Source organism: Micromonospora sp. BL4 (assembly GCF_003667505.1).
Lineage (GTDB): Bacteria > Actinomycetota > Actinomycetes > Mycobacteriales > Micromonosporaceae > Micromonospora.
In genome coordinates, this window is sequence record NZ_RCVJ01000209.1 from 1 (window position 1) to 49,178 (window position 49,178).

The 49,178-nt window shown below is 70.9% G+C and carries 55 protein-coding genes, 1 pseudogene and 1 riboswitch; of the genes and pseudogenes, 7 read left to right on the top strand and 49 right to left on the bottom strand.

All coding sequences use genetic code 11. The annotated features are described in order from the left end of the window. Positions 1–187: 187 nt before the first annotated feature. On the bottom strand, positions 188–1,219 hold the full coding sequence (locus tag EAD89_RS27250) for an ABC transporter substrate-binding protein (protein WP_121677715.1): 1,032 nt from the start codon (positions 1,217–1,219) through the stop codon (positions 188–190). Positions 1,220–1,489: 270 nt separating this feature from the next. On the opposite strand from EAD89_RS27250, the gene EAD89_RS27255 reads away from it, so the two are divergent. The 4 genes from EAD89_RS27255 to EAD89_RS27270 all read left to right on the top strand — a co-directional run bounded on the left by EAD89_RS27255 (position 1,490) and on the right by EAD89_RS27270 (position 6,867). Beyond that, positions 1,490–2,275: an ABC transporter ATP-binding protein gene (locus EAD89_RS27255; RefSeq protein ID WP_121652503.1), complete on the top strand. Its 786-nt coding sequence runs from the start codon at positions 1,490–1,492 to the stop codon at positions 2,273–2,275. 2 nt (positions 2,276–2,277) lie between these two features. Beyond that, entirely contained in the window at positions 2,278–3,228 is a 951-nt protein-coding gene (locus tag EAD89_RS27260; protein ID WP_121677716.1) for an LLM class F420-dependent oxidoreductase, read from the top strand. After that, positions 3,225–3,533, top strand: a complete 309-nt coding sequence (locus tag EAD89_RS27265) for a cupin (protein WP_121677717.1) — start codon at positions 3,225–3,227, stop codon at positions 3,531–3,533. Before EAD89_RS27260 ends, EAD89_RS27265 begins: the two co-directional genes overlap by 4 nt. Before the next feature lie 76 nt (positions 3,534–3,609). Further along, entirely contained in the window at positions 3,610–6,867 is a 3,258-nt protein-coding gene (locus EAD89_RS27270) for a hypothetical protein (RefSeq protein ID WP_147458883.1), read from the top strand. A 60-nt stretch (positions 6,868–6,927) separates the two neighbouring features. Here EAD89_RS27270 and thiC read toward each other — a convergent pair whose 3' ends face one another. From thiC to thiE, 7 genes are all read right to left on the bottom strand, one after another. Continuing rightward, positions 6,928–8,520: a phosphomethylpyrimidine synthase ThiC gene (thiC, locus tag EAD89_RS27275; protein WP_121677719.1), complete on the bottom strand. Its 1,593-nt coding sequence runs from the start codon at positions 8,518–8,520 to the stop codon at positions 6,928–6,930. Between the two features lie 17 nt (positions 8,521–8,537). Then, positions 8,538–9,323 (bottom strand): bifunctional hydroxymethylpyrimidine kinase/phosphomethylpyrimidine kinase, encoded by a 786-nt coding sequence (gene thiD / locus EAD89_RS27280; protein ID WP_121677720.1) that lies wholly within the window; start codon positions 9,321–9,323, stop codon positions 8,538–8,540. Further along, positions 9,320–10,060 carry a thiamine phosphate synthase gene (locus tag EAD89_RS27285; RefSeq protein WP_121677721.1) on the bottom strand — a complete coding sequence of 247 codons (741 nt, stop codon included), beginning with the start codon at positions 10,058–10,060 and terminating at the stop codon, positions 9,320–9,322. The genes thiD and EAD89_RS27285 overlap by 4 nt, the downstream gene beginning before the upstream one ends. Continuing rightward, positions 10,057–10,836 (bottom strand): thiazole synthase, encoded by a 780-nt coding sequence (locus tag EAD89_RS27290; RefSeq protein WP_121653111.1) that lies wholly within the window; start codon positions 10,834–10,836, stop codon positions 10,057–10,059. Before EAD89_RS27290 ends, EAD89_RS27285 begins: the two co-directional genes overlap by 4 nt. Continuing rightward, the gene (gene thiS / locus EAD89_RS27295; RefSeq protein WP_121677722.1) at positions 10,833–11,033 is read right to left on the bottom strand and encodes a sulfur carrier protein ThiS; all 201 of its coding nucleotides are present in this window, start codon (positions 11,031–11,033) and stop codon (positions 10,833–10,835) included. The genes EAD89_RS27290 and thiS overlap by 4 nt, the downstream gene beginning before the upstream one ends. Next, entirely contained in the window at positions 11,024–12,253 is a 1,230-nt protein-coding gene (thiO, locus tag EAD89_RS27300; protein WP_233579206.1) for a glycine oxidase ThiO, read from the bottom strand. The genes thiS and thiO overlap by 10 nt, the downstream gene beginning before the upstream one ends. After that, positions 12,250–12,876, bottom strand: a complete 627-nt coding sequence (gene thiE / locus EAD89_RS27305; protein ID WP_121677724.1) for a thiamine phosphate synthase — start codon at positions 12,874–12,876, stop codon at positions 12,250–12,252. The genes thiO and thiE overlap by 4 nt, the downstream gene beginning before the upstream one ends. Further along, positions 12,871–12,980, bottom strand: a riboswitch (TPP riboswitch). (Overlaps the previous gene by 6 nt.) Before the next feature lie 291 nt (positions 12,981–13,271). Here thiE and EAD89_RS27310 point away from each other — a divergent pair. Then, entirely contained in the window at positions 13,272–19,112 is a 5,841-nt protein-coding gene (locus EAD89_RS27310) for a ThuA domain-containing protein (protein WP_121677725.1), read from the top strand. Positions 19,113–19,183: 71 nt separating this feature from the next. Beyond that, positions 19,184–19,720: a hypothetical protein gene (locus EAD89_RS27315; RefSeq protein ID WP_121677731.1), complete on the top strand. Its 537-nt coding sequence runs from the start codon at positions 19,184–19,186 to the stop codon at positions 19,718–19,720. Positions 19,721–20,245: 525 nt separating this feature from the next. Here EAD89_RS27315 and EAD89_RS27320 read toward each other — a convergent pair. Genes EAD89_RS27320 through EAD89_RS27330 form a run of 3 tightly spaced genes read right to left on the bottom strand, consistent with a single transcriptional unit; the run spans position 20,246 to position 23,573 of the window. After that, a complete protein-coding gene (locus EAD89_RS27320; protein ID WP_199733655.1) occupies positions 20,246–21,208 on the bottom strand; it encodes an aldo/keto reductase in 963 nt (320 codons plus the stop codon). Positions 21,209–21,246: 38 nt separating this feature from the next. Then, positions 21,247–22,926: an ABC-F family ATP-binding cassette domain-containing protein gene (locus EAD89_RS27325; protein WP_121653117.1), complete on the bottom strand. Its 1,680-nt coding sequence runs from the start codon at positions 22,924–22,926 to the stop codon at positions 21,247–21,249. A 41-nt stretch (positions 22,927–22,967) separates the two neighbouring features. After that, positions 22,968–23,573 (bottom strand): class I SAM-dependent methyltransferase, encoded by a 606-nt coding sequence (locus EAD89_RS27330; protein WP_121653118.1) that lies wholly within the window; start codon positions 23,571–23,573, stop codon positions 22,968–22,970. A gap of 102 nt (positions 23,574–23,675) precedes the next feature. On the opposite strand from EAD89_RS27330, the gene EAD89_RS27335 reads away from it, so the two are divergent. Continuing rightward, positions 23,676–24,749 (top strand): hypothetical protein, encoded by a 1,074-nt coding sequence (locus EAD89_RS27335; RefSeq protein ID WP_233579205.1) that lies wholly within the window; start codon positions 23,676–23,678, stop codon positions 24,747–24,749. Positions 24,750–24,802: 53 nt separating this feature from the next. Here EAD89_RS27335 and truA read toward each other — a convergent pair whose 3' ends face one another. From truA to EAD89_RS27525, 38 genes and pseudogenes are all read right to left on the bottom strand, one after another. Next, positions 24,803–25,633 (bottom strand): tRNA pseudouridine(38-40) synthase TruA, encoded by an 831-nt coding sequence (gene truA, locus EAD89_RS27340; RefSeq protein WP_121677728.1) that lies wholly within the window; start codon positions 25,631–25,633, stop codon positions 24,803–24,805. 68 nt (positions 25,634–25,701) lie between these two features. Then, positions 25,702–26,262 (bottom strand): 50S ribosomal protein L17, encoded by a 561-nt coding sequence (gene rplQ, locus EAD89_RS27345; RefSeq protein ID WP_121677729.1) that lies wholly within the window; start codon positions 26,260–26,262, stop codon positions 25,702–25,704. A gap of 34 nt (positions 26,263–26,296) precedes the next feature. Beyond that, positions 26,297–27,319 carry a DNA-directed RNA polymerase subunit alpha gene (locus EAD89_RS27350; RefSeq protein ID WP_074314574.1) on the bottom strand — a complete coding sequence of 341 codons (1,023 nt, stop codon included), beginning with the start codon at positions 27,317–27,319 and terminating at the stop codon, positions 26,297–26,299. A 99-nt stretch (positions 27,320–27,418) separates the two neighbouring features. Then, entirely contained in the window at positions 27,419–28,045 is a 627-nt protein-coding gene (gene rpsD / locus EAD89_RS27355; RefSeq protein WP_121653122.1) for a 30S ribosomal protein S4, read from the bottom strand. A 13-nt stretch (positions 28,046–28,058) separates the two neighbouring features. After that, positions 28,059–28,466, bottom strand: a complete 408-nt coding sequence (rpsK, locus tag EAD89_RS27360; protein WP_007073011.1) for a 30S ribosomal protein S11 — start codon at positions 28,464–28,466, stop codon at positions 28,059–28,061. A 117-nt stretch (positions 28,467–28,583) separates the two neighbouring features. Then, on the bottom strand, positions 28,584–28,964 hold the full coding sequence (rpsM, locus tag EAD89_RS27365; protein ID WP_007465236.1) for a 30S ribosomal protein S13: 381 nt from the start codon (positions 28,962–28,964) through the stop codon (positions 28,584–28,586). 263 nt (positions 28,965–29,227) lie between these two features. Further along, on the bottom strand, positions 29,228–29,341 hold the full coding sequence (gene rpmJ / locus EAD89_RS27370) for a 50S ribosomal protein L36 (protein ID WP_012184307.1): 114 nt from the start codon (positions 29,339–29,341) through the stop codon (positions 29,228–29,230). A 91-nt stretch (positions 29,342–29,432) separates the two neighbouring features. Continuing rightward, positions 29,433–29,654: a translation initiation factor IF-1 gene (infA, locus tag EAD89_RS27375; RefSeq protein WP_007073013.1), complete on the bottom strand. Its 222-nt coding sequence runs from the start codon at positions 29,652–29,654 to the stop codon at positions 29,433–29,435. Positions 29,655–29,929: 275 nt separating this feature from the next. After that, complete coding sequence (locus EAD89_RS27380; RefSeq protein WP_121677730.1) at positions 29,930–30,520, bottom strand: DUF1707 domain-containing protein; 591 nt, start codon at positions 30,518–30,520, stop codon at positions 29,930–29,932. 343 nt (positions 30,521–30,863) lie between these two features. Next, a complete protein-coding gene (map, locus tag EAD89_RS27385; RefSeq protein WP_121653124.1) occupies positions 30,864–31,715 on the bottom strand; it encodes a type I methionyl aminopeptidase in 852 nt (283 codons plus the stop codon). Positions 31,716–31,802: 87 nt separating this feature from the next. Then, positions 31,803–32,456, bottom strand: a complete 654-nt coding sequence (locus EAD89_RS27390) for an adenylate kinase (RefSeq protein WP_007465256.1) — start codon at positions 32,454–32,456, stop codon at positions 31,803–31,805. Then, positions 32,457–33,785 carry a preprotein translocase subunit SecY gene (gene secY / locus EAD89_RS27395; RefSeq protein WP_121653125.1) on the bottom strand — a complete coding sequence of 443 codons (1,329 nt, stop codon included), beginning with the start codon at positions 33,783–33,785 and terminating at the stop codon, positions 32,457–32,459. A gap of 233 nt (positions 33,786–34,018) precedes the next feature. Continuing rightward, positions 34,019–34,462 carry a 50S ribosomal protein L15 gene (gene rplO / locus EAD89_RS27400; protein WP_030329906.1) on the bottom strand — a complete coding sequence of 148 codons (444 nt, stop codon included), beginning with the start codon at positions 34,460–34,462 and terminating at the stop codon, positions 34,019–34,021. Further along, positions 34,462–34,644, bottom strand: coding sequence for a 50S ribosomal protein L30 (rpmD, locus tag EAD89_RS27405; RefSeq protein WP_074314584.1), 183 nt, complete (start codon positions 34,642–34,644; stop codon positions 34,462–34,464). Before rpmD ends, rplO begins: the two co-directional genes overlap by 1 nt. Then, the gene (gene rpsE / locus EAD89_RS27410; protein WP_074314587.1) at positions 34,644–35,258 is read right to left on the bottom strand and encodes a 30S ribosomal protein S5; all 615 of its coding nucleotides are present in this window, start codon (positions 35,256–35,258) and stop codon (positions 34,644–34,646) included. The genes rpmD and rpsE overlap by 1 nt, the downstream gene beginning before the upstream one ends. A gap of 33 nt (positions 35,259–35,291) precedes the next feature. Then, the gene (rplR, locus tag EAD89_RS27415; protein ID WP_030329901.1) at positions 35,292–35,681 is read right to left on the bottom strand and encodes a 50S ribosomal protein L18; all 390 of its coding nucleotides are present in this window, start codon (positions 35,679–35,681) and stop codon (positions 35,292–35,294) included. Continuing rightward, a complete protein-coding gene (gene rplF, locus EAD89_RS27420) occupies positions 35,678–36,220 on the bottom strand; it encodes a 50S ribosomal protein L6 (protein ID WP_074314591.1) in 543 nt (180 codons plus the stop codon). The genes rplR and rplF overlap by 4 nt, the downstream gene beginning before the upstream one ends. A 16-nt stretch (positions 36,221–36,236) precedes the next feature. Then, a complete protein-coding gene (gene rpsH / locus EAD89_RS27425) occupies positions 36,237–36,644 on the bottom strand; it encodes a 30S ribosomal protein S8 (RefSeq protein WP_007465270.1) in 408 nt (135 codons plus the stop codon). A gap of 116 nt (positions 36,645–36,760) precedes the next feature. Then, positions 36,761–36,946, bottom strand: coding sequence for a type Z 30S ribosomal protein S14 (locus tag EAD89_RS27430; protein ID WP_007465272.1), 186 nt, complete (start codon positions 36,944–36,946; stop codon positions 36,761–36,763). Position 36,947: 1 nt separating this feature from the next. Beyond that, positions 36,948–37,514, bottom strand: coding sequence for a 50S ribosomal protein L5 (gene rplE, locus EAD89_RS27435; RefSeq protein WP_074314595.1), 567 nt, complete (start codon positions 37,512–37,514; stop codon positions 36,948–36,950). Then, positions 37,514–37,834: a 50S ribosomal protein L24 gene (gene rplX, locus EAD89_RS27440; protein ID WP_007465276.1), complete on the bottom strand. Its 321-nt coding sequence runs from the start codon at positions 37,832–37,834 to the stop codon at positions 37,514–37,516. The genes rplE and rplX overlap by 1 nt, the downstream gene beginning before the upstream one ends. Continuing rightward, entirely contained in the window at positions 37,831–38,199 is a 369-nt protein-coding gene (rplN, locus tag EAD89_RS27445; RefSeq protein ID WP_015619002.1) for a 50S ribosomal protein L14, read from the bottom strand. The genes rplX and rplN overlap by 4 nt, the downstream gene beginning before the upstream one ends. A 98-nt stretch (positions 38,200–38,297) precedes the next feature. Then, positions 38,298–38,576: a 30S ribosomal protein S17 gene (gene rpsQ / locus EAD89_RS27450; RefSeq protein WP_089018945.1), complete on the bottom strand. Its 279-nt coding sequence runs from the start codon at positions 38,574–38,576 to the stop codon at positions 38,298–38,300. Next, entirely contained in the window at positions 38,573–38,809 is a 237-nt protein-coding gene (rpmC, locus tag EAD89_RS27455) for a 50S ribosomal protein L29 (RefSeq protein WP_007465283.1), read from the bottom strand. The genes rpsQ and rpmC overlap by 4 nt, the downstream gene beginning before the upstream one ends. After that, on the bottom strand, positions 38,809–39,234 hold the full coding sequence (gene rplP / locus EAD89_RS27460; protein WP_121653126.1) for a 50S ribosomal protein L16: 426 nt from the start codon (positions 39,232–39,234) through the stop codon (positions 38,809–38,811). The genes rpmC and rplP overlap by 1 nt, the downstream gene beginning before the upstream one ends. Positions 39,235–39,237: 3 nt before the next feature. Beyond that, positions 39,238–40,107, bottom strand: a complete 870-nt coding sequence (rpsC, locus tag EAD89_RS27465) for a 30S ribosomal protein S3 (RefSeq protein WP_007465294.1) — start codon at positions 40,105–40,107, stop codon at positions 39,238–39,240. Then, positions 40,107–40,565: a 50S ribosomal protein L22 gene (rplV, locus tag EAD89_RS27470; RefSeq protein ID WP_089018943.1), complete on the bottom strand. Its 459-nt coding sequence runs from the start codon at positions 40,563–40,565 to the stop codon at positions 40,107–40,109. The genes rpsC and rplV overlap by 1 nt, the downstream gene beginning before the upstream one ends. A 41-nt stretch (positions 40,566–40,606) precedes the next feature. Next, positions 40,607–40,888, bottom strand: coding sequence for a 30S ribosomal protein S19 (rpsS, locus tag EAD89_RS27475; protein WP_007465299.1), 282 nt, complete (start codon positions 40,886–40,888; stop codon positions 40,607–40,609). Between the two features lie 12 nt (positions 40,889–40,900). Beyond that, positions 40,901–41,740, bottom strand: coding sequence for a 50S ribosomal protein L2 (gene rplB, locus EAD89_RS27480; protein WP_053653944.1), 840 nt, complete (start codon positions 41,738–41,740; stop codon positions 40,901–40,903). Positions 41,741–41,752: 12 nt separating this feature from the next. Next, entirely contained in the window at positions 41,753–42,055 is a 303-nt protein-coding gene (gene rplW / locus EAD89_RS27485) for a 50S ribosomal protein L23 (protein WP_007465304.1), read from the bottom strand. Further along, positions 42,052–42,702 (bottom strand): 50S ribosomal protein L4, encoded by a 651-nt coding sequence (gene rplD / locus EAD89_RS27490; RefSeq protein WP_053653946.1) that lies wholly within the window; start codon positions 42,700–42,702, stop codon positions 42,052–42,054. The genes rplW and rplD overlap by 4 nt, the downstream gene beginning before the upstream one ends. After that, complete coding sequence (gene rplC, locus EAD89_RS27495) at positions 42,699–43,364, bottom strand: 50S ribosomal protein L3 (protein ID WP_121653127.1); 666 nt, start codon at positions 43,362–43,364, stop codon at positions 42,699–42,701. Before rplC ends, rplD begins: the two co-directional genes overlap by 4 nt. 11 nt (positions 43,365–43,375) lie before the next feature. After that, the gene (gene rpsJ / locus EAD89_RS27500) at positions 43,376–43,684 is read right to left on the bottom strand and encodes a 30S ribosomal protein S10 (protein ID WP_007073037.1); all 309 of its coding nucleotides are present in this window, start codon (positions 43,682–43,684) and stop codon (positions 43,376–43,378) included. Between the two features lie 351 nt (positions 43,685–44,035). Then, positions 44,036–45,229 (bottom strand): elongation factor Tu, encoded by a 1,194-nt coding sequence (gene tuf / locus EAD89_RS27505; RefSeq protein ID WP_121653128.1) that lies wholly within the window; start codon positions 45,227–45,229, stop codon positions 44,036–44,038. Positions 45,230–45,441: 212 nt separating this feature from the next. Next, the gene (gene fusA, locus EAD89_RS27510; RefSeq protein ID WP_121653129.1) at positions 45,442–47,538 is read right to left on the bottom strand and encodes an elongation factor G; all 2,097 of its coding nucleotides are present in this window, start codon (positions 47,536–47,538) and stop codon (positions 45,442–45,444) included. A gap of 74 nt (positions 47,539–47,612) precedes the next feature. Further along, complete coding sequence (gene rpsG / locus EAD89_RS27515) at positions 47,613–48,083, bottom strand: 30S ribosomal protein S7 (RefSeq protein WP_007465317.1); 471 nt, start codon at positions 48,081–48,083, stop codon at positions 47,613–47,615. 1 nt (position 48,084) lies between these two features. Beyond that, entirely contained in the window at positions 48,085–48,459 is a 375-nt protein-coding gene (gene rpsL / locus EAD89_RS27520) for a 30S ribosomal protein S12 (protein WP_014440718.1), read from the bottom strand. A 521-nt stretch (positions 48,460–48,980) separates the two neighbouring features. Then, positions 48,981–49,178 (bottom strand): annotated as a pseudogene (locus EAD89_RS27525) (hypothetical protein); the annotation flags it as partial.

Genomic DNA, 49,178 nt, shown 5'->3' on the forward strand with positions numbered 1-49,178 from the left:
GCGCCAGAGATGACCGACGTCCGGGCAGCGGAGCCGGTGGCGCGGGCACCTCCGCCACCGGCTCCGCTGCCCGGACGTCGGTCATCTTGTCCTCCTCGATATGCCACGGCCCCACCTGGGCCGACGAGCGACGGGGGTACGCCCCACCGGAGCCGGCGGGACGTACCCCCAGGTGACGACCGGACGATCAGGCCTTCGGCGCGAGGCTGAAGTCGATGATCTGCTCGGGGGTGATGTTCTGCTTCAGCGCGCCCGCGCCCTGCAGGATCGCGATGCTCTTGGCGACCCGGCCGCTGTCCAGCGTGCCGATGGCGGTGCCGGAGTTGCCGGAACGCACGTACGCGGCCATCAGTTCCAGCTCGGCGGCGGCGGACGCCGTGTTGGTGGCGTCCACGTTCTTCTTCAGGATCTCGGCGGCCTCCTTGGAGTTCGCCAGGCTGTACTCCAGGCCCTTGAGCAGCGCCGCGGTGAACCGCTTCACCATCTCGGGCTTCTCCTTGGCGATCTTCGAGGAGGTGATCAGCACGTTGCCGTAGAGGTCCTGCATCACGTTGCTGTACGGCAGCATGACGGCCTTCTTCTTGGCCACACCCTCGATGGTCGGCTGGCCGACGACGAACTGGCCGATGCCGTCCACCTGGCCGGTGGCCAGCGTGCCGATCAGCGCCTGCGCATCACCGTTGACCCAGGTCACCTTGCTGGCGTCCACGCCGGCGAGCCGGGCGTACGTCGGGAAGAGGTTGCGGACCACGGACCCGGGGGTGTCGGCGAGCTTCTTGCCCTCCAGGTCCTTCGGGGAGGCGATGTTCTTGCCCTCGACGGTGGCGATGGCGGCCATCGTGCGCTGCTGGATCGCGGCCACCGCGACGAAGTCCCTCGCCTGGCCGTTGCCGAGCTGGAGCAGCCCGCCGGTGAGGTCGATCGGCCCGAAGTCGGCCTGGCCGCCGATCACGGTCTGGATCACACCGCCGGTGCCCTGCCCGGCCTTGATCTCGACGTCGAAGCCAGCTTCCTTGAAGAAGCCCTTCTCCTTCGCCACCCAGGCGTAGGAGTCACGGCCGAAGTTGCCGAAGGAGGTGAGGTAGGTCACCTTCTCCAGCGCCGCGCCGTTGCCACCCTTGGCGTCGTCGGACGAGTCCGACCCGCTGCTGCAGGCGGAAACAAGGGCGAGGGCAGTGGCCAGCGCGGCCGTAGCGACCGTACGGGTCAGCCTTCTCATCAGTGCACCATGTCCTTTCCGACCGGGGCCGGCAGGCACCGGAGGGGGTTGTCGCGGCGGAACCGGCGGGAGGGGTGGAAGCCGGGCACCGCCATCGTGAGGGGACTCTTCGCGGGCACAGCGTACGAGAAACCCACCTTTGCGACGCCAGGCGTATCGGGTTGCGGAACGGAAACAACCTGACGACCACCCCGGACGGTGCGATAGGGAGAGAAGCCGGATAGCCTTTGCCGGATTCCTGACCGTCCACTCAGCGGAGGTCCGCCGGAGATGATCCGACTGTCCGGGGTGTCCCGTACCTTCGAAGGCCGGTCCGGCCGGGTGGAAGCGCTGCGGGGCATCGACCTCGACGTCGCCGAGGGCGAGTTCGTCGCCGTGCTCGGCCGCTCCGGCTGCGGCAAGTCCACCCTGCTGCGGCTGGTGGCCGGGCTGCTCCCGCTGACCGCCGGCGAGATCACCGTGGACGGTACGCCGATCACCCGGCCCCGCCGGGACATCGCCATGCTGTTCCAGAAGCCGGCGCTGCTGCCCTGGCGCACCGTCCTGGACAACGTTCTCCTGCCCGCGGAGATCTTCGGCTGGAGCCGCGCGAAGCACCGCGAACGGGCCCGGCAACTGCTCGACGTGGCCGGGCTGGCCGGCTTCGAGAAGCGCCTGCCGCACGAGCTCTCCGGCGGCATGCAGCAGCGCGTGTCGCTGTGCCGATCGCTGATCGGCGACCCCCGGGTGATGCTGATGGACGAGCCGTTCTCCGCGCTCGATGCGCTCACCCGCGAGGAACTCTCCGGCGAACTCCAGCGGGTGCACATGGAGAACAAGCCCACCATCGTCTTCGTCACCCACTCGATCGACGAGGCCGTGCTGCTCGCCGACCGGGTGGTCGTGCTGAGCCCCCGCCCCGGCCGGATCCGCAAGATCGTCGACGTGACCATCCCCCGACCCCGCACCCTGGGCCGCAACGCCCACCTCGCCGACGTCGCACGCGTCAGCGCCGACCTGCACGAGCTGTTGATGGAACGCGACCAGCCGGCCGCGGCCGGCGCGGAAGGACGATGAGCATGCGGGTGTCGGTCTTCACCGAGCCGCACCGGGGCGCCAGCTACGACGATCAGCTCCGGTTCGCCCGGCTGGTCGAGGCCTGCGGCTACGAGGGCTTCCTCCGCGCCGACCACTACCGGTCGATGGGCGACGACCCCGGCCTGCCCGGCCCGACGGACGCCTGGCTGACCCTCGCCGCGCTGGCCCGGGAGACCGAGCGGATCCGACTCGGCACCCTCGTGACGTCGGCCACCTTCCGCCTGCCCGGCCCCCTCGCGGTGCAGGTCGCGCAGGTCGACCAGATGAGCGGCGGCCGGGTCGAGCTGGGCATCGGCGCCGGCTGGTACGAGCGCGAGCACATCGCGTACGGCATTCCGTTCCCCGCCGTCGGAGAACGCTTCGACCGGCTCGCCGAGCAGCTTGAGGTGATCACCGGGCTGTGGCGGACGCCGCCGGGCGAGACGTACAGCTACGCCGGCGACCACTACCGGCTGGTGGACGCGCCGGCCCTGCCCAAGCCGGTGCAGGTGCCCGGCCCGCCGATCATCGTGGGCGGGCGCGGTCCCAAGCGCACCCCCGAACTGGCCGCCCGGTACGCCGACGAGTTCAACATGCCGTTCAAGTCCGTGGCGGAGACCGCCAAGGCGTACGACCGGGTACGCGAGGCGTGCGACCGCAGCGGCCGGACGGAGTCCGGGCGGGCGCCGCTGGTGCTCTCCGCCGGGATCGTGGTGGCCATCGGGCGGACCGACGCCGAGGCGCAGCGACGGGCCGCGCCACTGCACGAGAAGAGCGCGCTGCCTCCGGAGGACCCGGTGGTCGGCTCACCCGCGCAACTCGTGCAGCGGATCGGCGAGTTCGCCGCGGTCGGCGCCACCCGGGTGCACCTGCGCCTGATCGACTTCGCTGATCTGGACCACCTCGAACTGATCGCCGCCGAGGTACTTCCGCAACTGGACGGAGAACGATGACCGACGTGTTCGACGGGACCGAACTCGGGCCGGTGGGCCAGGAGATCGTGTACGAGAACGACCGGGTGCGGGTCTGGCACATCCGACTCGAACCGGGCGAGCGTCAGCCGCTGCACCGGCACGACCACCCCTACCTGGTGGTGGCGGTCGAGGGCGCGAAGAACGTCGTGCAGACGGTCGACGGCACCCTGATCGACGCCGACGAACCCACCGGCGGCGTCGTCTACCGGGACCCGGGAGCGGTGCACATGCTCACCAATGTCGGGGATACGACGTACCTCGCTCGGCTGGTCGAACTCAAGTAGCCGCGCCGGGCGCGCCGGGCGCGCCGCGCGGCGCGCCGGTGGCGATCGGGTGTACCAGGTGCGTAACGTGCCGGACATGGCCTTTCGGACCTGGGGCAGACTGCTGCTCACGGCGCTCGGGGTGAGCGTGCTGGCCGGAGCCGGCCAGCTCGGCGTCGCGTACGGATTCGGCATCGTCCGGCTCACCGGCGCCTTCACCGGCACGACCGTCAATCAGTGGCCGGCCCAGCTCGTCTGGGTGGGCTGGTTCGCCGCAAACGCCGCCGTCGCCGGCGCCGTCCTGACCGGACGCCTGGCCCGCCGGGACGCCGTGCCGGCGAGCACAGGCCGGCAGTTGGCCATCGGCGCCGCGGCCGCGTTCGGCGCCACCGTCGTCGCCCCGCTCTGCATGCAGCCCGCCCGGGCCGCCGAGCTGATCTCCGTCGACCCGGTCTGGGCGGTCGGCATCTGCGCCGTGCTCGGCGCGGTGATCGGAGCCGGGGCGGCGATCGCCGTCCTGGTCCGGCCCGAGCTGGGCTGGAACATGGCGGCGGTGGCGGGTGCGATCTGGGTGCTGGCGCTCGTCTCCGTCCTGCCGTCACTCGGCACCACGGGCCCCCTGCCCACGGTCCGGCTCGGCGTCCTGGAGCCGAGCTGGCTGGACGACGACGCGGCACAGCGCCTGGCGCTGGTCCTGCTGCCCCTCACGGCACTGCTGGCCGGCGCGGCAACCGCCGGGCTGGCCCGCTGGCGGGGCCAGGTCCCACTGATCAGCGGGGCCACCGGGGTGGCCGGCCCGGTGCTGGTGGCGTTCGCCTACCTGACCGCCGGCCCCGGCGACGCGGTGGATCGTTACCAGACCACCCCCTACTACGGCGCGCTGATCGCGATCCTCGCCGGCGCGCTCGGCGCGGCCGCCGCCGCCCTGCTGCGCTGGCCGGTGCGTGCCCGCACCGCCGATCCACTGGCGATCGAACCCACCAACATCCTGCGCCCGTTGCCCGCCGGCCCGGCCCTGCCCGGCAAAGAATCGGCGACCCCGGCGGACGACCGGGACGCCGCCGAACCCGCCGGCGCGGACCTGGCCGGCACCGGCGCCGGGCACGACCTGCGCGCCGCCGACGGCACCGGCGCTGTCCGCACCGTCCCGGCCCACTGGGACTGGCCGGCGGCCTCGGGGACCGGCCAGCACGGTTCGGTGCCCGCCGACCCGACCGGCGCCCCGGTGCCCCGACCGGCCGGTCGCCCCCGCCACCACATCGACGACGCCGGTCACCCCGCGACGAGCGCCGCCCCCGTTGCACGGAGCACGGCCGGGCCGAGCGCAGGCGAGCCGAGCACGGCCAAGCCCGGCACGGGCGGACTGAGTGCCGCCCAGCCGAGCACGGGCGGACTGAGTGCCGCCCAGCCGGGCACGGGCGGACTGAGTGCCGCCGAGCCGAGCACGGGCGGGCCGAGTAGCGGCGGTCCGGCCCAGGACGGGCCGGCCGGCGTCGACCAGCGGGTGGTCGGGTCGACCGAGGCCACCCGACCGGGGCGCGGCACCCGCACGTCCGCCGTCGACGTGGCTGCCCCCGCCGAGCCGACCCGGGCGGCCACCACCGACCTCACCGGCCCGAGTGCCTCCTCCCGGGCGGGCCGGACCGTGGTCGACCCCGCCGTTGCGACGGGCGAACCTGGCGGCGACGGCTCGACCAGCACCGCGGCGACGTCCACGACCGGCACCGCCCTGCCGACCGGCACGGCCCCGCCGACCGGCGAAGGCCCGGCGAACAACGGCCCGACCGACGACGGCACGACCAGCGCGAGCACGGAGACGGCCACGGCGAGCGCGACCAGGACGAGCGCGAACACGACCAGCGCGAGCGCGAGCCCGGCGAGCAAGAGCACCGGCACGGCCACAACCGGCACGGCCGGCGGGGAGACGACCAGCGAGAGCGCGGACGCGGCTGGCAACGGCGCCGCCGACGCACCGCCGCCCAAGCCGCGCCGGACCCGCAAGCCGAAGTCCGCCCCGGCGGCCCCGACCTCGGACGTGGCCGACGGTACGACGCCGTCCGACCTGGAGGCCGTGGCCGACCCGGCCCGGTCCACCACCGCTGGCCGCGCCAGGAAGACCACCCGGCCGGCCAAGGCCACCGACGGCACCGGGTCCGGTGCGGACACCGACAGGCCCCGCCCCGGCACGGACGCACCGGGCACCGAGCCCGGTCGGGGAGCCGGGACACCCGAGGCGACCCCGGCCGCAAACACCGCCCCGGCGGCACGTTCCGCCGCCATCGACCCGACGGCAAGCCCCGCCACCGCCGACCCGGCGGCACGGTCCGCCACCGCCGACCCGACGGCAAGCCCGGCCACCGCCGCCGCGGCGGCACGGTCCGCCACCGCCGACTCGACGGCAAGCCCGGCCACCGCGGCCCCGGCGGCACGTTCCGCCGCCACCACCGGCCGGGCGGCGGCCGAGCCGGCCGCCGGTTCCGCAGCCGCCGTCGTGCCGCGGACCGACCAGGCCACCGACACCGAGCGGTCCGCGACCGCGGCGGGTTCCTCCGGGCCGCTGTTCGGGGTGGCGGCAGCCGCCGGCCCGGAGCCGGATCGCTGGACCCCGGCCGCGCCGGCCTGGCCGGTCACCCCGGCATGGACCGCGCCCGCACAGGCCGGCGCCCCGGAACCGGCCGCATCGGACGGTCCGGAGGAGCCGGCCGGGCGGACGCCGCGCCCCCGGCACCGAGCACCCCTGCCGGACCTGAGCAAGGCCAGCACCTGGGACGCCTTCGCCACCGCCCGCCGCGAGGGGGCGGCAGACCCGTTGTCGACGGGCGCCACCTCACCGGCGTCGACCGGCTCGCCCGCGGCCGGCGACCCGGCATCTCCCACCGGATCGTCGAGCCCGACCGGCCCGGCAACACCCGCCGGCCCGCGCAGCGCGTCCGACCGGGCGGCCTCCCGATGGCGACGGTCTGCCCGCACACCGGACGTGGCCGCCGAGGCTGTGCCGTCCGACCCGGCGGGACAAGCCACCCCGACCTCGGTCGCTCCGCCGGAGCAGACCGGCGTTGGCACCGAGGCTGGCGGTCCGGCGAGCGCCGACGCCCGACCGGCCACACCGGCTGCCGGGAACGACGCCGAGCAGTCCTCCCGCCGGGGACGGCTCGGCGGGCTGTTCCGCCGCAACCGGTCCCGCGCCGAAGAGGAGAGCGAGCCCGTGCCGGATGCGACCGAGCCGCTACCGGCACAGGACGAGGAGTTCGTCGACTGGGTCGCGGGCCTGGGCAAGCCGGTGGCGGACAACGAGCCGGAGCAGGAGAACGGCCGCCGCTCGCTGCGCTCCACCGGGCGACACCACCGCGACTGACCCCGCAGCCCCGCGCTGGCTCGCCCCGTGTGTGGGGCGGGCCAGCGCAGGGCAGGCGGATCAGGCCAGCGGCAGGTAGACCTTTCCGCCGCCGGAGACGAACTCCGCCGACTTGTCCTTCATGCCACGGGCCGCGTACTCCTTGAGCTCCTGGGTGATCTTCATGGAGCAGAACTTCGGGCCGCACATCGAGCAGAAGTGCGCCGTCTTCGCCGGCTCGGCGGGCAGCGTGGCGTCGTGGTACGAGCGCGCCGTCTCCGGGTCCAGAGACAGGTTGAACTGGTCCTCCCAGCGGAACTCGAACCGCGCCTTGGACAGCGCGTCGTCCCACGCCTGCGCGCCGGGGTGCCCCTTGGCCAGATCCGCCGCGTGGGCCGCGATCTTGTACGCGATCACGCCCGCCTTGACGTCGTCGCGGTCCGGCAGGCCGAGGTGCTCCTTCGGGGTGACGTAGCAGAGCATCGCGGTGCCGAACATGCCGATCATCGCGGCGCCGATCGCCGAGGTGATGTGGTCGTACGCGGGCGCGATGTCGGTGGTCAGCGGGCCGAGCGTGTAGAAGGGCGCCTCGTGGCACCACTCCTGCTGGAGGTCCACGTTCTCCTTGATCTTGTGCATCGGCACGTGACCCGGGCCCTCGATCATCACCTGGACGTCGTGCTCCCAGGCGACCTTCGTCAGCTCGCCGAGGGTGCGCAGCTCGGCGAACTGCGCCTCGTCGTTGGCGTCGGCGATCGAGCCGGGGCGCAGCCCGTCGCCGAGGGAGAACGTCACGTCGTACTTCGCGAGCAGCGAACACAGCTCAGCGAAGTTGGTGTAGAGGAAGTTCTCCTCGTGGTGCGCCAGGCACCAGGCCGCCATGATCGAGCCACCTCGGGAGACGATCCCGGTCACCCGGTCCACCGCCAGCGGCACGTACGGCAGCAGCACCCCGGCGTGCACCGTCATGTAGTCCACGCCCTGCTCGGCCTGCTCGATCACGGTGTCCCGGAACACCTCCCAGCTCAGCTTCACCGGGTCGCCGCCGACCTTCTCCAGCGCCTGGTAGATCGGCACCGTGCCGATCGGCACCGGCGAGTTCCGCACGATGGCCTCGCGGGTCTCGTGGATCCGCTTGCCGGTGGACAGGTCCATCACCGTGTCCGCACCCCACCGGGTGGCCCAGGTCAGCTTCTCCACCTCCTCGGCGACGGACGAGCTAACCGCCGAGGTGCCGATGTTGGCGTTCACCTTGACCAGGAACGCCTTGCCGATGATCGCCGGCTCGCACTCCGAGTGGTTGACGTTGAGCGGCAGCACCGCCCGGCCGGCGGCGATCTCGGCCCGGACGAGCTCCGGGTCGACGTTCTCGCGGATCGCCACGAACTCCATCTCCGGCGTCACCACACCGGCCCGCGCGTACGCGAGCTGGGTCGGCCGTCGCCCGTCCACCCCGGCCAACGGCGTACCCGCGCCCCGCACCGGGGCGACGTCACCCCGCTCGGCGATCCACGGCCCGCGCAGCGGCGGCAACCCCACCTCCGGGTCGGAACCGGGGCCGGACGTGTCGTAGAGCCGCACCGGAGGATGGTCGCCGGTCAGCGCCACCTCGGCGAACGGCACCCGGACATCCGGCCGCGAACCCTCGACGTACACCTTGCCTCGTGCCTGCATGACAGTCTCCCTGGTGATCAAGCGGACCAGCCGAAGTGATCCAGCGGCCCGCGGCCCGCGCCCAGTTCCCAACTCCGCGCCCCGGTCAGAGCGCGGAGCACGTACTCCTTGGCGACCCCGACCGCCGCCGGCACCGGATCGCCCAACGCCAGCCGCACGGCGACCGCCGCCGAGAACGAACACCCGGTGCCGTGGGTGTGCCGGGTGTCCACCCGAGGTGCCCGCAACACGGTGCTGCCGCCGTCTCCGTGCAGGACGTCGACCGCCTCGACCCCGTCCAGGTCGCCGCCGGTGACCACCACGTACTCCGGGCCGCCGGCCGCGAGGGCCTCGGCGGCCGCGACCATCCCGGCCACGTCGTCCACCGGGCGCCCGGTGATGGCGGCGGCCTCCGCGCAGTTCGGCGTCGCCACCCGGGCGTACGGCAGGAGCCGCTCGACCGCGCTCACCACGCCGAGCCGGTGGCCGCTGGTGGCGACGAGCACCGGGTCGACGACGAGCTGGGGCAAACGGCCGTCCCGGGCGGCCTCGGCCACGGCGTCGGCGACGGCCGGATTGCCGAGCATCCCGGTCTTGACCGCGCAGACCGTGAAGTCGGCGAGCACGCTGTCCAGCTGTTCGGTGACCGTGCGCGGGGGCAACGGCAGGACGGCGTCGACGCCCCGGGTGTTCTGCGCGGTGATCGCGGTGAGGACGCTGGTGCCGTACGCGCCGAGCGCCGCGAAAACCTTCAGATCGGCCTGGATGCCGGCGCCGCCGCCGGAGTCGGAGCCGGCGATGGTGAGGATTGTGCGCGGGGTCATGTCTCCTCGTTGGTCGCTCTTGAGGGCTGCGGCCGACCGTGCCCACTCCGGGCGGTCAGGCTTGATCCCTGCGTGGGCACGGTCGGCCGCAGCCCCCGTCGTGGGGACCTGGGTGCCTCCGCGCGGGCTTGGAGAAGCTCCGGGGTGACCGCCTTTGCATAAGCGCTGGTCAGGGTGGCGGCTGTTTCGGCGGGGTCTTGGGCTCGCATCAGTGCGCCCAGTACGGCTATGCCGGCGGCTCCCGCTTGGATGCAGGCGGTTACGTGTTCTGGGGTTTCCACTCCGCCTAGGGCCAGCAGCGGCACGGGGCTGGCCTCGACCAGCTTCCGCAGGCCGTCCGGTCCTAGGGGCGGGCCGTAACCGGGCTTCGTCTTCGTGGGCCAGACCGGGGAGACGGTTGCGTAGTGCTCGGTGGTGAGGCGGTGCAGCTCGGACTGGTTGTGGCAGGAGCGGCCGACGAGCCGGTGGGTCGGTGGCGGGTAGGGGCCGGCGGCGGGCAGGTGCACGGCGTCGCCGTCGAGCGGGTCGGGGCCCGCCACGATCAGGGTTCCGCCGACGTCGGCAAGGATCGCGCGCAGGCCGGCGGCGAGGGCGGCGCGCTCGGCGCGGGGCAGGTCCTTCTCCCGCAGCACCACCCACCGCACTCCCCCGGCGACGGCGCCCGCCACCACCAGGTCGAGCCCGCCGCGCGCGACGAGCCGATCGGTCAGCAGGACGACACCGGACGGCGGGGTCACAGGTCGGGTCGCCCCTCGTCGGGGGTGGACGGCAGGGCGTGGAAGCGGCGGGCGATCCGGCCGGCGCCGGCGGCCAACCGGCCGGCCTCGACCGCGTACCGCATCGCCGTCGCCATCGCCACCGGATCGGCGGCCCGGGTGACCGCGCTGGCCAGCAGCACCGCGTCGCAGCCCAGCTCCATCGCCAGCGCCGCGTCGGACGCGGTGCCGATGCCGGCGTCCAGGATCACCGGTACGTCCACGCCCTGCCGGATCAGCCGGATGTGGTGCGGGTTGCCGATGCCGAGCCCCGAGCCGATCGGCGCGCCGGCCGGCATCACCGCGGCGCAGCCCACGTCGGCCAGCCGGCGGGCGAGCACCGGATCGTCGCTGGTGTACGGCAGCACGGTGAACCCGTCGGCGACAAGTTCCTCGGCGGCGCGGAGCAGCTCGACCCCGTCGGGCAGCAGGGTCCGCTCGTCACCGATCACCTCCAGCTTGATCCAGTCGGTGTCGAACGCGTCCCTGGCCAGCCGGGCCACCTTCACCGCCTCGGTCGCGGTGTGGCAGCCGGCGGTGTTCGGCAGCAGCCGCACCCCGCACCGGTCGAGCAGCTCCAGCAGCCCACCGGCGGAGCCCGGAGCGGTGTCCACCCGGCGCAGCGCCAGAGTGACCAGCTCGGTGCCGGACGCCCGGATCGCCTGCTCCAGCACGTGCAGGTTCGCGGCGCCACCGGTGCCGAGGATCAGCCGCGAGGTGAAGGTCGCCCCGCCCAGCTCGAACGGCATGCCCCTCACCCGCCCTGCGCGGCGGTGAGCACCTCGACCCGGTCACCGTCGCGCAGCACCGTCGTCGACCAACCGGCCCGGGGCACCACCTCGCCGTTGACCGCGACCGCCACCCCGCGCTGCTGCGGGGCGACCTCGCTGACCAGGTCGGCCACCGACGCGCCACCCAGGACGCTGCGTCCGCTTCCGTTCACCGTCAACTCCACCGGTCCTCCTCCGTCGTCCGATCAGGTCCGCCGACCTCGGCAGCACCAGGCCCGGCGCCGCGCCCAGCCGACCCGCGGGTACCGGGACCGGCCGCGTTGCCGGATTCCGGGCCGGCAGCGACGAACCGGCCGGGATGAAAGGGCGTGAGCAGCGGATCGGCCACGCCGCTGGTGACCAGGTCGGCGATCAGGTCCGCGGTGACCGGGGTGAGCACGATGCCGTGCCGGTGGTGCCCGGTGGCGGCCAGCACGTCCGGCCGCCCGGGGATCGGCCCGAGGATCGGCGCGTTGTCCGGGGTGCCCGGGCGCAGCCCGGCGACCGTCTCGACCAGGTCGTACTCGGCCAGCTCGGGGAGCAGGTCGACGCCGGCACGGAGCAGGCGCAGCACCGCGCCGGCGGTGACCGTGGTGTCCGACCGCTCCTCGACCGTCGCGCCGAGCACCACCTCGCCGTCGGCGCGGGGCACCAGATAGACCTGCTCGCCGTCGGCGTACCCGCGGATCACGTGCCGGAAGCCCGGCGTGGCGCCGCCGGGCGCGCGCAGCCGGAGGATCTGGCCCTTCACCGGCCGCACGGGCAGGCCGGTGAGGGCGGCGGCGCCGCAGCCGGCGGCGACCACGGTGACCCGGGCGTCCACCTCGGACAGAGCACGGACCGCCTGCGGGACGGGCACCGCGCCGGCCCGCTGCGCGGCCGTGCGCAGCGCCGGCACCAGCAACCGCGGGTCGACCTGGTGGTCGGTGGGCGCGAGCGCCCCGCCGCGCACCCGGGGCGCGAGCGCCGGCTCGCGGTCGCGCAGCTCGGTGGGGCGCAACGGGGTGACCGGCAGGCCCAATCCCTGCTGGTACGCCCAGAGCCGACGCGCCTCGGCCAGGTCGTCGCCGGTCGACCCGACGATCAGGGTGCCCTCGGTCCGGTAGCCCAGCTCGGCGCCGCTCGCCTCGGTCAGCTCGTCGGCGAACGCCGGCCAGCGGGCGGCGGACGCCAGCAGCAACCCGGTCAGCTCCCGCTCACCGAAGTACGCCTCGGCCACCGGGGAGAGCATGCCGGCGGCCACCGCCGACGCCCCCGAGCCGGGGGCTGGATCGTGCACCACCACCCGGAGCCCACGGGCGGCGCACCGCCAGGCGATCGCCAACCCGATCGGTCCCGCCCCCACCACCGCGACGTCCGGCCGGGCCCGGTCGTCGAACGGGGTCGACGGGGACCGGCCGGTCAGCACGTCAGGGCTCCGAGCAGCTCGGCGGTGGCCCGGGCCGGGTCGACGGCGGTGGAGACCGCTCCGACCACGGCCACCCCGTACGCCCCGGCGGCTCGCAGCGCCGGCACGCGGGCGGCGGTCACCCCACCGATCGCGATGACCGGAACGTCGACCGCGCCGGTGACCGCGCGTACCCCCTCCGGGCCGATCGGGTCCGGCAACCCGGACTTGGTGCTGGTGGCGTGGCACGGCCCGACGCCCAGGTAGCTGGCCCCCGCGGCGACGGCCTCGATCGCCGTTCCCGGGGCCCGGGCGGTGGCCCCCAGCACGCCGGTGGGGCCGAGCGCCCGGCGGGCGGCGGCGACCGGCAGGTCGTCGGCCCCGACGTGCCCGCCGGCGGCGCCCACCGCCAGCGCCACGTGCAGCCGGTCGTTGACCAGGCAGGTCGCCCCGTACGCGGCGCAGAGCGCGAGCACCCGGCGGGCCAGGTCGTAGGCCTCGCGGTCGGTGGCGGAGTCCTCGACCCGGACCTGCACCACCAGGTCGGCGCGGGCCGCGGTGAGGGCGGCCCGGACCACGGTGAGCGGGTCCCGCCCGGGTCGGGTGTCGGTGATCAGATGCAGTCGCCCAAGGGACGGCATGGCAACGCTCCTCCCTGCGCCGGCATTACCCGGATCAGGTTCGACGGTCGGGGGCTGTCAGCCCCCCTCTCAGCCCGGTACACCGGGCTCCCGTGGGTTACTTGCGTGTCACCGTACGACAGATCCGTCGGGCTGCCAAGGCGGGGTCGGCGGGCCGCGACGGACCGGATTCGCTGGGCGCTTCATACGGTCCTGTTCGGAATGTCGCCCACCGTTGCAGAACCGTTACCCGTCGACATCTTGCCGGACATTGATCCAACCGAATTAATTTGTTCAGCGATTCGACAAAAATGCCGGCGTGGGCGCCCTGGCACGGCGCCCGCACCGGCTCCATCCGGGACGGTCTTCGGCGAGCCGGCCCCCGCGATCCTGTCCACCGCGACATAGGAGGCGGCGTGCCCCATTCTCGTCGTGCCCGCGTACCCATCACCGCGACCCTGATCTCCCTGGCCCTGGCCTCGACGACCCTGTTCGGCCTGCCCGCGCAGGCGGCTCCGGCCGCCGCCCAGGTCCCCCCGCGGGACGCGCGAGCCGCGGCCCCGGTCAGCCAGGTGGCGCCGAAGGCGCCAAAGGCCGCGGCCGATCCCTTCTCCGTCCTGGTGTTCTCCAAGACGGCCGGCTTCCGGCACGACTCCATTCCCACCGGACTCGCCGCCATCCAGCAACTCGGTACGGCCAACGGATTCACCGTGGACAGTTCCGAGGACGGCGGCGCGTTCACCGACGCCAATCTGGCGAAGTACAAGGCGGTGATCTGGCTCTCCACCACCGGCGACGTCCTGGACGCCGAGCAGCAGGCCGCGTTCGAGCGTTACGTGCGGGCCGGCGGCGGTTACGTCGGCATCCACGCCGCCTCGGACACCGAGTACAGCTGGGCCTGGTACGGCGACCTGGTCGGCGCGTACTTCGCCAACCACCCGGCGAACCAGCAGGCCACGGTCAAGGTCGAGGACCACGCCCACCCGTCCACCGCCGAGCTTCCGGACCGCTGGTCCCGCTTCGACGAGTGGTACAACTACCAGACCAACCCCCGGCCCGACGTGCACGTGCTGGCCAGCCTGGACGAGAAGAGCTACACCCCGGGCGCCGGCGCGATGGGCGCCGACCACCCGATCGCCTGGTGCCAGGACTTCGACGGCGGCCGCTCCTGGTACACGGGGGGCGGGCACACCCGGGAGTCGTACGCCGAGCCCGAGTTCCTCGAGCATCTGCTCGGTGGCATCCAGACGGCGGCCGGCGTGGTCGACGCCGACTGCGGCGCCTCGAAGACCGCGAGCTTCGAGAAGGTCGCCCTTGACAGCAACACCAGTAACCCGATGGAGCTGGACATCGCCCCGGACGGGCGGGTCTTCTACGTCGAGCGCGACGGCCGGGTGCAGATCGTCAAGCCAGACACCGGCAGCACCGTCACCGCCGTCGACCTGGACGTCTTCACCGGCAACGAGGACGGCCTGATCGGCATCCGGCTCGACCCGGACTTCGCCACCAACAAGTGGGTGTACCTCTACTACGCCCCGAACGACGGCATCGCGCGCAACCTGCTGTCCCGGTTCACGGTGACCGGCGACACCATCGACCCGGCCAGCGAGAAGCAGGTGCTGCGGGTCGACACCCAGCGCAACACCTGCTGCCACGCGGGCGGCAGCATGGCCTTCGACGGCGACGGCAACCTCTACCTGGCCACCGGTGACAACACCAACCCGTTCGAGTCGAGCGCGTACACGCCGATCGACGAACGGCCGGGCCGCCAGGACTTCGACGCGCAGCGCACCTCCGGCAACACCAACGACCTGCGCGGCAAGGTGATCCGGATCCACCCGGAGGACGACGGGACGTACACCGTGCCGGCGGGCAACCTCTTCGCGCCGGGCACCGACAAGACCCGGCCCGAGATCTACGCGATGGGCTTTCGCAACCCGTTCCGGATCGGCACCGACCCGGGCACCGACACCCTCTACGTCGCGGACTACGGGCCGGACGCCAACGCGGACAACCCGAACCGCGGCCCCCGGGGCCTGGTCGAGTGGAACATCGTCACCCCCGGCAACTACGGCTGGCCGTACTGCACCGGGACGAACGAGGCGTACAACGACTACACGTTCCCGTCCGGCCCGAGTGGGGCGAAGTTCGACTGCGCGGCTCCGGTGAACAACTCGCCCAACAACACCGGCCTGACCAACCTCCCGCCGGTCGTCCCGGCGACCGTCGACTACGGGTACGCCGGTGACGCGCGGTATCCGGAGATCGGCGGCGGCGGCGCCCCGATGGGCGGCCCGGTCTACCGGTACGACGCCGACCTCGACTCCGACCGGAAGTGGCCGGCGTACTACGACGGCAAGGCGCTGCTCGGCGAGTGGAACCAGTCGAAGATGTACACCATGCAGGTGACGGCCGACGGCAAGTCGTTGGTGGACATCAACCAGTTGCTCACCGGGATGAGCATGATCCGGCCGATGGACTTCGAGTTCGGCCCGGACGGCGCGCTCTACCTGATCGAGTGGGGCAGCGGCTTCGGCGGCAACAACGACAACTCCGGCATCTACCGGATCGACTACATCGCCGGTGAACGCGCGCCGATCGCGGTGGCCGCGGCCACCCCGACGTCGGGGCCCGCACCGCTGACGGTCACCTTCTCCAGCGCCGGCTCACGGGACCCGGACGGTGGCACGCTCACCTACGCCTGGGCCTTCGGCGACGGGCAGACCTCCACCGAGGCCAACCCGACGCACACGTACGCCACGGCGGGCAGCTTCACCGCCCAGCTCACCGTCACCAACCCGAAGGGCCGTACCGCGGTGGCCAACGTGCCGGTCACCGTGGGCAACACCGCGCCGACGGTGACCATCGAGTTCCCGCCCGACGGCGGCTTCTTCGACTGGGGTGACCAGGTCCGCTACACCGTCAAGGTGACCGACCCGGAGGACGGGCAGATCGACTGCGACCGGGTGCGGCTCCAGGTGCTGCTCGGTCACGACGAGCACGCCCACCCGCTGGAGCAGCACACCGGCTGCACCGGCATCGTCCAGACGTCGCTCGCCTCCGGGCACGGCGCCGAGGCGAACGTCTTCGCGGTCTTCGAGGCCACCTACACCGACGAGGGCGGCGCCGGCGGGGCCGGCCCGCTCACCGGCCGGGCGATCGAGCAGTTGCAGCCCAAGCGCAAGCAGGCCGAGTACTTCACCGCCACCGGGCGCGCGCCGGTGAGCACGGGCGGCGGCGACGCCGGCGTGCAGCGGGAGACCGGCGGCGACACCGCCGGCGGCGGCCAGAACATCGGGTTCATCGAGGACGGCGACTGGTGGTCGCTCGCCCCGGCGAACCTGACCAACGTCACCGACATCCGCTTCCGGGCCGCCTCGGCCGGCGCCGGAGGCCGGGTCGAGGTCCGCGCCGGCGCCGTCGACGGACCGGTGGTCGCCACGGCCACCGTGCCGGGCACCGGCGGGTGGCAGACGTACACGGACGTGACCGCGCCGGTGACCGGCGCCGCGAGCGGCACGCTGTACTTCGTCGCCCGGGACCCGAACGGCGGCGCGGGGTCGCTGTTCAACGTCAACTGGATGGACTTCCTCGGCCGCGGCGTCACCGAGAACGCGCCGCCGGTGGTCAGCGCCACCGCCACCCCGGCCACCGGCACCGCGCCGGTCACCGTCGCCTTCGACGGCACGGCCACCGACGCCGAGGGGAACACCCCGCTGACGTACGCCTGGGACTTCGGTGACGGCGGCACGGCGACCACCCTGGACGCCAGCCACACCTACACCAGCCCGGGAACCTTCACCGCCACTCTGACGGTGACCGACAGCGTGGGCGCGAAGTCGTACGCCACGGTGCCGGTGCGGGTGGACGCGCCGAACACGTCCTGCCTGGGGGCGCGCTCGGACGACTTCAACGGCTCCAGCCTCGACAAGGGCCGGTGGAGCAGCGTGGTCCGGGAGAACCAGCTCTACTCGGTCTCCGGCGGCGCGCTGCGGCTGCCCACCGCGGTGGGCGACCTCTACGGCGCCCGTAACGACGCCACCAACCTGGTCCTCCAGCCGGCACCGACCGGGGCCTGGCAGGTGACCACCAAGGTCACCCTGCCGGTGACGGCCAACTACCAGCAGGCCGGCATCATGGTGTACGGCGACGACGACAACTACGCCAAGCTGGACCTGCTGTACAACGGCAGCCGGCGGGTGGAGTTCATCCGGGAGACGGCCGGCACGCCGCGCAACGAGGCCGCGGACAGCACCGCCGCACCGGCGGGTGACACCGTGCACCTGCGGATCACCAGCGACGGGACGAACCTGACGGCGGCCGTCTCGGCCGACGGGCAGACCTTCACCCCGGCCGGCCGGTCGGCCGCGCTCGACGGCATCACCAAGCCGCGGATCGGGCTCTTCGCGCTCAACGGCGGCACCGAGGCGCCGGTGGTGGACGCCAGCTTCGACTGGTTCCAGATCACGCCGGACGCCCCGGCCGGGCCGGTCGTGCCGTCGGACGAGTTCACCGGCGACACGCTGGACAAGTGCCGGTGGAACGCGATCCTGCGCGAGGACCCGAACGGCTACCGGGTCACCGGTGGCGCGCTGCGCATCGACGTGCCCAACGGTGACATCTACGGCGGCGACAACACCGGGCCGAAGAACTTCATCCTCCAGACCGCGCCGTCGGGCGACTGGACCCTGGAGACGAAGGTCGACGGCAGCCTGCTGAACGAGCAGTACCAGCAGGCCGGCCTCATCGTGCAGGCGGACGACGACAACTATCTGAAGTTCGACTACATCGCGGACAACCAGGCCGGCCAGCCGGTGACGCGGCGGATCGAGTTCCGCAGCGAGATCGGCGGGGTGGTCCAGAACCCGCAGCCGGAGGCGGCCAACCTGACCGGTGCGGTGTGGCATCTGCGGCTCGCTCGCAGCGGCGACACCTTCACCGCGTCGTACTCGGCCGACGGGACGACCTGGACCGCGTTGACGACCCTCACCAACAGCGCGGTCGGCGCCACCCCGAAGGTCGGGCTGTTCACCCTCGGCGCCAACCAGACCGCCTCGAAGACCGCCGCGTTCGACTACTTCCGGTTGAGCACGGAGGTCGCCGACGAGACCGCACCGGTCACCACGGCGGCGGTCTCCGGCACCCCGACCGACGGGTGGTACACCGGGCCGGTGACGGTGACCCTCACCGCCGCCGACGAGGCCGGCGGCAGCGGGTTGGCCGGCACGGCGTACCAGCTGGACGGGGCCACCACCTGGACGGACTACACCGCTCCGGTGGCGGTCAGCGGCGACGGCGAGCACGAGCTGCGGTTCCGCTCGACCGACGAGGCGGGCAACGTGGAGTCGACGAAGACCGTCACGGTCAACATCGACGCCACCGCGCCGGTCACCTCGGCGACGTTCGCTCCGGCGAACGACGCCGGCTGGCACGACGGGACCATCCCGGTGGTGCTGACCTCGACCGACGCCGGTTCCGGTGTGAAGACGGTGGAGTGGTCGCTGGACGGTGGCGCGTGGACGCCGTACTCGACGCCGGTCGAGGTGACCGGCGACGGGCAGCACGAGCTGCTGTTCCGGTCCACCGACAAGGCGGGCAACGCCGAGACACTCAAGTCGGCGGTGCTGCGGATCGACGGCGCCAAGCCGACGCTGCTGGTCTCCGGGATCGCCGACGGCCAGCTCTACGGGGACAGCCAGGACGTCCGGGTGTCCTGGCAGGCCGTCGACCCCACCTCGGGCATCGCGACCGTGGTCGGTCGGTTGAACGGCCGGGCGTACGCCAGCGGCACCCTGCAGGCCATGTACGAGCTGCCGCTCGGCCTGCACGAGCTGGTCGTCACCGCGACCGACAAGGCGGGCAACGAGACCACCTCGACGGTCCGGTTCTTCGTCACCACCTCGTTCCGGGACATGCAGAACCTGCTGGACCGGTTCAAGGCGACGGGGCGGCTCTCGGCCAAGGCGCACAAGCAGTTGACGGCGAAGCTCGACGCGGCCCGCAAGGCCGAGGCGGCCGGCAACGACACGAAGGCGGTCAAGCAGCTGACCGAGTTCCGGACGCTCGCCGCCGACTCCGCCCTGGTGGGCGAGGGGGAGATCCGGGACGTCCTGGTCCGGGACGCCGACGCCATGATCGTCCGGCTCGGCGGCACGGCCAGCAAGGCCGGGGTACGGGCCAACGACGGCGAACCGGTCAAGGGCGCCGGACGGCTCGGTGGCGACGCCACCCGGCTCGCCCCCGGTCGCCAGCTCTGATCCGACCGGGCCCCTCCCCGACGCTCCGGCGTCGGGGAGGGGCCTCCCTCATCGGTAGTGAGGAGATGTCCGTGACGGGTATCCGCAAGGTGCTGGCCGCCGTTCTCGTCGGGCTGGCGCTGACCCTGCTCTCCGCCACCCCGGCGGCCGCCCGGGCCGACAAACTCAAGCTGACGGTGGCCGGCGACGGCGCCGAGGGAGTCACCATCCAGGCCAGCTACGCCGATGGCCGCCGGCTGGAGCAGGTGGTGCGGTTGGTCCTCACCGCCAGCGGACCGGACGGGCGGAAGATCGGGCCGGTGCAGCTGGATCCGCAGCCCGAGGGGCACGGCTTCTACAGCAGCGGTCCGGTGCTCTCCGCCGGCACGTGGAAGGTGACGGTGAACTCCCTCGCTCCGCTGCGCAGCGAGGCCACCGCCACGGTGCAGGCCCGGGCGGCACAGACACCGCCGGCGCCCGCGCCCGTCGCGGTGACCGGGCCGGCGGACGGAACCGCCGGACGCGAGGCGGGCGCCGGCTGGTGGCCGTTCGCGGCGGCCGGCCTGGTGCTCGTCGCCGCGGCGATGGGGGTGGCCATGCTGTTCGGCCGCCGCCGCACCACCGACTGACCGACCAACCCGCCGGCCGACCAACCGGCGCTCCGAGTGACCGACCGGCCCATCGGTCCGACCAAACCGGCGGTCCGACCAACGCGCCGGCCCCAACCGGCGCTCCGAGTGACCGACCAGCCCGCCGGCTGACCGACGGGCGCTCCGAGTGACCGACCAGCGCTCCGGCGCCCGTCGGACGACCGGGCCGGGCCGCTCGTCGCGGCCCGGCCCGGTGCTGTCTGATCGGCACGTGATCGACTCGACATCCCTGAAACCGGGGCCTTCCCGACCGCGGGACACCCCGATTTCAAGGAACGCGAGTGGATCAAGCGCGCTGCGCACCGCAAGGCGCGCGGCGCGCACCCACGCGGCGCACACCCACGCGGCGCACACCCACGCGGCACACACCCACGCGGCGCACACCCACGCGGCACACACCCACGCGGCGCACACCCACGCGGCGCACACCCACGCGGCGCACACCCACGCGGCGCACACCCACGCGGCGCGCACCCACGCGGCGCGCACCCCGCGCGGCGCGGATCAGAGGACGGCGCGCAGCGCGGCCAGGTCCTCGTCGGTGGGCTCCCACGTGCCGGCGGCGGCGTTGGCGTGCACCTGCTCGGGCGTGGTGGCGCCGGCGATCACCGAGGTCACCGCGGGCTGGGCGGCCAGCCCGCCGATCGCCACCTGGAGCATGGTCAGCCCTCGCTCGGCCGCGTACGCCTCGATCGCCTCGATGGTGTCCCAGTCGGCCGCGGCGAGTCGCTCCGCGTACCGGCCACCGCCGGAGAGCCGGCTGCCGGCCGGCGGCGGACCGGAACGCTTGTACTTGCCGGTGAGCAGGCCGTTGGCGAGCGGGAAGAACGGCAGCATGCCCAGGCCGAACCGCTCGCAGGCCGGGATCACCTCGGTCTCCACGGACCGCTCCACCAGGCTGTAGTGGTTCTGCGCGCTGATGAAGCGGGCCCGGCCGTTGGACGAGGCGACCCAGTCCGCGTCGGCGATCTGCCAGCCGGCGAAGTTCGAGTTGCCCAGGTAGCGCACCTTGCCGTCGCGGACCAGGTCGTCCAGGGCGGCGAGCGTCTCGTCGATCGGCGTGCCCGGGTCGGGCTCGTGCATCTGGTACAGGTCGATGTGGTCGGTGCCGAGGCGGCGCAGCGACGCCTCCACCGCGCGGGCGATGTAGCGCCGCGCCCCCCGGGCACCGAAGTCCGGCCCGTTGAGGCCGTTCATGTCCATGCCGAACTTGGTGGCCACCACCACGTCGTCCCGGCGTCCCTTGAGCGCCTGCCCGAGCAGCTCCTCGGAGCTGCCCTGCGGTTCGCCGTAGATGTCGGCGGTGTCGAACAGGGTGATCCCGGCGTCCAGGGCGGCGTCCACCACCGCGCGGGTGCCGTCGAGGTCGAGCTTGCGGCCAAAGTTGTTGCAGCCGATGCCGACCACGGACACCACGAGCCCGGAGTCGCCCAGCCGGCGATAGGTCATCTCAGTCACGAGATCCACCCTATGCCGGCCGGACGTATCGACAGCCCGGGGACCGATCAGCCCACGTCCCAGACCGGCTCCGGGGTCTCCACCACCTCGCTGTCCCCGCGGAACAGCACGAAGCGGTCGAAGGAGCGGGTGAACCAGCGGTCGTGGGTGACCGCAATCACGGTCCCCTCGAACGCGTTCAGGCCCGCCTCCAACGCCTCGGCGCTGGCCAGGTCGAGGTTGTCGGTGGGCTCGTCGAGCAGCAGCAGGGTCGCCCCGGACAGCTCCAGCAGCAGCACCAGGAACCGGGCCTGCTGCCCGCCGGAGAGGGTGCCGAAACGCTGGTCGCCCTGCCCGGCCAGCTCGTAGCGGCTGAGCACCCCCATCGCCGCGTGCCGGTCCATTCCGGTCCGGTGCTCGTCGCCCCGCCAGAGGATCTCGACGAGCGTCTTCGACATCAGCTCGGGCCGGTCGTGGGTCTGGGAGAAGTGCCCCGGTCGCACCCGGGCGCCGAGCCGGGCCGTGCCGTCGTGCGCCACCGGGGCGAGGGCGGCCGCGCCGTCGACCGGCCCGTTGGCCGGGTCGGGGTCGCTGCCGCCCCGGGCCAGCAGCCGCAGGAAGTGCGACTTGCCGGTGCCGTTGGCCCCGAGCACCGCCACCCGGTCGCCGTACCAGATCTCCAGGTCGAAGGGGTAGGTCAGGCCGTCCAACTCCAGCTGCTCGCAGACCACCGCGCGCTTGCCGGTCCGCCCGCCGGTCAGCCGCATCCGGATGTCCTGGTCCTTCGGGGGTACGGGCGGCGGCCCGGCCTCCTCGAACTTGCGCAGCCGGGTCTGCGCGGCCTGGTACCGCGAGGCGAGCCCGTCGTTGTACGCCGCCTTCTGCTTGTACATGAGCATCAGCTCGCGCAGCTTCTGGTGCTCCTCGTCCCAACGTCGGCGCAGCTCGTCGAGGCGGGCGTGCCGGGCCACCCGCGCCTCGTGCCAGCTGGCGAAGCCGCCCGGGTGCACCCAGGCGCTGCCGCCTTCCACGGCGACCACCCGGTCGGCGGTCTGTGCCAGCAGCTCACGGTCGTGCGAGACGTAGAGCACGGACTTCGTCGACTCGCGCAGCCGCGCCTCCAGCCAGCGCTTGCCGGGCACGTCGAGGAAGTTGTCCGGCTCGTCGAGCAGCAGCACCTCGTCCGGGCCGCGCAGCAGCAGCTCCAGCGCGAAGCGCTTCTGCTGCCCACCGGAGAGGGTGCGTACCGGTCGCTCCCGGACGGCGTCCCAGGGCTGGTCGAGCACGATGGTGGCGACGGTGTCGAAGAGCACCTCGGCGTCGTACCCGCCGGCCTCGCCCCAGGCGCCCAGCGCGTCGGCGTACGCCAGCTGGGCCTTGCCGGCCGCGGTGCTGTACTTGCCGCGGACCTCGGCCGCCCGCATGGCCGCCTCGGTCTCGCCGAGCCGCCGGCCGGCCTCGCGCAGCGGCGGCGGGGCCAGCGACAGCGCCAGGTCGGCGAGTGTCGACTCGTCGCCGATCATGCCGATGAACTGGCGCATCACGCCCAGCCCACCGGCTCGCGCGACGGCGCCGGTACGCACCGGCAGGTCACCGGCGACCATCCGCAGCAGTGTCGTCTTACCCGCGCCGTTCGGCCCGACCAGGGCGATCTTGCCGCCCTCCCCGACCCGGAACGACACGTCGGCGAAGAGTTCCCGACCGTCGGGCAGGATGTGCCCGACCGCTGCCACGTCCACGTATCCCACGCCGGGATCCTGCCCCAGCAGGGGCCGGCCGGTACATCCAATTACCGGGTGACCCGCAGCACCCGGAAGCCCTTCTGGCTGGCGTGCCGCTCGACCTGCCAGCTCTGGTCGGTGAGCCAGCGGTGCAGCGAGTCGCCACCGAGGTGCCGGGCGACCACCAGCCAGCCGACGCCGTCCGGGGCGAGGCGGGGCAGCCAGCGCAGCAGCAGGTCGTGCAACCCGTCCTTGCCGATCCGGATCGGCGGGTTGGACCAGAGCTGGGCGAAGCGAAGCTCTGCCGGCACGTCGTCCGGTGCGCGGACCCGGACCCGGTCTCCGGCGCCGACCCGGGCCGCGTTGGCCGCGGTCAGGTCGCGGGCGCGGGCGTTGACGTCGACCGCCCAGACGGTGCTCGCCGGGGCCAGGTCGGCCAGCACGCAGGTGATCGGGCCGAACCCGCAGCCGAGGTCGAGCAGGTCGCCGGTGGTGGCCACGGTGGGCAGCTCGGCCTTGCGCAGGAGCACTGCGGTGCCCGGGTCGAGACGGCTGGCGGAGAAGACGCCACCGGCCGAGGCGAGGCGGTAGTCGCGGTCGGCGACGGAGAACTCGACCTCGCGCGGCGGGGCGTCGCTGGCGGGCTGAGCGGTGAAGTAGTGGTCGCCGGTCACGCCGGCAATTCTCGCATCGGTCGAGGCACGCTCCGACACGGCCCACACCTACATTTCCCGTTATTACCCCCTAAAGGGACAATGCCTCCTACTCTGGGCGGCATGGTGTATCGGTACGAGTCCGATGAGGACGCTTTCGCGGAGTACCCGGATGACGGGTCCGACCTGTCCGTGCCCGGCGGTCCGCCTCCGCCGGCCGGGCCCTCGCCGTCGCGCTTCCCGACCCCGTCGCTGCGCCGGACGAACCAGATCGCGCTGCCGTCGTCCCCTCCGCCGCCGGCCCGTGCCGAGATTCCGCCCGCCGCGCCGCCCGCCGCGCCACGCGACCAGGTCTACAGCTCGGCAGAGCCGATCGAGCCGTCCTCCCGCCGGGGCGGTGGCCGGCTCTGGCAGGTGCTGATCGGCGGCGCGGCCGTGCTGGTCCTCCTCGCACTCTGCGGCCTGGGCGCCGCCGCGCTGCTGGTGGAGCGCGACCCACAGCCGCAGGCCACCCCGACGTACCAGCCGAACGCCGCCGCGTCCGCCCCCACGGAGGAACGGCAGGACCTCGACTCCCGGGACACCGACCAGGCACCGCTCACCGCCAAGGAACTCTTCCCCGCCAAGGAGCTGAAGGTCACCGACGGCCAGCCGGGCTACCAGGTGCTCACGAAACACTCGAGCGGCAGTTGCGCCGTCGCCGCCACCGGCGAGGTCGCCGACCTACTGGTCCGGCTCGGCTGCAACCAGGTGGTCCGGGCCACGCTGCGGGCACCCGGCGGCGACCATCTCGTCACCACCGGGCTGTTCAACCTCACCGACAAGGTGAGCGCGGAACGGGCCCGGGACCGGATCCGGCAACTGCTCGACGAGCGGCAGGGCCGGTTCCGGGGGCTGGTCGGCAAGGAAGGCGACGGCACCGAGGTGGTGGCCACCGCCCCGGCCCGGGTCGGTTGGCAGGTCCGCGGCCACTACCTGGCGTACGCGCTGGTGGTCCGCACGGACGGCGTCGCCGTCAAGTCCGGCGACACCACGATCCGGGAGATCCTGTTCGACATGATCGAGCTGCACCTCAGCCGGGGTGTGCTGCAACGGCGGGCCGACGGCGGCACGGCCGCGCAGCCGACGGTGGCGCCGACCGGGAGCAGCGGCAGCCAGAGCGGCAGCACCGGCGACGACGAACTACCGGGCGACTGACCGCACCCCCGCCGTCCGCGGTCACCGCGACGGGACGTCCGCGCTCGGCGCGGTCAGCCCTCCACGGGGACCCGCAGCCGGCGGGTGAGGTCGGCGCGGCGGGCGTACTCGGCCGGATCGGCCGGGTAGCCGACCTCGACCAGGGTCAGCCCGTGCGCCGGGGCCACGGTCACCTCGCTGGACCGCTCCCGACGGGTCAGCAGGGTGCCCGGCCACTCCACCGGGCGGCGGCCGTCCCCGGCCACCAGCATCGCGCCCACCAGGCTGCGCACCATCGCCTGGCAGAACGCGTCCGCCTGCACGGTGGCGACCAGGATGCCGTCCGGGTCGCGGCGCCAGTCCAGCCGGGTCACCTCGCGCAGCGTCGTCGCGTTCTCCTTGCGCCGGCAGTACGCGGCGAAGTCGTGCTCCCCCACCAGGCCGGCCGCCGCGGCGTTCAGCGCCGCCAGGTCCAGGGGCCTCGGCCAGGCCAGCACCTCGTGCCGGCGCAGCGGCTCCGCGCCGTACCGGGCGTCGGTGACCCGGTACTCGTAGCGGCGGAAGGTGGCCGAGAACCGGGCGTCGAAGTCGGCAGGCACCTCGGTCATCTCCCGCACCCGGACGTCGGTGGGGAGCAGCCGGGCCAGCCGTCGCAGGAGCCGACCCTCGTGCTGCCGCCACACCTCGGCGGGCAGGTCGAGGTGGCAGACCTGCCCGGTGGCGTGGACCCCCGCGTCGGTCCGCCCGGCGACGGTCATTCCGGTGGCCGTGCCGGCGCCGAGGACCAGGTCCAGGGTCTCGACGAGCACCCCGGCGACGGTGCGCCGGGTCGGTTGGGCGGCCCAGCCGGAGAAGCCGGTGCCGTCGTACGAGACATCCAGCCGCAGCCGGATCCGCTCGTCCACCTCGTACCTCCTGTTACGGGTCGGGCCCGGCACCCCGATGGGGTGCCGGGCCCGAACGATGCCCGAGATCAGGCCTTGTTCTCCTCGGTGGCGAGGTCGCTGTCCTCGCGCGCCTCGGCGGTGTCGCCGGACGCCGAGACCGGCGGCTCCGCATCCTGGTCGGAGTTCTCCGACCGCGGGGCCTCCTCAGCCGGGGCGAGCGCCTCGACCTTGTCCTGCTGCGCGGCCTTGCGGGCGGCGGTCTTCTTGTTCGCCTTCGGCTCGGCGACCTGAAGCTCCTCCACCAGCTCGATGACCACCATCGGCGCGTTGTCACCCTTGCGCGGACCGGTCTTCACGATCCGGGTGTAACCGCCGGGGCGGTTGGCGTACCGGGGCGCGATCTGGTCGAACAGGGCGTAGACAACGTCCTTGTCCTTGACCACGCCCAGCACCCGCCGCCGTGCGGCCAGGTCACCGCGCTTGGCCTTGGTGATGAGCTGCTCGGCCAGCGGACGCAGCCGCCGGGCCTTCGTCTCGGTGGTCTTGATCTTGCCGTGCTGGAACAGCGCGGTGGCCAGGTTGGCCAGCATCAGCCGCTCGTGCGCGGGGCTGCCGCCGAGGCGGGGGCCCTTGGTGGGCGTGGGCATGCTTGGTGCTCCTCAGTTGTGGCGGCAGCGCGGACTAGAGCTGCTCGGTCTCGCGGTAGTCGTCGGTGTCGTAGTCGGCCTCGCCGAAGGTGTCCACGACGTGCGCCGGGTCGAAGTTCGGGGCCGAGTCCTTCAGCCCGAGACCCATCCCGGCGAGCTTCATCTTGACCTCGTCGATCGACTTCTGACCGAAGTTGCGGATGTCGAGGAGGTCGGCCTCGGTACGCCCGATGAGCTCACCAACGGTGTTGATGCCCTCGCGCTTGAGGCAGTTGTAGGAGCGAACGGTGAGGTCCAGCTCCTCGATCGGCAGGGCGAGGTCCGCCGCCAGCTGGGCGTCCTGCGGGGACGGCCCGATGTCGATACCCTCGGCGGTCTCGTCCAGCTCCCGGGCCAGACCGAACAGCTCCACCAGCGTCGAACCGGCGGAGGCCAGCGCGGTACGCGGGCCCATCGACGGCTTGGTCTCGACGTCGATGATCAGCCGGTCGAAGTCGGTCCGCTGCTCGACGCGGGTCGCCTCGACGCGGTAGGTCACCTTCAGCACCGGCGAGTAGATCGAGTCGACCGGGATACGGCCGATCTCGGCGCCGGACTGCTTGTTCTGCGCCGCCGTCACGTAACCCCGGCCCCGCTCGACGGTCAGCTCCATGTCGAGCCGACCCTTGCCGTTGAGGGTGGCGAGCTTCAGATCCGGGTTGTGCACCGAGACGCCGGCCGGGGGCTGGATGTCACCCGCGGTCACGTCGCCCGGGCCCTGCTTGCGCAGGTACATGCTGACCGGCTCGTCGTGCTCGGAGCTGACCGTGAGCTCCTTGATGTTCATGACGAGCTCGACCACGTCCTCCTTGACACCGGGGATCGTGGTGAACTCGTGCAGCACGCCGTCGATCTTGATCGACGTCACCGCCGCGCCCGGGATCGACGACAGCAGCGTGCGCCGCAGCGAGTTGCCCAGGGTGTAGCCGAAGCCCGGCTCGAGCGGCTCGATGGCGAACCGGGAGCGGGTCTCGCTGATCGACTCCTCAGAGAGGGACGGTCGCTGGCTGATGAGCATGTCTTCTCTTCTCTTCCGGGGCGCCCGCTATTTGACGCCCACGACACAAACTGTTCCGGTGGCCCGCCCTGGAGGGCGGGCCACCGCAACGAGCTCTGACTACTTGGAGTAGAGCTCGACGATCAGCTGCTCCTGGACCTGCGTGTCGATGACCTGCCGGGCCGGGAGCGAGTGCACCAGGATCTTCATCTGGCTGGGGATGGCCTCGAGCCAGGCCGGGACCGCGCGCGAGCCCGCCTGAGCCTGCGCCACGACGAACGGGGTGAGCTCCTTGCTCTTGCCCCGGACCTCGATGATGTCGTGCTCCTTGACGCGGTACGACGGGATGTCGACCTTCTTGCCGTTCACCGTGAAGTGACCGTGCTTCACCAGCTGGCGGGCCATGTCCCGCGAGTGGGCGTAGCCGGCCCGGTAAACGACGTTGTCAAGCCGCGACTCGAGGATCTGCAGGAGGACCTCACCGGTCTTGGCCTGCTTGCCAACGGCTTCCTCGTAGTAACCGCGGAACTGCTTCTCCAGCACGCCGTAGACGCGGCGGGCCTTCTGCTTCTCACGGAGCTGGAGCAGGTACTCCGTCTCCTTGGTGCGGCCGCGGCCGTGCTGCCCGGGCGGGAACGGCCGGGACTCGAACGGGCACTTCGGACCATCGCACTTGCTGCCCTTGAGGAACAGCTTCATCTTCTCCCGCCGGCAACGGCGGCAGTCAGCACCGGTGTAACGAGCCATCTCTCTCTACCTCTCAGACCCGGCGACGCTTCGGCGGACGGCATCCGTTGTGCGGCTGCGGGGTGACGTCGGAGATCTGCCCGACCTCGAGGCCCACGGCCTGCAGCGAACGGATGGCGGTCTCCCGGCCGGAGCCGGGGCCCTTGACAAACACGTCGACCTTGCGCATGCCGTGCTCCATGGCCCGACGCGCGGCGGCCTCGGCGGCCAGCTGCGCGGCGAACGGAGTCGACTTGCGGGAGCCCTTGAAGCCCACCTGGCCAGCGGAGGCCCAGGAGATGACCGCACCGGTCGGGTCCGTGATGGACACGATGGTGTTGTTGAACGTGCTCTTGATGTGCGCCTGCCCGTGGGCGACGTTCTTGCGTTCCTTGCGCCGGACCTTCTTTACAGCGGCTCCGGCACGAGCCTTCGGTGGCATAAGTCTGTGCGCTCCTGAATGGGTTCTGGCTTGTCGCCCCGTTGATTACGTAGACACCGGTTCCGGTTGGAGCCCGGCCTACATCGGCGGAGAGCGACCAGAATTCCGGTTTAAGAATTACTTCTTGCCGGGCTTCTTCTTGCCGGCGACGGTCCGCTTCGGGCCCTTCCGGGTCCGGGCGTTGGTCTTGGTCCGCTGGCCACGCACGGGCAGGCCCCGGCGGTGCCGGATGCCGGCGTAGCAGCCGATCTCAACCTTGCGGCGGATGTCAGCGGCGACCTCGCGGCGCAGGTCGCCTTCAACCTTGTAGTTGCCCTCGATGTGGTCGCGGAGCTGCACGAGCTCCTCGTCCGTGAGGTCCCGAGCGCGCTTGTCCGGCGAGATGCCGGTGGCGGCGAGTGTCTCCAGGGCGCGGGTACGACCGACCCCGAAGATGTAGGTGAGCGCGATCTCCATCCGCTTCTCGCGGGGGAGGTCCACGCCGACTAGACGTGCCATGTGCGGGCGTACTCCTCGTGATGTGTGGCGGAGGTGTGGACCCGTCCCACCCCGCTACCGGCCGTCCCGTCTTTCCGACGCTGTCAGCGCCGGCGACCGGGATCGGTCGCTGCCCAAGCGGGCCCCGGCCTCCGACCGGGGGTCAGCCACGCAGGAGTACGTCTCGCGTACCGCTCGTGGCTGGGACGAGCATGTGTGTTGTGTGTCGCTGGGGATCTGCCCGGGCCAACACCATCCGGCCGCGTTCGGCCGGATGGGCAGAATCAGCCCTGGCGCTGCTTGTGGCGCGGGTCGGTGCAGATGACCATGACCCGGCCGTGCCGGCGGATCACCCGGCACTTGTTGCAGATCCTCTTGACGCTCGGCTTGACCTTCACGGTTGCCTTACTTCCCATCTGGCCCGGGGACGCGCGAAGCGCGAGACCGGACGTCGAAGACGGACACGGGACTTCCCGGCCGTCGTCAGGACTACTTGTAGCGGTAGACGATGCGCCCGCGGGTCAGGTCGTACGGCGAGAGTTCGACGACGACCCGGTCCTCCGGCAGGATGCGGATGTAGTGCTGCCGCATCTTGCCGCTGATGTGAGCCAGCACCTTGTGGCCGTTCGCGAGCTCCACCCGGAACATGGCGTTCGGCAGGGGCTCGATGACCCGACCCTCGATCTCAATGGCTCCGTCTTTTTTCGGCATGTCCTCCGCTGTCCTGACGTCGATTGCTCCGGGCGGCCCACAACGCCTTACACGGGTAACTGACCAAGATCAGAAAGCCCGCGCCAGCCGCGGCTCCAGCTCCCACCGAAGCGCAGGGTGGGCATGCCGGAGTGGACGCTGTGCGCCGATCAGAAAGTGTACGCCGGCCTGCGCGTGGTCGCCAAACCGGCCACCCACCGCACGCTGTGTCGGTGCCGCTCCCCCGGTCCGGGCTCCCGATGATCTCCGTCGACGCCGGCTCGCCCGCCCGCGGGTCAGCCCGCCGGGCGCGGCTCGTCCCGTTCGTCTGGTTCACCGGCGCGCAGCTCCCGCCGCCGTTCCCGCTTCGCCCGCTTGCGCTCCCGGCGGCGTTGCCGCTCGATCGCCTGGCGCCGGGGCTCTCCCCCGGCCAGCCCGGTGACCGTGCGGACCACCAGCACCGCGCCCCACGGACCGGCCACCCAGGCCGGCCAGAAGTAGAGCAGGTCCCGGCTGAGCAGCGAGGTCACCGCCCAGATGGTCACCACGATGGCGATCACCTTCAGGTACGGCAGCCACACCTCGGCCAGCCAGCGCGCCGTGACCCCACCGGCCGCCGCGACGGGACGGCCCGCCACAGCGCCGTCCAGCGGCCCGGCGGCCGGCGCGGTGACCGGCGCCAGCGTCGAGTGCTCCGGGGGCGCTACCGGTGGCAGATCGGTCAGCAGGGCGTCCAGTTCGGCATAGGTGCGCGCGGCGTAGGCCCGCTGCAACCGCTCGTCGTACTCGTGCAGGTCCAGTCGGCCCTCGCCGAGGGCCACCCGCAGCCGATCGGCAACCGCCTCACGGTCCGAGTCCGCGGCTCGCATCCCGTCGCGCCCGTTCATGCCGGCAAGCATGCCACCGTCACGCCAGTGGCGTCGGACCCGATCGCCCCTTGATCCACCCGGGTCGGCCCGCTGTGGTCGCGGCCCGCCGGCGCTCCCCCGTCCGAGCCGGGACATCGCCCGCCGCGGTTGACCGGTCCTCCCCCGCGCTCCCATCCGGGTGGCTGGAATCACATCCGCGGTGGGTCGACCGGTGCCGCCGCGCCCCCGGCGGGACCGCCCGAGACCAGGCCGCCGGGCCCGCCGCGCTCCCGGCCGGACCGCCCGAGACCAGGCCGCCGGGCCCGCCGCGCTCCCGGCCGGACCGCCAGGACCAGGCCGCCGGGTTATGCGATCGGGGCGGTCAGGACGCGGTCGAGGCGGCCGGCTGCCGCGCGGTGACCAGATCGCCGAGTCGGGCCCGGCCGCCGTCGAACGCGGTGAGCACCCAGACGCCGTCCGGCAACAGCGCCATCGAATGCTCGACGTGCGCCGCCACCGACCCGTCCCGGGTGACGACCGTCCAGCCGTCGGCCAGCTCGACCGTACGCGGCGACGCCATCGTGATCATCGGCTCGATGGCCAGCGCCATGCCGGGGACCAGCCGGGGGCCCTTGCCGGGCCGGCCGTGGTTGAGCACGTGCGGGTCCTGGTGCATCTCCGTGCCGATGCCGTGCCCGCCGTAGCCGTCGACGATGCCGTACCGGCCGCCCTTGCGGACCGCGCTCTCCACAGCGTGCGAGATGTCGGTGAGCCGCCCCTTGCCGCTGGCCGAGCCACGCGCGGCGGCGGCGATGCCGGCCCACATCGCGTCCTCGGCGACCTCGGCCATCTTGAGCAGCGCCGGGTCGACGTCACCCACCCCGACGGTGATCGCGGAGTCGCCATGCCACCCGTTCAGCACCGCACCGCAGTCGATGGAGATCAGATCGCCGTCCCGCAGCACCTGCTTTGGCGAGGGGATGGCGTGCACGATCTGCTCGTTCACCGAGGAGCAGATCGACGCGGGAAAGCCGTGGTAACCCTTGAACGACGGGACGCCACCCGCCTCGCGGATGGTCGACTCGGCGATGGCATCCAGGTCGGCGGTGCTCACACCGGGCGCCACCGCCTCGCGCATCCGGCGCAGCGCCTCGGCCACCACCAGCCCGGCGGCCCGCATCTTCTCGATCTGGTCAGGGGTCTTCAGCTGGATGTCCAGCTGGGGACGACGCATGGAGCGATTACCTTTCGTTGCCGATCAGCGGGGCACGTCGGACGTACCCCGCTGACCGCACTCTATCCGCCGTGGCCCGGCCGGACCTCAGCCGCCGTACGACCGCAGCGCGTCTATGGCCCGGGTGGTGACGTCCTCCACCGGGCCGGTGGCGTCGATCCCGACCAGCTTGCCCTGGGCGCCGTAGTAGTCGACCAGTGGAGCGGTCTTCTCGCTGTATTCGCGCAGCCGCGTGGCGATGGTCTCCGGCTTGTCGTCGTCGCGCTGGAACAGCTCGGCGCCACACCGGTCACAGATGCCGGGCCGGGTGGTGGCGTCGAACTCGACGTGCCAGATCTTGCCGCAGCCGCGGCAGGTGCGCCGGCCGGAGAGCCGCCGGATCACCTCGTCGTCGTCGACCACCAGCTCCAGGACCAGATCCAGAGCGGTGCCCAGGTCGGCGAGGAGCTTGTCCAGTGCGGCGGCCTGCGGAGTGGTCCGCGGGAAGCCGTCGAGCAGGAACCCCTCGCTGGCGTCGGGCTCCGCCAGCCGGTCCCGGACCATGTTGATGGTGACCTCGTCCGGGACCAGCTCGCCGGCGTCCATGTACCGCTTCGCCTCGACGCCCAACGGCGTGCCCTGGGTGACGTTCGACCGGAAGATGTCCCCGGTCGAAATCTTGGGCACCGACAGGTGCGCGGCGACGAACTCGGCCTGCGTGCCCTTGCCCGCGCCCGGCGGGCCAACCAGAACGAGTCTCATCTACCGCAGGAACCCTTCGTAGTTCCGCTGCATGAGTTGGCTCTCGATCTGCTTCACGGTCTCCAGACCGACGCCGACCATGATGAGCACAGCGGTGCCGCCGAACGGGAAGTTCTGGTACTGCTGGTTGTCCAGCCAGATGAAGAAGAAGTTCGGCAGGATCGAGATCACGCCGAGGTAGAGCGCGCCCGGCAGGGTGATCCGGCTGAGGATGAAGTCCAGGTAGTCGGCCGTCGGCTTGCCCGGGCGGATGCCCGGCACGAACCCGCCGTACTTCTTCATGTTGTCCGCGACCTCGGTCGGGTTGAACGTGATCGAGACGTAGAAGTACGTGAAGAAGATGATCAGCAGGAAGTAGACCGCGATGTAGATCGGGCTGCTCGGGTTGACCAGGTTGTTCTGGATCCAGGCCTGGGTCTTGCCCGGGTCGGTCTGGTCGAAGAACTGCAGCGCCAGCTGCGGCAGGTAGAGCAGCGACGAGCCGAAGATGACCGGGATCACACCGGCCTGGTTGACCTTGAGCGGGATGTAGGTCGACGTGCCGCCGTACATCCGCCGGCCGATCATCCGCTTGGCGTACTGCACCGGGATGCGGCGCTGCGCCTGCTCGATGAAGGTGACCGCGGTGATGACCACCAGGACCAGCGCGATGACCAGGGCGAACATGTCCCAGCCCTTGCTGGTCTTGATCTGCCAGCCCTCGCTGGGCAGCCGCGCGGCGATCGAGGTGAAGATCAGGACGGACATGCCGTTGCCGACGCCCCGGTCGGTGATCAGCTCACCGAGCCACATGACCATGCCGGTGCCGGCGGTCATGGTCATCACCAGGATGGTCAGGGTCAGCCAGTCCGGGATGCCGGTGCCGGTGGGGATGATCGGGAACTGGTCGCAGCGGTTCTGGAAGAGCTGGCCCGAGCGGGCCAGCGCCACGAACGCCGAAGCCTGGAGCACACCGAGACCGAGGGTCAGGTAGCGGGTGTACTGGGTGATCTTCGCCTGGCCGGCCTGGCCCTCCTTGCGGAGCTGCTCCAGCCGCGGGATCACGACGGTCAGCAGCTGCAGGATGATCGACGCGGTGATGTAGGGCATGATGCCCAGCGCGAAGACCGAGAGCTGTAGCAGCGCTCCGCCGGAGAAGAGGTTGAGAAGGTTCACCACCCCGGTGGTGTCACCCTGGATGGTGTCGAGGCACTTCTGCACGTTGCCGTACGAGACGCCCGGGCTGGGGAGCGTGGCACCCAGCCGGTAGACCGCGATGATGCCTACTGTGAACAGCAGCTTCTTGCGCAGGTCAGGCGTACGAAACGCACTGAGAAAGGCGGACAGCAACTTCTTCCTCCTGCGCGAGGCGGGCCGCCGGTGATCCCTGGCGGGTCGGGGTGGATCCCGGGCGAGCGCCCGGAATCCATGGCTGGGATGGGACTCTAACAGCCCCATCCCGGTCCGGGCAGATGCGCCCGGCTACATAAACCGATTCCGATATTACCGGGCGCATACGCCCCAGGCAGACCATGGCGCCCGCCAGTTGGTCACAACTGGACGGGCGCCATGGGTCGTACGCCTTACAGCTCGGTGACGGAGCCACCGGCGGCGGCGATCTTCTCCTTGGCCGACGCACTGAACGCGTGCGCCGACACCTGGAGCGCCACCCCGCCGAGATCCCCGGTGCCGAGGACCTTGACCGGGTGACCCTTGCGGACCGCGCCGGACTCGACCAGCTCCAGCGGGCCGACCTGGCCGCCGTTCGGGAACAGCTCGGCGAGTCGGTCCAGGTTGACCACCTGGAAGACCACCTTGAACTTGTTCTTGAAGCCCTTCATCTTCGGCAGGCGCATGTGGATGGGCATCTGCCCACCCTCGAACGCCGCCGAGATGTTCTTGCGGGCCTTGGAACCCTTGGTACCGCGACCAGCGGTCTTGCCCTTGGAACCCTCACCGCGACCCACACGGGTCTTCGCGGTCTTGGAACCGGGCGCCGGGCGCAGGTGGTGCACCTTGATCGTCATTACTCGACCTCCTCGACCTTCACGAGGTGGTTCACAGTGAAGATCATGCCGCGGATCTCGGGCCGGTCCTCCTTGACCACCACGTCGTTGATCCGCTTGAGACCGAGCGAACGCAGCGAATCACGCTGGTTCTGCTTGGTCCCGATGCCGGATCGGACCTGGGTGACCTTCAGACGTGCCATCAGTGCGCCACCCCCGCACGCGACGCCAGCATGGCGGCCGGCGCGACGTCCTCCACCGGCAGACCACGACGCGCCGCGACCTGCTCGGGGGACTCAAGCCCCTTCAGGGCCGCCACGGTGGCGTGCACGATGTTGATCGGGTTCGACGAGCCGAGGCTCTTGGAGAGCACGTCGTGGATACCGGCGCACTCCAGCACGGCGCGCACCGGACCACCGGCGATGACACCCGTACCGGCGGAGGCCGGCTTGAGCAGCACCACACCAGCGGCGTCCTCACCCGTCACCGGGTGCGGGATCGACTGGCCGATCCGCGGGACCTTGAAGAAGTGCTTCTTGGCCTCCTCGACACCCTTGGCGATCGCCGCGGGCACCTCCTTGGCCTTTCCGTAGCCCACGCCGACCGTGCCGTCGCCGTCACCAACGATCACCAGGGCGGTGAAGCTGAAGCGACGACCACCCTTCACGACCTTGGCGACGCGGTTGATCGCGACGACCCGCTCGAGGTGCGGGGTCTTCTCGACGGGCGCGTTTCCGCGGCCGCCCTCACGGCGGTTGTCGCGGCGACCACCCTCGTTGCCACCGGACCCGCCGCCACGGCGCTGTTGACCTGGCATCAGCAGCCTTCCTTATCTCTCGTGACGGGGTTGTTAGAACTCGAGCCCGGCTTCGCGGGCGGCGTCGGCAAGCGCGGCGACTCGCCCCGCGTACCGGTTACCGCCGCGGTCGAAGACGACCTTGGAGACGCCGGCGGCCTTGGCCCGCTCGGCGAGCAGCGCGCCCACCTTGCCGGCGAGGGCGCTCTTGTCGCCCTCCGCACCGCGCAGCGAGGCGTCCAGGGTCGACGCCGACGCCAGGGTGTGACCCTTGGTGTCGTCGACGATCTGGGCGACCATGTGCCGCAGCGAACGGGTGACGACCAGGCGCGGACGCTCGGCCGTACCGCTGACGTTCTTGCGGACGCGGAAGTGCCGACGCGCACGCCCAACGGCGCGCTTGGCGGCGACGCCGCGGCGGCGCTTGAGCAGCGTGGCGCTCACTTCTTACCTGCCTTTCCGGCCTTGCGGCGGATGACCTCGCCCTGGTACTTGACACCCTTGCCCTTGTAGGGCTCCGGCGGGCGGATCTTCCGGATGTTGGCGGCAACCTCACCGACCTGCTGCTTGTCGATGCCAGCCACGTGGAAGAGGGTCGGCCGCTCCACCGTGAAGGTGATGCCCGCCGGCGCGGGAACCAGCACCGGGTGCGAGAACCCGAGCGCGAACTCGAGGTCCGTGCCCTTGGCGGTGACCCGGTAACCGGTGCCGGCGATCTCCAGGCTCTTGCGGTAGCCCTCGGTCACGCCGACGATCATGTTGGCTACCAGCGTACGGCTCAGGCCGTGCAGTTCCTTGGCCTTGCGCTCGTCGTTCGGGCGGTTGACGCTCAGCTGCCCGTCCTCGGCCCGCTCGATCGTGATCGGCTCGGCGAGGGTGTGCTGGAGCTGGCCCTTCGGGCCCTTGACCTTGACGGTCTGCCCGTCGATCGTGATGTCGACGCCGGCTGGTACCGGGATCGACTTACGTCCAATTCGCGACATTTCTACCTGTCTCCCGTTACCAGACGAAGGCGAGGACTTCCCCGCCAACACTCCGCTTGCGGGCCTGCCGGTCGGTGAGCAGCCCCTGGGACGTCGAAATGATCGCCACGCCCAGCCCACCGAGCACCCGGGGGAGCCCGTCCGACTTGGCGTACACCCGGAGACCGGGCTTGGACACGCGCTTGATGCCGGCCAGGCTCCGCTCGCGGTTCTGGCCGTACTTCAGCTCGACGACCAGTCGCTTGCCGACGGCACCCTCCTCGGGCTCCTCGACCGACCAGGTGGCGATGTAACCCTCGGCCTTCAGGACCTCGGCGATGTTCGCCTTGATCTTGGAGTAGGGCATCTTCACCTGATCGTGGTACGCCTGGTTGGCGTTACGCAGACGCGTGAGCATGTCTGCGATCGGGTCGGTCATCGTCATGGATTTCGTCAGCCTTTCTCGCCGGGGTTCCCGGGGCATCGGCCCCGGGCCTACGGCGAAGAGCAATACCTAATCGGTGCAGGAGTTCCCGGCCGACAGCCGGGACGCGGTCGCCCTTACCAGGAAGCCTTGGACACACCCGGCAGCTCACCGCGGTGGGCCATCTCCCGGATGCACACCCGGCAGAGCCCGAACTTGCGGTAGACCGCCTTCGGGCGCCCGCACCGCTGGCAGCGGGTGTACGCGCGAACCGAGAACTTCGGCTTCGCGGCCGCCTTGATGATCAGCGCCTTCTTGGCCATCTCAGTTCTCCTTGAACGGGAAGCCCAGGAGCTTGAGCAGCGCCCGGCCCTCGTCGTCGGTCGTGGCGGTCGTGACCACCGTGATGTCCATGCCCCGCTGGCGATCGATCCGGTCCTGGTCGATCTCGTGGAACACCGACTGTTCGGTCAGACCGAACGTGTAGTTGCCGTGCCCGTCGAGCTTGCGCCCGTCGAGACCGCGGAAGTCGCGGATACGCGGCAGCGCGATGGACAGCAGCCGGTCCAGGAACTCCCACATCCGGTCGCCGCGAAGGGTGACCTTCGCGCCGATCGGCATGCCCTCGCGGAGCTTGAACTGCGCGATGGACTTGGTCGCCCGCCGCACCTGCGGCTTCTGGCCGGTGATCGTGGCGAGGTCGCGGACCGCGCCGTCGATCAGCTTGGCGTCGCGAGCAGCCTCGCCGACACCCATGTTGACGACGATCTTGACCAGCCGCGGCACCTGCATGGGGTTGCCGTAGCTGTGCTGCTCACGCAGCTGGGCCACGATCTCGTTGCGGTACCGCTCCTTGAGGCGCGGCATGGTCTTTTCGGTAGCCGTGGTCATCACAGGTCCTTACCGGTGCTACGCGCGATGCGGACCTTCTGGCCGTTGTCGTCGATCCGGTAACCGACGCGGGTCGGCTTGCCGTCGGAGTCCAGGACCTGCACGTTCGAGACGTGGATCGGGGCCTCCTGGGTGACGATGCCGCCGGTCTTGGCGCCACGCTGGGTGGTGCTGATGCGGGTGTGCTTCTTGACCCGGTTCACGCCCTCGACCAGGACCTTGTCCTGCCGCGGGTAGGCCGCGATGACCTTGCCCTTGGCACCCTTGTCCTTGCCGGCGATGACGACGACCGTGTCGCCCTTCTTGACCTTCACGGTCACAACACCTCCGGCGCGAGGGAAATAATCTTCATGAACCGCTTGTCCCGCAGCTCCCGGCCGACCGGGCCGAAGATGCGGGTACCGCGCGGGTCCCCACCGTCCTTGATGATGACGGCGGCGTTCTCGTCGAAGCGGATGTATGAGCCGTCCGGCCGCCGCTTCTCCTTGGCGGTGCGGACGATGACCGCCTTGACGACGTCGCCCTTCTTGACACCGGCACCCGGGATCGCGTCCTTGACGGTGGCCACGATGACGTCGCCGATGCTCGCGTAGCGCCGACCGGAGCCACCGAGAACCCGGATGCACAGGATCTCCCGAGCACCCGTGTTGTCGGCGACGCGCAGTCGCGACTCCTGCTGAATCACGTCTATCTCCTATGTCTGCCGGTTCTCCGGCCGCCGAGGACGGCCGGAGCCTGGCGGAACCAACGCCCGACGCAACGCCGGGCGAGCTCGAGCCTTCGCTACTTGGCCTTTTCCAGGATCTCCACGATCCGCCAACGCTTGGTGGCGCTCAGCGGCCGGGTCTCCATGATCAGGACCCGGTCGCCGGTGCCAGCGGCGTTCTGCTCGTCGTGCACCTTCAGCTTGCTCGTACGACGCATGATCTTGCCGTACAGCGCGTGCCGAACCCGGTCCTCGACCTCGACCACGACGGTCTTGTCCATCTTGTCGCTGACCACGAGGCCCTCACGGACCTTGCGGCGAGCCCGCACGGTGGCGGTCGTGTTCTCGTCGGTCATGATGCAGTCACCTCAGTCGGCGCGGCCGAGAGCCCCAGCTCACGCTCACGCATGATCGTGTAGATCCGGGCGATCTCCCGACGGATGACCTGCAGCCGCCGGTTGTTGTCCAGCTGCCCGGTTGCGGCCTGCACGCGGAGGTTGAACAGCTCCGCCTTGGCCTCCCGCAGCTTCGTGACCAGCTCCTCTTCGGAGAGCTCACGCAGCTCGGTCGCCTTAACGCCCGCTGCCATCAGGATTCACCCACTTCGCGCGTAACAATGCGGCACTTCATCGGGAGCTTGTGGATCGCGCGACGCATCGCCTCTCGCGCGATCTGCTCGTTGGGGAAGGACATCTCGAAGAGAATCCGCCCCGGCTTGACGTTGGAGACCCACCACTCGGGCGAGCCCTTACCGGAACCCATCCGCGTTTCGGCCGGCTTCTTGGTGAGGGCCTGGTCCGGGAAGATCGTGATCCAGACCTTGCCACCACGCTTGATGTGCCGGGTCATCGCGATACGCGCCGACTCGATCTGGCGGTTGGTCACGTACGCCGGCTCGAGAGCCTGGATCCCGAACTCGCCGAACACCACCCGGTTACCACCCTTGGACGCGCCACTGCGGTCCGGGTGGTGCGGCTTGCGGAAGCCCTTCGGGGGCTTGCGCGGCATCAGCATCTGTCAGCCCTCCTGCTGCGTTTCTGCCGGAGCAGCCGCGGCGGCGACAGCTGCGCTGTCCACCGGCTCGCCGCTCGGCGTCTCGGCCTGCTGCGCGATGGTGGTCGCAGCAGCACGGCCAGCCTCGGTGCCACCAGCCGTCGTGCCGGACGAACCCGACCGGCCACGGCGCGGACGCTCGGGACGGTCGCCACGCTCACCACGACGCGGACGGGACGGACCGGCCTCGGCCGGAGCCTCCCGGCCCGGGACGGCGTCGCCCTTGTAGATCCAGACCTTCACGCCGATCCGACCGAACGTGGTACGCGCCTCGAAGAAGCCGTACTCGATGTTGGCCCGCAGCGTGTGCAGCGGAACCCGGCCCTCACGGTAGAACTCGGTACGGCTCATCTCGGCGCCGCCGAGACGACCCGAGACCTGCACGCGGATGCCCTTGCAGACCGGGTTCTTCATCGCCGACTGCATGGCCTTGCGCATCGCCCGACGGAAGCTGACCCGGCTGGACAGCTGCTCGGCCACGCCCTGCGCGACGAGCTGTGCGTCCGACTCGGGGTTCTTCACCTCGATGATGTTCAGCTGCACCTGCTTGCCGGTGAGCTTCTCGAGCTCGCCGCGGATCCGGTCGGCCTCCGCACCCTTACGGCCGATGACGATGCCCGGCCGGGCGGTGTGGATGTCGACGCGGACCCGGTCGCGGGTGCGCTCGATGTCGACCTTGGAGATGCCGGCGCGCTCGAGGCCCTTGGACATCATGCGGCGGATCTTGACATCCTCGCCGATGTAGTCCTTGTAGAGCTTGTCCGCGAACCAGCGGGACTTCCAGTCGGTCGAGATGCCGAGCCGGAACCCAGTGGGGTGAACCTTCTGACCCATTACTCGGCGTCCTCCGTCTTGCTCTGCGCTTCGGCCGGTGCGGCCTGCGTGGCCGGGGCGGCCTTCTTCGCCGCGGCCTTCCTCGGCGCTGCCGGCGCGACCGCCTCGACCGCCACGGTGATGTGGCAGGTGCGCTTGCGGATCCGGTACGCCCGGCCCTGCGCCCGCGGCTGGAACCGCTTCATCGTCGGGCCCTCGTCCACGAACGCCTCGCTCACGAGCAGCGCGTCGGGGTCCAGCCGCTCGTTGTTCTCCGCGTTGGCGATCGCGCTGGCGAGCACCTTGTACACCTGCTCGCTCGCAGCCTGCGGCGCGAACTGCAGCACCGTGAGAGCCTCCTTCGCGGGCAGGCCGCGGACGAGGTTGACCACCCGGCGCGCCTTCATCGGCGAGATGCGCACGTGCCGCGCAACCGCCCGCGCGCCCGGAAGCACCGGAGCGTCGCCCTTTCCTGGCATCGCTGTAACCCCTTGTTCCCTCTATCCGTATGCCCGCGGCGTCAGCGCCGACGGCTCTTCCGGTCGTCCTTCTCGTGACCCTTGAACGTGCGGGTCAGCGCGAACTCGCCGAGCTTGTGCCCGACCATCGCCTCGGTCACGAACACCGGGACGTGCTTGCGTCCGTCGTGCACGGCGATCGTGTGCCCCAGCATCTCGGGGATGATCGTCGAGCGCCGCGACCAGGTCTTGATCACGTTCTTGGAGCCCTTGTCGTTCTGAACTTCCACCTTCTTGAGCAGGTGGTCGTCTACGAACGGGCCCTTCTTCAGGCTGCGAGGCATGTCTTATCTCCCTCAGCCGCGCTTACGCGTGGCGTAGCGACGGCGGACGATCAGCCGGTCACTCGGCTGGCCCTTACGGCGGGTGCGGCCCTCGGGCTTACCCTGCGGGTTGACCGGGTGGCGACCACCGGAGGTCTTACCCTCACCACCACCGTGCGGGTGGTCGACCGGGTTCATGGCGACACCACGGACGGTCGGGCGCTTGCCCTTCCACCGCATACGGCCGGCCTTACCCCAGTTGATGTTCGACTGATCGGCGTTGCCGATCTCGCCGACGCTGGCGCGGCAGCGCACGTCGACCCGCCGGATCTCGCCGGACGGCATACGCAGGGTCGCGTACGCGCCCTCACGGCCGAGCAGCTGGATGCCGACGCCGGCGGAACGGGCCAGCTTGGCCCCGCCACCCGGACGCAGCTCCACGTTGTGGATCGTGGTACCGACCGGGATGTTGCGCAGCGGCAGGTTGTTACCCGGCTTGATGTCGGCGCCCGGGCCGGACTCGACGCGGTCGCCCTGCTTCATGTCCTTCGGCGCGAGGATGTACCGCTTCTCGCCGTCGGCGTAGTGCAGCAGCGCGATGCGCGCCGTGCGGTTCGGGTCGTACTCGATGTGAGCGACCTTCGCCGGCACGCCGTCCTTGTCGACCCGCTTGAAGTCGATCAGACGGTACTGGCGCTTGTGACCGCCACCGTGGTGCCGCGTGGTGATCCGGCCGTGGGCGTTACGCCCGCCCTTCTTCGGCAGCGGAGCCAGCAGCGACTTCTCCGGCGTGGACCGGGTGATCTCGGCGAAGTCGGCGACACTGGAGCCACGTCGGCCCGGCGTCGTCGGCTTGTACTTACGGATAGCCATTGTCTACACCCCTCAGCTGACCGGGCCGCCGAAGGCCTCGATGCGGTCACCGTCAGCCAGCTTCACGATCGCCCGCTTGGTCGCCTTGCGCTGACCGAAGCCGGTCTTGGTGCGCTTGCGCTTACCCTGGCGGTTGAGCGTGTTGACCGTCAGGACGCGGACGTTGAAGATCTGCTGGATAGCGATCTTGATCTCGGTCTTGTTCGCGTCCGGGTGCACCAGGAAGGTGTACCAGTTCCGGTTCAGCTCGCTGTAGCTCTTCTCCGAGACGACCGGCGCCACGATGATGTCGCGCGGGTCGGCGATCGTGCTCACTTGCCACCCTCCTCGGTGGTCTCGGCCGGAACGCCCAGGAACTCGTCCAGCGCGTCCTTGGTGAAGACCACGTCGTCGGCCACCAGCACGTCATACGTGTTGAGCTGGCCGGACTCGATCAGGTGCACCCGCGGCTCGTTGCGCAGCGACACCCAGTTCAGCTCGTCGGTGCTGCTCAGCACGACCAGGACCCGACGGGCCTCGGTGAGCTTGGTCAGCGTGGCCAGGGCCGCCTTGGTCGACGGCTTCTCGCCCGAGACGAAAGCCTCGACGACGTGCACCTGCCCGGCGCGGGCCCGGTCGGAGAGGGCACCCCGCAGCGCGGCGGCCTTCATCTTCTTCGGGGTCCGCTGGCTGTAGTCGCGCGGCACGGGACCGTGCACCACGCCACCGCCGGCGAACTGCGGCGCGCGGATCGAGCCCTGCCGGGCGCGACCGGTGCCCTTCTGCTTGTACGGCTTCTTGCCGCCGCCGGCGACCTCGCCGCGGGTCTTGGTCTTGTGCGTGCCCTGTCGGGCCGCCGCGAGCTGGGCCACCACGACCTGGTGCATCAGCGCGACGTTGGCCTGCACGTCGAAGATGTCAGCCGGCAGCTCGACGGAGCCGCTGGTGCTGCCTTCGACGGTGCGCACGTCAACGGTGGTCACTTGGCCGCACCGCCCTTCTTCACCTTGCTCTTGGCCGCGGTACGGACCAGAACGAGCGCGCCCTTGGGACCAGGAATGGCACCCCGGACGAGCAGCAGGTTGTTCTCGGTGTCGACCGCCTGGACGGTGAGGTTCTGCACGGTGTACCGCACGCCACCCATCCGGCCGGCCATCCGGGTGCCCTTGAAGACACGACCCGGGGTGGCGCAGGCGCCGATGGAGCCGGGCGAGCGGTGCTTGCGCTCGACACCGTGGCTGGCGCGCAGACCGTGGAAGCCGTGCCGCTTCATCGGGCCGGCGTAACCCTTGCCCTTGGTCTTGCCAGTGACGTCGATCGAGACGCCGGGCGGGAACTCCTCGACCGTGACCTCCTGGCCGAGCGAGTACTCCCCCGCGTCCGTGGTGCGCAGCTCGACGATGTGCCGGCGCGGCGCCACGTCCGCCTTCGCGTAGTGCCCGCTGATCGGCTTCTTGACCTTGCGCGGGTCGATGGTGCCGTACGCCAGCTGGACCGCGGAGTAACCGTCCTTCTCGGCGCTACGAACCTGGCTGATGACGCACGGGCCGGCCTCGACCACGGTCACGGGAACAACACGGTTGTTGTCCCAGACCTGGGTCATGCCGAGCTTGGCGCCCAGGATCCCCTTGACTTGCCTGTCCATTTGTCCGGTCCCTACAGCTTGATCTCGATGTCGACGCCAGCCGGCAGGTCGAGGCGCATGAGCGAGTCGACCGTCTTCGGGGTCGGGTCGATGATGTCGATCAGCCGCTTGTGCGTGCGCATCTCGAAGTGCTCGCGCGAATCCTTGTACTTGTGCGGCGAGCGGATAACGCAGAAACGGTTGATCTCCGTGGGCAGCGGCACCGGGCCCGCGACCTGCGCCCCGGTGCGCGTCACCGTCTCGACGATCTTCCGAGCCGAGGAGTCGACGACCTCGTGGTCATAGGCCTTGAGCCGGATGCGGATCTTCTGTCCCGCCATGGTGGCTTCTGTTCCTTCTCTCGATGCCGCTGTGTTGCGGGCGCCTGTACCGGCTGGCACAGGCCCACTTCGCCGACCCCCGCGGTCGGGCGTGTCGCGCCCTCGGGCCGGGCTCCGCCCTGGGACTCCAGAACGGTCCTGACCGCGCGGTGGGTCAAGGCGCCGATCGCAATTACCGCGACCTGAACGCCGTGCGAGGGTGGTTGGCGGCGAGGCCGCCAACCACCCTACGCTCGACTGTCCCGTCACCCGGAGGTTCAGCGAAAGCCGAACACAGGCGACGAACTGTCGTTACGCAACCTGACTAGTATGCCGCACGACCGGCGGCGGGTCTAATCGGGGTTACCTAGCTCACTTGATGATCTTGGTGACGAACCCGGCGCCGACGGTGCGGCCACCCTCGCGGATCGCGAACTTGAGGTTCTCCTCCATGGCGATGGGCTGGATCAGCTTCACCGTCATGGTGGTGTTGTCACCCGGCATGACCATCTCGGTGCCCTCGGGGAGGGTGACGACACCGGTGACGTCCGTGGTCCGGAAGTAGAACTGCGGACGGTAGTTCTGGAAGAACGGGGTGTGCCGGCCGCCCTCCTCCTTGGAGAGGATGTAGACCGTCGCCTCGAACTCCGTGTGCGGGGTCGTGGTGCCCGGCTTGACGACCACCATGCCGCGCTCGACGTCCTCGCGCTTGATGCCACGCAGCAGCAGACCGACGTTCTCGCCCGCGCGGGCCTCGTCGAGCAGCTTGCGGAACATCTCGATGCCGGTGCAGACCGTCTTCTGCGACTTCTCGCGGATACCGACGATCTCCACCTCCTCGTTCGGCTTGAGGATGCCGCGCTCGGCGCGACCGGTGACGACCGTGCCACGACCGGTGATCGTGAAGACGTCCTCGATCGGCATGAGGAACGGCTTCTCGGTCTCGCGCTCCGGCTGCGGGATCGCGGTGTCGACCGCGGTCATCAGGTCCAGGAGCTTGCCGGTCCACTCGGGGTCACCCTCGAGGGCCTTCAGCGCCGAAACCCGCACGACCGGCAGGTCGTCACCCGGGTACTCCTGCGAGGAGAGCAGCTCGCGGACCTCGAGCTCGACGAGCTCCAGGAGCTCCTCGTCGTCGACCATGTCGCTCTTGTTGAGCGCCACGACGATGTACGGCACACCGACCTGACGGGCCAGCAGCACGTGCTCGCGGGTCTGCGGCATCGGGCCGTCGGTCGCCGCGACCACCAGGATCGCGCCGTCCATCTGCGCGGCACCGGTGATCATGTTCTTGATGTAGTCCGCGTGGCCGGGGCAGTCGACGTGCGCGTAGTGCCGCGCCTCGGTCTGGTACTCGACGTGCGCGATCGAGATCGTGATGCCGCGGGCCTTCTCCTCCGGCGCCTTGTCGATCTCGTCGAACGGCGTGTAAGGGTTCAGGTCCGGGTACTGGTCGTGCAGGACCTTGGTGATGGCCGCCGTCAGCGTCGTCTTACCGTGGTCGATGTGACCAATGGTGCCGATGTTGACGTGCGGCTTAGTCCGCTCGAACTTCGCCTTCGCCACTGGTGTCCTCCTGTGGACTTCTTGGTTCGTACGCCCGGCGCGCCGGTCGGCGCTTAGGACTCTGTCGACAGCCTTTCCGGCCTGACGGCCGGAGAGCTTTGTGGGTTCTGCGGCGATGAAGCCTACAGGCCCGGTCTCACGCAACCCGATCGTGGTGGCCGCGGGCGGGTGAACCCTCCCGCGACCGACCACGAATCACCTGCTCGGGGACGTTACTCGCCCGTTGCCTTCGCGATGATCTCCTTCGCGACGCTCTGCGGAACCTCGGCGTAGGAGTCGAACTGCATGCTGTAGCTAGCCCGGCCCTGGGTCTTCGACCGCAGGTCGCCGACGTAGCCGAACATCTCCGACAACGGCACCAGAGCCTTGACGATGCGGGCGCCACTGCGCTCCTCCATCGCCTGGATCAGGCCGCGGCGGGAGTTGAGGTCGCCGATGACGTCACCCATGTTCTCCTCAGGAGTGGTGACCTCAACGGCCATCATCGGCTCGAGCAACGCCGGGTCGGCCTTGCGGGCCGCGTCCTTCATCACCATCGAGCCGGCGATCTTGAATGCCATTTCCGACGAGTCGACCTCGTGGTACTGGCCGTCCAGCAGGGTCAGCTTGACACCGACCAGCGGGAAGCCGGCGAGAATGCCGTACTGCATCGCGTCCTGGGCGCCCGCGTCCACCGACGGGATGAACTCCCGGGGGATGCGGCCACCGCTGACGGCGTTGGCGAACTCGTAGGTCGGCGAGTCGTTGTCCAGCGGCAGCGGCTCGACGCTCACGATGACGCGGGCGTACTGGCCGGAGCCACCGGTCTGCTTCTTGTGGGTGTACTCGACCTTGTCCACCTTGCGGCGGATGGTCTCGCGGTACGCCACCTGCGGCTTGCCGATGTTGGCCTCGACGTTGAACTCGCGGCGCATCCGGTCGACCAGGATGTCCAGGTGCAGCTCGCCCATGCCGGAGATGACCGTCTGACCGGTCTCCTCGTCCAGCTTGACGCGGAAGGTCGGGTCCTCCTCGGCCAGCCGCTGGATGGCGGTGCTGAGCTTCTCCTGGTCGGCCTTGGTCTTCGGCTCGATGGCCACCTCGATGACCGGCTCGGGGAAGGTCATCGACTCGAGGATGACCGGGTTCGCCGGGTCGGACAGGGTGTCACCGGTGGTGGTCTGCTTGAGACCCTGCACCGCGATGATGTCGCCAGCCTGGGCCGAGCCGCGCTCTTCCCGCTTGTTGGCGTGCATCTGGTAGATCTTGCCGATCCGCTCCTTGCGGTCCTTGGTGGAGTTGACCACCTGGGTGCCGGTCTCGACCACGCCGGAGTAGACCCGGACGTAGGTCAGCTTGCCAAGGTGCTTGTCGGTCTGGATCTTGAACGCCAGGCCGGAGAAGGGCTCCGACTTGGAGGGCTTGCGCAGCAGCGGCGTCTCGCCGTCGGTGGCCGTGCCCTCGATCGCCGGAACGTCCAGCGGCGACGGCAGGAAGTCGACCACGGCGTCGAGCATCGGCTGGACGCCCTTGTTCTTGAACGCCGAGCCGCAGAGCACCGGGTTGGCCTTGCCCGCGATGGTGGCGCGCCGGATGGCGGCCTTGATCTCCTCCTGGGAGACCTCGTCGCCTTCCAGGTACTTCTCCATCACCGCGTCGTCGACGTCGGCCAGGGTCTCCATCAGCTTCTCGCGCCACTCGGCCGCGGAGTCGGCCAGCTCGGCCGGGATCTCCTCGATCGCGTAGTCCTCACCCTTCTGGGTCTCCCCGCGCCAGGTGAGGGCGCGCATGCCGATCAGGTCGACGACACCGATGTGGTCACCCTCGAGCCCGATCGGGATCTGGAGCACCAGCGGGGTGGCGTTGAGCCGGTCGATCATCATCTGCACGCAGCGGAAGAAGTCGGCGCCGGTCCGGTCGAGCTTGTTGACGAAGCACATCCGCGGGACGTTGTACTTGTCGGCCTGCCGCCAGACGTTCTCCGTCTGCGGCTCCACGCCGGCGACACCGTCGTAGACCGCGACCGCACCATCCAGCACCCGCAGCGACCGCTCGACCTCGACCGTGAAGTCGACGTGGCCAGGCGTGTCGATGATCTGGATCGTGTGGCCCTTCCACTCACACTTGGTGGCAGCGGAGGTGATGGTGATACCACGCTCCTGCTCCTGCTCCATCCAGTCCATGACGGCAGCGCCCTCGTGGACCTCACCGATCTTGTACGTGATGCCGGTGTAGAACAGGATCCGCTCGGTGGTCGTGGTCTTACCGGCATCGATGTGCGCCATGATGCCGATGTTGCGTACGTTGGCGAGCGCGTCTGCGGCGGCCACTTCAATCCCTACTTATCGTCGTCTCGACTCAACTGGTGGCGGTTCCGGCGCCCGAGGGCGCCGGAACCAGGGTGTTACCAGCGGTAGTGCGCGAAGGCCTTGTTGGACTCGGCCATCTTGTGCGTGTCCTCGCGCCGCTTGACGGCGGCACCGAGGCCGTTGCTCGCGTCCAGCAGCTCGTTCATCAGCCGCTCGACCATGGTCTTCTCGCGCCGGGCGCGGGAGTACGTGACCAACCAGCGCAGACCCAGGGTGGTCGCCCGGGTGGGGCGAACCTCGACCGGGACCTGGTAGGTGGCGCCACCGACACGACGGCTACGCACCTCGAGGGTCGGCTTGACGTTGTCCATCGCCCGCTTGAGGGTGACGACCGGGTCGGTGCCCGACTTCTCGCGGCAGCCCTCGAGGGCCGCGTACACGATGGACTCGGCGAGCTGACGCTTGCCGCGGAGCAGGATCTTGTTCACCAGCTGGGTGACCAGCGGCGAGTTGTACACCGGGTCAGCGACCAGCGGCCGCCGCGGAGCGGGTCCCTTACGCGGCATGTCAGCTCTTCTCCTTCTTCGCGCCGTAACGGCTGCGCGCCTGCTTGCGGTTGCGGACACCCTGGGTGTCCAGCGAGCCGCGGACGATCTTGTAACGCACGCCGGGGAGGTCCTTCACCCGGCCGCCGCGAACGAGCACGATCGAGTGCTCCTGCAGGTTGTGACCGACGCCGGGGATGTAGGCGGTCACCTCGATCTGGCTGCTGAGCTTCACACGAGCGACCTTGCGCAGCGCCGAGTTCGGCTTCTTCGGGGTGGTGGTGTACACGCGGGTGCACACGCCGCGCCGCTGAGGGGAACCCTTCAGCGCCGGGGTCTTGGTCTTGCTCGTCTTAGCCTGACGGCCCTTTCGGACCAGCTGCTGGATCGTGGGCACCGGGTTTCTCCGCTCCCTTCGGCCGCATCCTGCGGCCGCGCCGTCTGCTCGTTAGCCGGCCTGATGACCGGCTCTCCTACATTCCGACCAGGGCCACCTTGCGGAGGTCCCGGCACCCGCGGTCGGGCGTGTCGCCCAACTCACGGTCCCGGTGCGGACGCTTGCGCGGACGTACCGGGGTTCTGTCACCGGCACGCGGGTCGCCCCGCCCCGGATCTTTGGCTTGTCGTGCCGCCGTCCGTACTCCGGATCCAGCGCACGCACGAGTTGCCCGGGCATGCCCGGGCACAAGGGGAAAGAGTACCTACCACAGCCGCCCAGGTCAAAACGGAATGGCCCGGCGAACGTCTCACACCCGCCGGCCGGATCTCGTCCCGCCCCGTCGCCCGCGATGGGCACCTACGGATACAAGTGTACCGGCTTCTCCGGAAGACCACCCGTCGCCCCCGGGGCGAGGGCTGACCGCCCCGCGCGCGCCCCGCGTCGACCGGGGCCGGACGCCCGACGGGACGTGACCGGCCTCACGCCAGGGAGATCACCAGCGCCAGGCCCAGGCCCAGCAGGCTCAGCACCGCACCCGCCGCCCCACAGCTGATCCCCGCGATCGCCAGGCCCCGGCCGGTGAAGCGGACCGCGGGCGGCTGGGCCGGCCGGCGGATCTGCCGCTGACCGAGCAGGCCGGCGCCGACCGCCCCCACCCCCGCCAGCACGCCGAGCAC

Excerpts from the sequence above, each read along its gene's own strand:
- map (WP_121653124.1), bottom strand. The coding sequence starts at position 31,715 with ATGCGTCGTCCCCAGCTGGACATCCAGCTGAAGACCCCTGACCAGATC.
- rpsG (WP_007465317.1), bottom strand. The coding sequence starts at position 48,083 with ATGCCGCGTAAGGGACCCGCTCCGCGGCGGCCGCTGGTCGCTGACCCG.
- rpmC (WP_007465283.1), bottom strand. The coding sequence starts at position 38,809 with ATGGCAGCGGGCGTTAAGGCGACCGAGCTGCGTGAGCTCTCCGAAGAG.
- rplP (WP_121653126.1), bottom strand. The coding sequence starts at position 39,234 with ATGCTGATGCCGCGCAAGCCCCCGAAGGGCTTCCGCAAGCCGCACCAC.
- EAD89_RS27260 (WP_121677716.1), top strand. The coding sequence starts at position 2,278 with ATGCGGGTGTCGGTCTTCACCGAGCCGCACCGGGGCGCCAGCTACGAC.
- rpmD (WP_074314584.1), bottom strand. The coding sequence starts at position 34,644 with ATGGCACGTCTGAAGGTCACCCAGGTCCGATCCGGCATCGGGACCAAG.
- rpsM (WP_007465236.1), bottom strand. The coding sequence starts at position 28,964 with ATGGCACGTCTAGTCGGCGTGGACCTCCCCCGCGAGAAGCGGATGGAG.
- rpsJ (WP_007073037.1), bottom strand. The coding sequence starts at position 43,684 with ATGGCGGGACAGAAGATCCGCATCCGGCTCAAGGCCTATGACCACGAG.
- EAD89_RS27265 (WP_121677717.1), top strand. The coding sequence starts at position 3,225 with ATGACCGACGTGTTCGACGGGACCGAACTCGGGCCGGTGGGCCAGGAG.
- rplB (WP_053653944.1), bottom strand. The coding sequence starts at position 41,740 with ATGGCTATCCGTAAGTACAAGCCGACGACGCCGGGCCGACGTGGCTCC.
- rplC (WP_121653127.1), bottom strand. The coding sequence starts at position 43,364 with ATGGACAGGCAAGTCAAGGGGATCCTGGGCGCCAAGCTCGGCATGACC.
- rplF (WP_074314591.1), bottom strand. The coding sequence starts at position 36,220 with ATGTCGCGAATTGGACGTAAGTCGATCCCGGTACCAGCCGGCGTCGAC.
- rplQ (WP_121677729.1), bottom strand. The coding sequence starts at position 26,262 with ATGCCCACGCCCACCAAGGGCCCCCGCCTCGGCGGCAGCCCCGCGCAC.
- EAD89_RS27255 (WP_121652503.1), top strand. The coding sequence starts at position 1,490 with ATGATCCGACTGTCCGGGGTGTCCCGTACCTTCGAAGGCCGGTCCGGC.
- infA (WP_007073013.1), bottom strand. The coding sequence starts at position 29,654 with ATGCCGAAAAAAGACGGAGCCATTGAGATCGAGGGTCGGGTCATCGAG.
- rpsQ (WP_089018945.1), bottom strand. The coding sequence starts at position 38,576 with ATGACCGACGAGAACACGACCGCCACCGTGCGGGCTCGCCGCAAGGTC.
- thiE (WP_121677724.1), bottom strand. The coding sequence starts at position 12,876 with ATGCCGTCCCTTGGGCGACTGCATCTGATCACCGACACCCGACCCGGG.
- rpsK (WP_007073011.1), bottom strand. The coding sequence starts at position 28,466 with ATGCCACCGAAGGCTCGTGCCGGAGCCGCTGTAAAGAAGGTCCGGCGC.
- thiC (WP_121677719.1), bottom strand. The coding sequence starts at position 8,520 with ATGCAGGCACGAGGCAAGGTGTACGTCGAGGGTTCGCGGCCGGATGTC.
- rplE (WP_074314595.1), bottom strand. The coding sequence starts at position 37,514 with ATGACCACGGCTACCGAAAAGACCATGCCGCGCCTCAAGGAGCGGTAC.
- EAD89_RS27390 (WP_007465256.1), bottom strand. The coding sequence starts at position 32,456 with ATGAGACTCGTTCTGGTTGGCCCGCCGGGCGCGGGCAAGGGCACGCAG.
- rplV (WP_089018943.1), bottom strand. The coding sequence starts at position 40,565 with ATGCCAGGAAAGGGCGACGCTCCGGTGCTTCCGGGCGCGCGGGCGGTT.
- EAD89_RS27430 (WP_007465272.1), bottom strand. The coding sequence starts at position 36,946 with ATGGCCAAGAAGGCGCTGATCATCAAGGCGGCCGCGAAGCCGAAGTTC.
- EAD89_RS27350 (WP_074314574.1), bottom strand. The coding sequence starts at position 27,319 with ATGCTCATCAGCCAGCGACCGTCCCTCTCTGAGGAGTCGATCAGCGAG.
- EAD89_RS27380 (WP_121677730.1), bottom strand. The coding sequence starts at position 30,520 with ATGAACGGGCGCGACGGGATGCGAGCCGCGGACTCGGACCGTGAGGCG.
- rpsE (WP_074314587.1), bottom strand. The coding sequence starts at position 35,258 with ATGCCAGGTCAACAGCGCCGTGGCGGCGGGTCCGGTGGCAACGAGGGT.
- rpsD (WP_121653122.1), bottom strand. The coding sequence starts at position 28,045 with ATGGCTCGTTACACCGGTGCTGACTGCCGCCGTTGCCGGCGGGAGAAG.
- EAD89_RS27250 (WP_121677715.1), bottom strand. The coding sequence starts at position 1,219 with ATGAGAAGGCTGACCCGTACGGTCGCTACGGCCGCGCTGGCCACTGCC.
- rpsC (WP_007465294.1), bottom strand. The coding sequence starts at position 40,107 with ATGGGTCAGAAGGTTCACCCCACTGGGTTCCGGCTCGGCATCTCGACC.
- rpsS (WP_007465299.1), bottom strand. The coding sequence starts at position 40,888 with ATGCCTCGCAGCCTGAAGAAGGGCCCGTTCGTAGACGACCACCTGCTC.
- rpsH (WP_007465270.1), bottom strand. The coding sequence starts at position 36,644 with ATGACGATGACCGACCCGATCGCAGACATGCTCACGCGTCTGCGTAAC.
- thiD (WP_121677720.1), bottom strand. The coding sequence starts at position 9,323 with ATGACCCCGCGCACAATCCTCACCATCGCCGGCTCCGACTCCGGCGGC.
- rplO (WP_030329906.1), bottom strand. The coding sequence starts at position 34,462 with ATGACGATCAAGGTGCACCACCTGCGCCCGGCGCCCGGTTCCAAGACC.
- EAD89_RS27270 (WP_147458883.1), top strand. The coding sequence starts at position 3,610 with ATGGCCTTTCGGACCTGGGGCAGACTGCTGCTCACGGCGCTCGGGGTG.
- EAD89_RS27335 (WP_233579205.1), top strand. The coding sequence starts at position 23,676 with ATGGTGTATCGGTACGAGTCCGATGAGGACGCTTTCGCGGAGTACCCG.